Origin of the sequence: Nostoc sp. DedQUE12b (genome assembly GCF_034530835.1) — a bacterium.
In the GTDB taxonomy this organism is placed as follows: domain Bacteria; phylum Cyanobacteriota; class Cyanobacteriia; order Cyanobacteriales; family Nostocaceae; genus Nostoc.
Genome location: NZ_JAVRCI010000005.1, coordinates 1 through 57,671, shown reverse-complemented (window position 1 = coordinate 57,671; position 57,671 = coordinate 1). Strand labels below are relative to the sequence as shown.

At 41.7% G+C, this 57,671-nt stretch carries 44 protein-coding genes and 1 pseudogene (1 of these 45 running past the window's edge); 33 read left to right on the top strand and 12 right to left on the bottom strand.

Translation table 11 applies throughout. From position 1 onward, the window contains the following. The 23 genes from RMY16_RS04095 to RMY16_RS03985 form a co-directional block, all read left to right on the top strand. Nucleotides 1-1,367, top strand: partial view of a peptidase domain-containing ABC transporter gene (locus tag RMY16_RS04095; protein ID WP_322735292.1) — the end only. It extends 1,744 nt beyond the left edge of the window; the window shows 1,367 of its 3,111 coding nt (coding positions 1,745-3,111); its start codon lies beyond the left edge, outside the window; its stop codon occupies nt 1,365-1,367. A 116-nt stretch (nt 1,368-1,483) separates the two neighbouring features. Next, on the top strand, nt 1,484-3,031 hold the full coding sequence (locus tag RMY16_RS04090) for an HlyD family efflux transporter periplasmic adaptor subunit (protein ID WP_322735291.1): 1,548 nt from the start codon (nt 1,484-1,486) through the stop codon (nt 3,029-3,031). A 175-nt stretch (nt 3,032-3,206) separates the two neighbouring features. Beyond that, nucleotides 3,207-3,995, top strand: a complete 789-nt coding sequence (locus RMY16_RS04085; protein ID WP_322735290.1) for a peptidylprolyl isomerase — start codon at nt 3,207-3,209, stop codon at nt 3,993-3,995. Between the two features lie 436 nt (nt 3,996-4,431). Further along, nucleotides 4,432-4,680 carry a hypothetical protein gene (locus tag RMY16_RS04080; RefSeq protein ID WP_322735289.1) on the top strand — a complete coding sequence of 83 codons (249 nt, stop codon included), beginning with the start codon at nt 4,432-4,434 and terminating at the stop codon, nt 4,678-4,680. Nucleotides 4,681-5,220: 540 nt separating this feature from the next. Beyond that, on the top strand, nt 5,221-8,313 hold the full coding sequence (locus tag RMY16_RS04075) for a tetratricopeptide repeat protein (RefSeq protein WP_322735288.1): 3,093 nt from the start codon (nt 5,221-5,223) through the stop codon (nt 8,311-8,313). A 72-nt stretch (nt 8,314-8,385) separates the two neighbouring features. After that, entirely contained in the window at nt 8,386-8,853 is a 468-nt protein-coding gene (locus RMY16_RS04070; RefSeq protein ID WP_322735287.1) for a Nif11-like leader peptide family RiPP precursor, read from the top strand. 67 nt (nt 8,854-8,920) lie between these two features. Further along, nucleotides 8,921-10,183, top strand: coding sequence for a nif11-class peptide radical SAM maturase 3 (locus RMY16_RS04065; protein ID WP_322735286.1), 1,263 nt, complete (start codon nt 8,921-8,923; stop codon nt 10,181-10,183). 6 nt (nt 10,184-10,189) lie between these two features. Continuing rightward, complete coding sequence (locus tag RMY16_RS04060; RefSeq protein ID WP_322735285.1) at nt 10,190-10,360, top strand: hypothetical protein; 171 nt, start codon at nt 10,190-10,192, stop codon at nt 10,358-10,360. Between the two features lie 108 nt (nt 10,361-10,468). After that, nucleotides 10,469-11,749 (top strand): calcium-binding protein, encoded by a 1,281-nt coding sequence (locus tag RMY16_RS04055; protein WP_322735284.1) that lies wholly within the window; start codon nt 10,469-10,471, stop codon nt 11,747-11,749. A gap of 525 nt (nt 11,750-12,274) precedes the next feature. Next, nucleotides 12,275-14,275, top strand: coding sequence for a tetratricopeptide repeat protein (locus tag RMY16_RS04050; protein ID WP_322735283.1), 2,001 nt, complete (start codon nt 12,275-12,277; stop codon nt 14,273-14,275). A 48-nt stretch (nt 14,276-14,323) separates the two neighbouring features. Then, nucleotides 14,324-16,882, top strand: a complete 2,559-nt coding sequence (locus tag RMY16_RS04045; RefSeq protein ID WP_322735282.1) for a glycosyltransferase — start codon at nt 14,324-14,326, stop codon at nt 16,880-16,882. A gap of 3 nt (nt 16,883-16,885) precedes the next feature. Next, nucleotides 16,886-17,914: an SDR family oxidoreductase gene (locus RMY16_RS04040; protein ID WP_322735281.1), complete on the top strand. Its 1,029-nt coding sequence runs from the start codon at nt 16,886-16,888 to the stop codon at nt 17,912-17,914. Between the two features lie 17 nt (nt 17,915-17,931). After that, nucleotides 17,932-19,197, top strand: a complete 1,266-nt coding sequence (locus RMY16_RS04035; RefSeq protein ID WP_322735280.1) for a class I SAM-dependent methyltransferase — start codon at nt 17,932-17,934, stop codon at nt 19,195-19,197. Between the two features lie 50 nt (nt 19,198-19,247). Then, nucleotides 19,248-20,045, top strand: coding sequence for a sugar phosphate nucleotidyltransferase (locus RMY16_RS04030; protein ID WP_322735279.1), 798 nt, complete (start codon nt 19,248-19,250; stop codon nt 20,043-20,045). Next, nucleotides 20,042-20,695 carry a PIG-L deacetylase family protein gene (locus tag RMY16_RS04025; RefSeq protein ID WP_322735278.1) on the top strand — a complete coding sequence of 218 codons (654 nt, stop codon included), beginning with the start codon at nt 20,042-20,044 and terminating at the stop codon, nt 20,693-20,695. Before RMY16_RS04030 ends, RMY16_RS04025 begins: the two co-directional genes overlap by 4 nt. 41 nt (nt 20,696-20,736) lie before the next feature. Then, nucleotides 20,737-21,291 carry a dTDP-4-dehydrorhamnose 3,5-epimerase gene (rfbC, locus tag RMY16_RS04020; protein ID WP_322735277.1) on the top strand — a complete coding sequence of 185 codons (555 nt, stop codon included), beginning with the start codon at nt 20,737-20,739 and terminating at the stop codon, nt 21,289-21,291. Between the two features lie 21 nt (nt 21,292-21,312). Continuing rightward, nucleotides 21,313-22,629, top strand: coding sequence for a DUF4910 domain-containing protein (locus tag RMY16_RS04015; protein WP_322735276.1), 1,317 nt, complete (start codon nt 21,313-21,315; stop codon nt 22,627-22,629). A gap of 563 nt (nt 22,630-23,192) precedes the next feature. Beyond that, entirely contained in the window at nt 23,193-23,360 is a 168-nt protein-coding gene (locus tag RMY16_RS04010; RefSeq protein WP_094348841.1) for a CopG family transcriptional regulator, read from the top strand. 520 nt (nt 23,361-23,880) lie between these two features. After that, the gene (locus RMY16_RS04005; protein WP_322735275.1) at nt 23,881-26,358 is read left to right on the top strand and encodes an S-layer family protein; all 2,478 of its coding nucleotides are present in this window, start codon (nt 23,881-23,883) and stop codon (nt 26,356-26,358) included. 87 nt (nt 26,359-26,445) lie between these two features. Next, nucleotides 26,446-29,007 (top strand): CHAT domain-containing protein, encoded by a 2,562-nt coding sequence (locus RMY16_RS04000; RefSeq protein ID WP_322735274.1) that lies wholly within the window; start codon nt 26,446-26,448, stop codon nt 29,005-29,007. 194 nt (nt 29,008-29,201) lie between these two features. Then, complete coding sequence (locus RMY16_RS03995) at nt 29,202-30,188, top strand: DUF928 domain-containing protein (protein WP_322735273.1); 987 nt, start codon at nt 29,202-29,204, stop codon at nt 30,186-30,188. 189 nt (nt 30,189-30,377) lie between these two features. Beyond that, nucleotides 30,378-33,185, top strand: a complete 2,808-nt coding sequence (locus RMY16_RS03990; protein WP_322735272.1) for a CHASE2 domain-containing protein — start codon at nt 30,378-30,380, stop codon at nt 33,183-33,185. Next, a complete protein-coding gene (locus RMY16_RS03985) occupies nt 33,182-34,483 on the top strand; it encodes a response regulator (protein ID WP_322735271.1) in 1,302 nt (433 codons plus the stop codon). Before RMY16_RS03990 ends, RMY16_RS03985 begins: the two co-directional genes overlap by 4 nt. Before the next feature lie 220 nt (nt 34,484-34,703). Here RMY16_RS03985 and RMY16_RS03980 read toward each other — a convergent pair whose 3' ends face one another. From RMY16_RS03980 to RMY16_RS03965, 4 genes are all read right to left on the bottom strand, one after another. Further along, complete coding sequence (locus RMY16_RS03980) at nt 34,704-35,735, bottom strand: HNH endonuclease (protein WP_322735270.1); 1,032 nt, start codon at nt 35,733-35,735, stop codon at nt 34,704-34,706. A gap of 242 nt (nt 35,736-35,977) precedes the next feature. Beyond that, complete coding sequence (locus RMY16_RS03975) at nt 35,978-36,565, bottom strand: hypothetical protein (RefSeq protein ID WP_322735269.1); 588 nt, start codon at nt 36,563-36,565, stop codon at nt 35,978-35,980. Nucleotides 36,566-36,612: 47 nt separating this feature from the next. Continuing rightward, nucleotides 36,613-36,798: a hypothetical protein gene (locus tag RMY16_RS03970; RefSeq protein WP_322735268.1), complete on the bottom strand. Its 186-nt coding sequence runs from the start codon at nt 36,796-36,798 to the stop codon at nt 36,613-36,615. Between the two features lie 367 nt (nt 36,799-37,165). Further along, nucleotides 37,166-38,842 carry a mechanosensitive ion channel gene (locus RMY16_RS03965; protein WP_322735267.1) on the bottom strand — a complete coding sequence of 559 codons (1,677 nt, stop codon included), beginning with the start codon at nt 38,840-38,842 and terminating at the stop codon, nt 37,166-37,168. A gap of 302 nt (nt 38,843-39,144) precedes the next feature. On the opposite strand from RMY16_RS03965, the gene RMY16_RS03960 reads away from it, so the two are divergent. Beyond that, nucleotides 39,145-39,588, top strand: coding sequence for an SRPBCC family protein (locus RMY16_RS03960; protein ID WP_322666976.1), 444 nt, complete (start codon nt 39,145-39,147; stop codon nt 39,586-39,588). Between the two features lie 102 nt (nt 39,589-39,690). Here RMY16_RS03960 and RMY16_RS03955 read toward each other — a convergent pair whose 3' ends face one another. Next, nucleotides 39,691-40,515: a SirB1 family protein gene (locus RMY16_RS03955; protein ID WP_322735266.1), complete on the bottom strand. Its 825-nt coding sequence runs from the start codon at nt 40,513-40,515 to the stop codon at nt 39,691-39,693. A gap of 559 nt (nt 40,516-41,074) precedes the next feature. Here RMY16_RS03955 and atpD point away from each other — a divergent pair. From atpD to RMY16_RS03940, 3 genes are all read left to right on the top strand, one after another. Beyond that, nucleotides 41,075-42,523 carry a F0F1 ATP synthase subunit beta gene (atpD, locus tag RMY16_RS03950; protein ID WP_322636279.1) on the top strand — a complete coding sequence of 483 codons (1,449 nt, stop codon included), beginning with the start codon at nt 41,075-41,077 and terminating at the stop codon, nt 42,521-42,523. Between the two features lie 87 nt (nt 42,524-42,610). Next, nucleotides 42,611-43,024 (top strand): ATP synthase F1 subunit epsilon, encoded by a 414-nt coding sequence (gene atpC, locus RMY16_RS03945; RefSeq protein WP_292715968.1) that lies wholly within the window; start codon nt 42,611-42,613, stop codon nt 43,022-43,024. A 265-nt stretch (nt 43,025-43,289) separates the two neighbouring features. Further along, nucleotides 43,290-45,392 carry a flotillin family protein gene (locus tag RMY16_RS03940; RefSeq protein ID WP_322735265.1) on the top strand — a complete coding sequence of 701 codons (2,103 nt, stop codon included), beginning with the start codon at nt 43,290-43,292 and terminating at the stop codon, nt 45,390-45,392. 51 nt (nt 45,393-45,443) lie between these two features. On the opposite strand, the gene RMY16_RS03935 is transcribed toward RMY16_RS03940, so the two are convergent. Both RMY16_RS03935 and RMY16_RS03930 read right to left on the bottom strand, forming a co-directional pair. Next, the gene (locus RMY16_RS03935) at nt 45,444-45,737 is read right to left on the bottom strand and encodes a hypothetical protein (protein ID WP_322735264.1); all 294 of its coding nucleotides are present in this window, start codon (nt 45,735-45,737) and stop codon (nt 45,444-45,446) included. A gap of 5 nt (nt 45,738-45,742) precedes the next feature. Further along, the gene (locus RMY16_RS03930; RefSeq protein WP_322735263.1) at nt 45,743-46,402 is read right to left on the bottom strand and encodes a hypothetical protein; all 660 of its coding nucleotides are present in this window, start codon (nt 46,400-46,402) and stop codon (nt 45,743-45,745) included. 92 nt (nt 46,403-46,494) lie between these two features. On the opposite strand from RMY16_RS03930, the gene RMY16_RS03925 reads away from it, so the two are divergent. Beyond that, entirely contained in the window at nt 46,495-48,276 is a 1,782-nt protein-coding gene (locus RMY16_RS03925) for a serine/threonine-protein kinase (RefSeq protein WP_322735262.1), read from the top strand. Between the two features lie 10 nt (nt 48,277-48,286). Here RMY16_RS03925 and RMY16_RS03920 read toward each other — a convergent pair whose 3' ends face one another. Then, a complete protein-coding gene (locus RMY16_RS03920) occupies nt 48,287-48,586 on the bottom strand; it encodes a 30S ribosomal protein PSRP-3 (RefSeq protein ID WP_013190996.1) in 300 nt (99 codons plus the stop codon). 179 nt (nt 48,587-48,765) lie between these two features. Here RMY16_RS03920 and RMY16_RS32980 point away from each other — a divergent pair. The 5 genes and pseudogenes from RMY16_RS32980 to RMY16_RS03900 form a co-directional block, all read left to right on the top strand. After that, nucleotides 48,766-49,044 (top strand): annotated as a pseudogene (locus RMY16_RS32980) (alpha/beta hydrolase family protein); the annotation flags it as partial. Further along, nucleotides 49,034-49,606, top strand: a complete 573-nt coding sequence (locus tag RMY16_RS03915; protein WP_322735261.1) for a DUF3611 family protein — start codon at nt 49,034-49,036, stop codon at nt 49,604-49,606. The pseudogene RMY16_RS32980 and the gene RMY16_RS03915, both read left to right, overlap by 11 nt. Before the next feature lie 446 nt (nt 49,607-50,052). Further along, nucleotides 50,053-50,856 carry a TIGR01548 family HAD-type hydrolase gene (locus RMY16_RS03910; protein WP_322735260.1) on the top strand — a complete coding sequence of 268 codons (804 nt, stop codon included), beginning with the start codon at nt 50,053-50,055 and terminating at the stop codon, nt 50,854-50,856. An 86-nt stretch (nt 50,857-50,942) separates the two neighbouring features. Next, nucleotides 50,943-52,331, top strand: coding sequence for a cytochrome P450 (locus RMY16_RS03905; protein WP_322735259.1), 1,389 nt, complete (start codon nt 50,943-50,945; stop codon nt 52,329-52,331). Nucleotides 52,332-52,368: 37 nt separating this feature from the next. Further along, nucleotides 52,369-53,142 (top strand): phytanoyl-CoA dioxygenase family protein, encoded by a 774-nt coding sequence (locus RMY16_RS03900; protein ID WP_322735258.1) that lies wholly within the window; start codon nt 52,369-52,371, stop codon nt 53,140-53,142. Nucleotides 53,143-53,187: 45 nt separating this feature from the next. On the opposite strand, the gene RMY16_RS03895 is transcribed toward RMY16_RS03900, so the two are convergent. The 4 genes from RMY16_RS03895 to ruvB form a co-directional block, all read right to left on the bottom strand. Then, the gene (locus RMY16_RS03895; protein WP_322735257.1) at nt 53,188-54,459 is read right to left on the bottom strand and encodes a glycosyltransferase; all 1,272 of its coding nucleotides are present in this window, start codon (nt 54,457-54,459) and stop codon (nt 53,188-53,190) included. A 147-nt stretch (nt 54,460-54,606) separates the two neighbouring features. Continuing rightward, nucleotides 54,607-55,881 carry a glycosyltransferase gene (locus tag RMY16_RS03890; protein WP_322735256.1) on the bottom strand — a complete coding sequence of 425 codons (1,275 nt, stop codon included), beginning with the start codon at nt 55,879-55,881 and terminating at the stop codon, nt 54,607-54,609. An 11-nt stretch (nt 55,882-55,892) separates the two neighbouring features. Further along, on the bottom strand, nt 55,893-56,696 hold the full coding sequence (locus RMY16_RS03885; RefSeq protein WP_322735255.1) for a tetratricopeptide repeat protein: 804 nt from the start codon (nt 56,694-56,696) through the stop codon (nt 55,893-55,895). Nucleotides 56,697-56,952: 256 nt separating this feature from the next. Further along, nucleotides 56,953-57,671: Holliday junction branch migration DNA helicase RuvB (ruvB, locus tag RMY16_RS03880; RefSeq protein ID WP_322735254.1), on the bottom strand; the 719-nt coding region annotated here is incomplete at its 5' end.

Sequence of the window (57,671 nt, the reverse complement as noted above, 5' to 3'; positions counted from 1 at the left end):
AGAAAATTCAGAACTTCCTGACTGGTCAGACACTCTCCATTGTGTTGGATATGCTGACATTAGTGGTTTATCTGGCTTTGATGTTTTCCTATAGCTGGCGGATGGCATTATTCGTGCTGTGTACTGTACCGCCATTTTTTATCTTGGCACTGGCCAGCACAAGTATTTTACGCCGCATCTCCAGAGATATTTTTAATGCAGCTACCAAAGAACAAAGCTATCTCATAGAATCCCTAAGCGGAATTCGTACCGTCCGCTCATTAGCAATTGAACAGACAGTGCGTTGGCGTTGGGAGGAACTGCTAAATGATTTAATCAAAAAAGATTTTCATGCTCAAATAATTGACAATCGCTTGCAAATTATCAGTGGCGTCATTCACACCTTTGTCAATACTTCATTGCTGTGGTATGGAGCAACCCAGGTAATTAATAACGAACTAACTATTGGACAATTAGTTGCTTTCAATATGTTGGTGGGTAACGTTTTGAGTCCTTTCCAGCGACTGGCTTTGCTGTGGAATGAATTACAGGAAATCGTGATTTCCACTGAACGCATTAATGATGTGTTGGAGGCAGAACCAGAAGAAGACTTAGCAAATAAACCCCGCAAGTCGTTGGGTAAACTCCGCGGTAACATTTGTTTTCAAAATGTTACCTTTCGTTATCACTCAGAAAGCGACACTAACGTATTAGAAAATGTCAACTTTGAAATTAAGCCAGAACAGATGGTTGCAGTCGTAGGGCGCAGCGGTTCTGGAAAAACAACTCTCAGTAAATTAATTTTGGGTTTATACCCACCGACAGATGGCAAAATCCTCATTGATGGTAACGATATCACCAGCGTATCTATGCGATCGCTCCGTTCCCAAGTCGGCGTTGTAGACCAAGATACTTTTCTGTTTGGTGGAACTGTTCGCGAAAACATTGCGATCGCTAATCCAAATGCTTCTTCAGAAGAAATTATCCAAGCAGCAAAATATGCTGGAGCCGATGAATTTATTCAAAAATTACCGCTGGGTTACGAATCAGAAATTGGTGAAAGCGGCGGAATGCTGTCTGGTGGACAGCGCCAACGCCTAGCAATTGCTCGTGCTTTGCTCGGAAATCCTCGGTTATTACTGTTTGATGAAGCCACTAGTCACCTAGATTCAGAATCAGAACGGATTATTCAAAACAACCTCAAAACAATTCTTAAAGGACGTACAAGTGTAATTATTGCCCATCGCCTCTCTACAGTCCGCAACGCGGACTTAATCCTGGTTTTAGATCAAGGTATTTTGGTAGAAAGCGGTACCCACGACGAATTAATCGCTAAAAAAGGTCATTATTACTACCTGAATCAACAACAGATGTCTCAAGTTAGTTGATGGGGCATTGGGCAGTCTTTTTCTTCTTTACAAGACTCTACACAAACAATTTTGAATTTTGAATTTTGAATTGATTTCTCCCCCACACCCCATCTACTGTTATCGGAAATAAAACCATGCCACATCCCAATAGATCGTCCCCATTTCCCCAAGATAAGCAAGATGAATATCAAGGTTACAAACAGCAAGAGGAATCGGTAGAGTTTGACGAGCAGACAGAGGCAGAAAATGAAAGTCAAGATTTGTACTACGGTACAGAAAAACTACTCGATGCCTTACCTCGAATTTGGACTCGTGGTTTGTTGTATGCGCTCATCGGCTTTGCTGGTCTATTCTTGCCTTGGGCAACTCTCTCGAAAGTAGATGAAACTGGTAGCGCCAGAGGGCGTATGGAACCTAAAGGCGCAACTCAAAAATTAGACGCTCAAGCTGCTGGGAGTGTCAAAACAGTTACAGTCAAAGAAGGAGATACAGTTAGAGCCGGACAGGTTTTACTGGAACTGGATTCTGAGTTGCTACAAACGGAACTGCAACAAGTCCAGAGCAAATTGCAAGGGCTACAAAATCGGCAATCCCAACTGGAACTGCTGAAAAATCAACTTTTAATGTCAACGAGTCTTTTAGAACAACAAAATAAATCCCAAGAATTAGAAAAAATGGCTCAAGTTAACCAGGTGCAGCAAGACCTGGATGCCAAACTGAGTAGCTATAACCTGCAAAAATTAGAAAAACAATCATTAGTTAAACAAGCAGAGGAGCAAATTGCTACCAGTCGCGACGATAAAGAATCGGCTGAAGGCCGTTTGAGCATAGATTCTAAGCAAGTTGAACGCTTTAGCAAACTCGTTGACGATAAGGTAGTTGCTGCGACCCAATTTGATGAAATCAAAAAACAAGAGCAAGAAAGCAAAAGACTTTATAAAAAGTCTCTATCAGATATTAAACAAGCCGAATTGCGTTTAGCCCAAGAGCTAAATAATTATCAAGTAACTATCAAAACGTTAGAGTCTGATATTAAACAAGCAAAACTCCGATTGCAAGAAGAACAAAGTAGTTATAAAAGTGCCACGCAAGCCGGACAACTAGCTGTAATGAAAAATCAGGAGCAGCTAAAAGACATACAGGCACAAATAACAGCAACGCAATCAGAAATCGCTCAGACTAAAAGCCAGCTTGTATCTACAAGATTGCAAATTCAGCAGCGCGTGGTGCGATCGCCGATTAATGGGGTGATTTTTGAATTACCTACCACTAAACCAGGAGCAGTGGTACAAGTCGGTCAAAGGATTGCCCAAATTGCACCTACAAAAACAGACTTTGTACTTAGAGCGAATATGCCTAATCAGGATAGCGGTTTCTTGAAGGTAGGAATGCCAGTAAAAGTTAAGTTTGATGCCTATCCCTTCCAAGAGTATGGCATCGTGCAAGGAAAAGTTACTTGGATCTCACCTGACTCGAAAGTTAGCCAAACACCCCAAGGCAACATCGAAACCTATGAATTAGAAATCATCTTAGACCAGCAGTATGTCCAAAATGGCAACAAACGTATTCCATTAGGTGCTGGTCAGACAGCAAATGCTGAAGTCATCATTCGTCAACGGCGAGTAATTGACTTTGTTCTAGATCCGTTCAAGAAATTGAAAAAGGGCGGTTTGGAGATGTAGTTAAAACTATCGCACTGCAATCAGGAAATAGAACAAGGGACATTGGAGGAATAATTATGTCCCGTACCCACCTGCCCTGAGCGATTTGTACGAACCGAAGCCGAGGTAAGCCGTTCGCCTCGCGTCTCGCAGAGAAGGGATGCTTAATCCCCTTAATTATTGGAGATATCGCGTTATGCCCGACAATCTGACTATTTCTACCTCAGATATCATTCACAGTCTTAAACTCTCTTGTCAGATACCTGCTGTTGTGGAAGCGATCGCATCGCAAAGTGTTATTGCCGAAGCAGCGCAAGCGGCAGGAATTACAGTCACGCCAGAAGAACTACAGCAAGAAGGAGATAACTTAAGGTTCGCCAAGAAGCTTGTCAAAGCTAAAGACACCTGGTCATGGCTAGAAAAACACCACCTCTCTGTGGATCAGTTTGAAGAATTAGCCTACAACAACATCCTTTCGCGGAAGTTAGCGAATCATCTATTTTCCAATCAACTGGAAAAGCACTTTTACGAACATCAGCTAGATTATATCGCTGCCGTTACCTACGAAGTTGTCTTCGAGGATCGAGACTTGGCTTTAGAGCTTTTTTATGCTCTAGAAGAAGGCGAAATCAATTTTCCAGATATTGCTCGTCTATATATCTCAGAACCAGAAGCCCGTCGTGCTTATGGATACAAAGGACTCCGATACCGCAAAGATTTTCGTCCAGAAATTGCAGCCGCTGTCTTTGCTGCTGCACCACCAGAAGCTCTCAAACCGATAACTACTCCCAAGGGAGTGTATTTAATTTGGGTGGAAGAAATAATTCAACCCCAATTAGATGAACAGTTGCGCCAAAAAATCATTACAGAATCCTTTTCTGATTGGTTAAAGCAACAAATCACCACGATGAAAATAGTTACTCAAATAGACTCAGACGGTTCACAAGAGGAGTTAATAGATATGTTATTCACTAAGACTAAATAATTTAATAATTTTCAAATGTTTTTGTCGCTAAGTATCTACCCTAAGTCATGGCAGATTTCTCTAGTCTTCAAAAATGTTGCAGATACAAATTTTATTTACTTCAAAACTTAATAGTTTTTCCTTTTTAGTGTTTTGTGAATATATCTACAAAGTGCTGTATTTGCATTATTTAACAATAAAGCTAAATCGCTATAACTCCTGCTAGGCAGTAATTATTTTAATTCCTGCTTAAATTTGCCATGCATTTTTTTTATCTTTAAATAGGACTATATATAATGACTTACCAATATAAATACATTAGTTTTTTTAATCACAAATTCTTCAAAAAAGCATTGACTTTTTTGAAGAATAAAGTATATTAGATGTATAGCCAACCGAAACAAGTTGGTTAGACCAAATATTCCCAACAACAGTTACAAATTTTAGGAGAACTCAAATGATCATTTCTGATCTGAACTACTTGGAAATTACCTCTGAAGAAATTATTGGTGGTACTAAGAAGCCACCTGTCAAAAAGCCACCTGTAATCAAAAAACCATCCTTCATTAGCATTGCACAAGCAGATGCAGATGCTTCAGCAAGTGGCGGCGTTAACAACATAGCTGTAACCTTTACTAACGCTACCGTTACTCCTAACAGTGCTACTGCTACATCCTCAAGCTATGCTTCTACTGCTTCCAAGTAGTAACAAGTAGTAATAATTAAACTCTACTTACAAAAAGTATGAACTTCTGCAAGTAGAGTTACGCTCGAAAGCTTAGTATATTGATAAATGCCGAAGGCTCTTTGCTCATTTGAGCCTTCGGCTTTTACCAAAAATACATCTTTTGGTCTTAAAAAAATGTTTCTGCAATAAAATTTTACAACTTACCACATTTAATCCTCAACCCAGCTTGCAGTCTGTGTTGTTTGCCCGCCCTGAATTAAAACTCTGGGCTAATAGTCATAAGAGCAAAATTTTACCATAGCCTTAAGCTTCTCGTAGACCCCCCAAAGGTAGAGAAGAGTAAAATTTCTGTTAATTTCAGTTTAAGAAGTAACCAAGCAGACATGATATCAATCGATATCAGTTATAAGTTTCAAAAGCTTGAGTTCCTTGCAGATATTGGAACAAAAGACATTTTAAATAAAAAAGATTGTATAGATTATAGTCCATAAATAAAAGGATATAAGCTCCTGAGTTTATTTATGGCGATTGTTAATTTTGAATTTGGAGCAAAGCGACGTGACCACAATTCCTGATGCTCTCCAACTCGCAAGTCAATATCACCAAACCAAGCGCTTCACCCAAGCCGAAGAGATTTATCGTCAAATTATAGATTTAGATCCCCAGCAGTCAGAGGCATTATATGGATTAGGTCTGCTGGCGCAGCAACGGGAACAATATCAAAATGCAGAACAATTTTTTCAAGCAGCCTTGCAATTACAACCTGAAGCAGGGTCAATACATAACAGCTTGGGATTTAGTCTGCAACAACAGGGTAAGCTAGAAGAAGCGATCGCCTGTTATGAAAAAGCACTCTTAATTCTCCCTGATAGCATAGAAGTACAAATTAATATCAAAAATATTCTTCACATTCAAGGTAAGCTGTCACCAGAAGAACAAATCCACTACGCAGAGTTGAATGAGCAGTTTGCTTTAGCTAGGCAACAGGCAGGCGATTTCAAGATAGCAGAATTATATTATCGCCAAGCTATTGCATTGCAGCCAGATTTGGTATCATCTCATACTAATTTAGGAGAGGTACTCCAAAAACAAGGGCGATTGAATGATGCCATCGATTCTTACCAAGAAGCACTAAAAATTAAACCAGACTATCATTACGCCTATCACAACTTAGGGTATCTTTTCCAGGAAAAAGGAAAATTTGCAGAAGCAATAGAAGCTTATGAAAAAACTTTAAGCATTCAACCTGATTTTGCAATCACCTACAACAACTTGGGAAATATTTTCAGGGCGCAAAATAAATTTGATGCTGCCATAGAATCCTATCAAAAAGCGATTAAAATTCGACCTGATATTGATTACATATATAGCAACTTGGGAACAGCATTGAGAGATGATAACCAAATAGAAGCGGCAATCCAGGCATTTGAGCAAGCAGTCAAATTAACACCAAACTATGATCTGGCTAAATTTGGTGCTTGTATGAGCCAACTACCAGTTATCTATTCTAATGTTGATGAAATTGCATTCAGACGAAATCAGTATCAACAGTATTTGCAAGATTTAGCTAAATATTATGAATTAACTAATCAGGAAGAACGGGCCAAAGCATCTGAGGCTGTGGGAGCATTTCAACCTTTTTATTTGACATATCAAGGTTTAAATGACCGAGATTTACAGCAAATTTATGGGAAAATGATTTTCCAGATTATGTCGAGTCGGTATCCCCAAGATTGCCAGCCGCTTGTTCTGCCAAATTTAGATAAAAATCAAAAGGTTCGTATTGGTATTGTTTCTGGGTTTTTATCTAGTCATTCTAATTGGAAAATCCCGATTAAAGGTTGGGTAGAAAATATAGATCGAAGCGAGTTTGAATTATTTGGTTATTACACCGGAGACAAAACAGATTATTCAACAATAAGTGCCACCAAGGCTTTTGATAAATTTGTCCAAGGTGTTCGCTCAACTGAACAATGGTGTGAGGTAATCACAAAAGATAAATTACATATTCTGATATTCCCAGAATTTGGGATGGACCCAATGACGCTCAAACTGGGTTGTCTGAGATTAGCACCAATTCAAATGACATCTTGGGGACACCCTGAGACTAGTGGACTCCCGACAATTGACTATTACTTGAGCAGTGACTTAATGGAACCAGAAAATGCTCAAGAACATTATACAGAAAAATTAGTTAGATTACCTAATCTATCTATTCATTACATCCCTTTAGCAATTCCACCCGAAGAAATTAAGAAATCAGATATAGGTTTAAAAGACGATGATATTTTCTTCTGGTGTTGTCAGTCGTTATATAAATATTTGCCCAATCATGATGATGTTTTCCCCTCTATTGCTAAAGAGTTAAGTAATTCTAAGTTTGTGTTTATTAAAAGCAAAAGTGAAGAAATAACAGAAAGATTTCGCCAGCGCTTAAATCATGCTTTTGCAGCATTAGGATTAGATTATCAAAATCACTGCTTGTTTTTGTCTTTCCTCCATGACAGGAAGTTTGCTGGAACTACAGCTTTAGCAGATGTCTTCTTAGATAGTATTGGTTGGTCTGGATGTAACTCCACGCTCGAATCTATTGCTCATAATATTCCGGTTGTAACTTTACCAGGAGAACTGATGCGATCGCGGCATTCTCTGGCAATTTTGCAGATGATGGGTATACAAGAGACGATCGCTTCAAATAAATCAGAATACGTCCAAATTGCCATCCGTCTAGGGAAAGATGCTCAATATCGGCAATATATTTCCCAGCAAGTTGCAGAAAATAAACATAAATTATATGGCGATTTAAAGCCAGTCAGAGCGCTGGAAGATTTTATTTTGCAACTGGTTAATAAACCAAGACAATTTAACGCCGAAGAAGTTGCTGAACTCTATCAACTTGCACTTCAAGATCATCGAGCTAATCGCCTAGATACAGCCGAACAGCTATATCGTCAGGTGATAGAAAAACAACCAGACTATTCAGAAGCATTATACGGTTTAGGGATGCTGGCACAGCAGAAAGGTGAGTTGCAGGAAGCCGAGAAGCATTTGAGTGCAGCTTCGCAAGTTCAGCCTAACTCGGTGAAAATTTGGTTTAGTTTAGGCAATTTGCTGCAAGGCCAAGGACAGTTACCAGAAGCTGAAGCCGCTTACCGAAAAGCGATTGCGTTGCGACCAGATGCAGGGACAATATACAACAATTTGGGCTATACCTTGCAACAACAAGATAAGTGGGAGGATGCGATCGCATCTTATCAAAAAGCTCTGGAATTTCAACCCAACTGTATAGAAGCAGAAATCAATTTAGCGAATGCGCTGTTTGCTCAAGGTCAGCTTTCACCAGAGAAACAAGCCTATTATGCAGAATTGAATTATCAGATGGGCTTTGCCCACCAAGAAGCAGCTGATTGGCAAACTGCTGTTGTTTACTATCGAACTGCGATCGCAATACAGCCTGATTTGGTAGAAGCCCATTATAACTTGGGGGTGGTACTGCAAGCACAAGGAAAGCTAGAAGAAGCGATTGCTTGCTATCAAAAAGCTTTGGAGTTCAATCCCCAACACGAGGAAGCCAACATCAAATTAGGAGAGATTTACCAAACTCAGCAACAAAAAGTTACACAAGTTGACTCACTAAAAGTTTCAAGCTAAACGGGTTATTTGATGCGATCGTCAGTTTTCATCAATCTAAACTTCAACTTTCAAATTAAGGGGGTAAAATTTATGTTATTAACAATTTTCGAGAAAGTTAAAGAGTTCATAATCAGACTAGTCAAAGACGAAGCTTTTTACACTCAATTGATGAGTGATAAGATTGAGGAAGTGGTAAAAGTCATGGAAGAAAGTGGCTATAATTTTTCTAAAGAAGAATTTGAAACAGCCTCCATTAAAATCTTGGAATTAAAAGAACTAGGTCAGTTTGATGACCTCAGTGAAGAAGAATTAGTGGGAGCATTTGGCGGGCTTACAATAAGCATCAATCCACCAGTCATTAAGCCACCATTAATCACTCAGCCAAAATTACGTGATGTTGTACTTTCACCTCCTGAAAACTTTGGAAAACCACCAATTAAACCAATTAAATTCATTCCTAGACCACTTCCAAAGCCATGGCCGCTTCCTTGTCAAGCAATAGACCCACCTGTACAAGCGATATATGGAGTAGTTGTTAGTTCAACAGAAGTACAATAACCCGATAAAACGACGAAAAAATAGAATGCGTTAGTTTATTTTGAGGGTTGAGATTGAGAGTTAACCTATGACATATCACCGCAAAAGCTACGCAGTTTGGGAAATTACCTTAAAGTGCAATCTAGCTTGTAGTCACTGTGGTTCCCGTGCAGGACATCAGCGCGCCAACGAACTTTCCCCAGAAGAAGCTTTGAATCTCGTCAAGCAGATGGCAGAAGTTGGAATTAAAGAAGTTACTCTCATTGGAGGTGAAGCTTTTCTACGTCCAGACTGGCTGGAAATTGCCAAAGCTATCAACGAGGCGGGAATGTTATGTGGTATGACTACGGGGGGCTATGGCATTTCGTTAGAAACTGCCCACAAAATGAAAGAAGCGGGAATTCGTACCGTCTCTGTTTCTATTGATGGCTTGGAAGCAACTCATGACCGCCTGCGGGGAAAGAAAGGCTCTTGGAAATATGCATTTAAGACCATGAGTCATCTGCGAGAAGTAGGTATTTATTTTGGTTGCAACACCCAAATTAACCGCCTGTCAGCACCAGAGTTTCCGTGCATCTATGAGTGTATTCGTGATGTCGGTGCCCGTGCTTGGCAAGTTCAGCTAACTGTCCCAATGGGGAATGCAGCCGATAACGCAGATATCCTCCTCCAACCCCATGAACTGTTAGATATTTACCCCATGCTTGCCCGTGTAGCGCGTCGTGCTTATCAAGAAGGTGTGCAACTTCAGGCGGGAAATAACATTGGTTACTACGGCCCTTATGAACGACTGTTGCGGGGACGGGGAAAGGAGGATGACTTCTCATTTTGGCAAGGTTGCGGTGCAGGACTTTCCACTTTGGGAATTGAAGCTGACGGAGCGATTAAAGGTTGTCCCTCACTGCCGACTACTGCCTATACAGGTGGTAATATTCGAGAACATACCTTGCATGATATTATCGAAGGTGCAGAAGAACTACGCTTCAATCTAGGAGCAGGAACACCTGAAGGCACAAAACACCTATGGGGTTTCTGTAAAACCTGCGAATATGCTGAACTTTGTCGTGGGGGTTGCAGTTGGACAGCCCATGTTTTCTTTAATAAAAGAGGTAATAATCCTTACTGTCATCATCGCGCTCTTGTTCATGCCAAACAAGGTATGAGAGAGCGTGTAGTTCCCAAAGTAAAGGCGCAAGGATTGCCATTTGATAATGGCGAATTTGAGCTAATTGTCGAGCCTACAAATACTTTATTGCCAGCAAACGACCGATTACACTTTACTGCTGACAGCATTCATTGGTCGGAAAGTTGGCAACAAGAACCCGAATTTTATTACTCTTTAGTGAGATAATAAATCATGGCAGAAAATTCCGAAATTAACACAATTTCAGAGGAAAAAACTGACCTTGAGCCATCACCATCTCAAGAATTAGAGAAAATCCCACTACTTCCACGTTCCGCTTGGAATAGTCAACTAAGCTATTTCAAAGCGCTGTTAAAAGCAAAGCAAATCCTGGATAAAAGCTGACAAGTTCATTAGGGATATCGAGAGATTCAGCTCGTAAATTAGGAGAGAATTACTCCCCGAATGTTTACGAGCCAATTTGTTAACTAACAAAATCAACACAGGTTTTTTATGGTATCAAGAATAAGTCTAAGACTGACACCTCAAAAGTTACTTTCTTTCAATGGTAGAACTAATCTCAATAATAGGCCTGATCCCAAGCCCGATCCTAGTCCTAATTTTGTTACCGCTGAAGGGGATGCTACTTTTTCTAACTATAGTGAAAGTGCTGCAAGCATTTTAACTGCTACCCAGGCAGATACATTAGTTAAAGGTGGCATAACTGCTGCAATTGCTGAGGCTCAAGCAAGTTTTGATCCAACTTTTTCATCACTTTTCACTCAGGCTGCTGTAGTTGGATTAAGTGGTCAATTTGAAGGTGCTTCTAACAGCGAAGCAAAGGTACTTGCTAGTTTTGCGGTTGGTCGTAATGAAAGCTTCTCTTTTGATTTTTCAGCAGATTTAAAATTGGCAGCTAAAGAAATTGAAAATTCTGACGTTGAATATAACAAGGCTCAGTCTACAACCACTTTTTTGGTATTAGATACTACAAATCCTAACAGGGCCAGAGTTTTAGATTATTTTGGTATCCAGGGTAAACTAATCTCCTCTGATAAAATCGGGGATCTAACCTTTGGTCGTAGTAGCAATGTTAAGATTGACGATCGCGATAAAAGCTCCGATGTTGATGGCAACAATGGTAGTGAGTTTCTCAATGGTAGTGCTGTTGGGACTTATGAACGGAATTTTAAGCGTAATACTAACCTAACTATAGTCAAAATTAATACTACTTCTGTTGAATTGGCAGGAGATACTTTAATCGGCAACCTGGGTACAGATGTTATCTATGGCACGATTCGGAAGGATAATCTGACGGGAACCACTAGGGCAGACAAACTTTATGCCAGCTTGGGGGATGATAAGCTATCTGGAAACAGAGGTAATGATGACCTCGACGCCGGTCAAGGTAATGATTCGCTAAATGGTGATGATGGCAATGATACACTTTATGGCGGTAAAGGCAATGATACACTCTATGGTGGTAGTGGTAATGATGTCTTAGTTGGTGGCGAAGGTAATGACACATTTACTTTCAAACGTACCGATACCTTACTTAAAAAAGAATTGGATGTCATTCAAGATTTCCAGGTTGGTGTTGATAAGCTTGTATTAGATGGCTGGGGAAGTCGAGGTAACATCACAGATACCAGCGATGGCGCTCTTCTCACCTTAAATTCTTTGTCTCTCGGTACTTCTTTGTCTCTCGGTAATTCTTTGTCTATCGGTAATAATCCTCAACAAAGCATACTATTTTCAAACGTGAGTGCAAGTGATATCAGCTCGGTAATATAATTTGCTTCAAGCTAATTCAATACGGTTCGGTTAAAGGGTAAAGGGGAAAGGGGAAAGGTTTTGAATACATCCTTTCCCCTTTACCCGCAAACCCATTCCCCAGATCATAAGGAAAGTGAAAAATGCTTATCCGAACCGTATTGCAAGCTAATTGCTCGTTTCATTCACTAACAAACTCTGATTTACAAGCATCTTAGTCAAAGCAATCGGGCGAGTAAAAAATCTGATTGCACAATAAAATGTCAATACCTTTTCTGGGAGAGGTTTTGCCAACAGCAACCCCTATGGTGTACGCACTGAAATTACTTTATTTGGTAATTTTTGATTACTAACTTAAGGCTTATTTCTCGCCCATACTGTTGACAAAACTTCTCTCTTATCTTATTAAAATAGTCTTGCTTTCTTAACAGGTAAAAACAAGTAAAATATTTATTGATAGTTATCATCTATCTTCTGAAGCTATACTAATCTATAACAATCTAATATCAACCTAAATATAGTTATAGTTATAGATACTACATAGGTATGAATACTACAAATATTTCAGAATCTAAAGCTAAATCTCTTATTCAAATTGCGGTACAAAAGCATCAGTCAGGTGGCAAGAATGAAGCTGAATGTCTAGACCAAACAGAAGTAGCTGAAATCCTCGAACTAGCAGTTCAACAGCAACGAGAGAATAGTTTATTGGAGGCGGAACAGCTATATAGTCAAGTTCTGGAAAAACAACCTAATAACCCTGAAGCTTTATATGGTTTAGGGATGTTGGCGCAGCAGATGGGGCAACTCCAAACTGCTGAACAGTGGCTAAGTGCGGCTTCACAAGTTCAACCAAATTCTGTTAAAACTTGGTTCAGTTTAGGTAATTTATATTTAGTTCAAGAACAGTTTTCCCAAGCAGAGAAAGCTTATCGGCAAGCTTTAGTTTTATTACCTAATTCGCTACCAATTTATAACAACTTGGGCTATACTCTGCAACAACAAGGATTATTTGAAGAAGCAATTAACTATTATCAAAAAGCTCTAGAGTTAAAGCCAGACTTTATAGAAGCAGAGACTAATTTGGGCAATGCGTTACACGCTCAAGGTAAGCTTTCCAGCAATCAACAAATCTACTATGCACAATTAAATAATAAATTGGGTGTTGCCCGCAAAAAAGCAGGGGATTTGAAAAATGCTATTACTTGTTACAAGCAAGCGATCGCACTACAGCCAAATTTATTAGAAGCTCATTATAACTTGGCTTTGGCACTGCAAGAACAAGGGGAATTAGAAGAGGCGATCGCATCCTATGAAAAACTCTTGGAACTTCATCCCAACGATGGACAAATATACCTCAATTTAGGCAAAATTTACCAACAACTCAATCAATATCAGAAAGCTGTTTTTGTTTATCGACAAGGGTTAAAGTTAATTAATCCCCACTATGCCAAAGCATTAGCTGTTAGTGAGGATACTAAAACTTCTCAACAAGTGCCAGTCACACCCTCAATTCCCCAAGGGGAGGTGATTGTAGGGGAATACAGCTTTCCGACTATTCCAACCGTAGCAAATACAGGTAAGCGTCCTTTTTGGAGTGTGGTGGTAACTGTATATAACCGCATAGATTATCTACTCGAATGCCTTGTCAGTGTATTGACCCAATGGCAAGGAGAAGAGCAGATGGAAATCATCGTCATGGACGATGCTAGTACAACGCCAGTATTTGAAGTGGTGAATAGTATTGGACAAGGAATAATCAACTACTATCGCAATCCACAAAATCTCGGTCTGCCAGGAAATTGGAATGCCGGAGTTGCTCTTACTCGCGGTCATTGGATTCATTTACTGCACGACGATGATTATATTCTCCCAGGTTTTTATTCCCGCCTAGAAGAAAGTCTAGAAGGGTGTTCAGATTCTGTAGGAGCCGCTTTTACAGGTTATGAAAATATTAACGAGAAAGGGGAAGTAATTTTCAGCCAACAAGTCTATGGAGAGCAGCGAGGAATTGCCCAAAATTGGCTGCAAATTATTGGAGTTAGTAACTTATTGAATATGCCTGCGGTAGTGATTCGTCGAGAAGCGCACGAACAATTGGGCGTATATCATCCTGAACTGACCTATACAAGCGATTGGGAAGTTTATAAACGCATTGCCTCTGTTTACGATTGGTGGTATGAACCAGAAATTTTAGCTCGTTACCGCCAACACGCTAACAATGTCACCAGCGAACTGTTACTCTCTGGGAAACAGATGATATCCATCCGCCGTGCAATTGAAATTTCCAAGAGTTATTTTCCCACTGAATACTCGGCACAGATTACTGCCCAATCTCGGAGTCATTATTTTCTTTATTGTCTAGAATCAGCCATAATTCCCCTACAGGCTGGTAATCTAGCTGGAGTTTGGCAAGGGTTAGAAGAGGCTTTAAAAATAGATCGTAGCCCTGAAGCAGTCGCAAACTTATTCCGGTGGTTAACACAAGAAGAAGCAGCTCCTCTGCGTGATGAAATTGCCTCAAAATTGATCTCACTTCCTTTATAAAGACTTGTTTAGGAAAAAGCAAAATTTTCTAGTTTTGGACTAAAAACTATGTCAATTAGTCAGGTTGAGCATCCTACCATAAATACTTTATCTTTTGAGCCACAAAATCGAAAAGATGGGATCAGCGGTTTGATGCGAGTTCGTAATGAAGAGGAATTTTTGGCAGCAACGATAGAATCTTGGATTGATTATATAGATGAATTGGTAATTGTATTTCATCAGTGTACGGACAACACTCCCCAAATAATAGAGACCTTTGCACAAAAATATCCTCAGAAAATACGGGCTTTTCATTACTTACCCCACGTCTATTCATTTTGTACAAAAGAACAAGTTGAGTTGGATGTAAACAACATTCATTCTTTCGTTTTTTATTCTAATTTTGGTCTCAGTCAAACGCGGTATAAAATTTGCGTTTATATCGACGGGGATTGCGTAGGTATTCCTGAACGCTTAAAAATTATTTATAATTATTTGAAGCAAAATCATCTGCAAAATACGGCCTTATTTTTTTCTGGAGTAAATTTATATCAACGTCCAGACGATCCCAACTACTACACAAATTTAAAATGTCTTGCTTCTGGTGATGGAGATGTGGCATATTGGACAGTTTCACCACAAAATATTTTCGATAAAAATGCAAAAATTCCATTCTGTGAAGCGATTCAATTTAAAGGAATTACACCTTATTATTTAGGCTTTATTTTCTGGCACACACATTGGTTAAAAAAGAACGCATTTTCGAGAAATGGCGGCAGAGAATTAGATGGCGACCTTTTAGAAAAACTGAACGATATTGAGATAAAAAATAGAGATAAAGAATTAGTTTTATTATCTCAAAAATTTAAACAAGAAAATAAAAATTTTCAAAATATTCCTTACCAAAAGTTTCTCTTGTATTTTGATTTCGCTTCTCTGCCTAATATTATATCTCTAGAGTCAAAGCTAGTAGCAACACATAATAACTTGGGTTATACCTTGGAACAACAAGGTAAGTTTGACGAAGCAGTTACTTGCTATCAAAAAGCTTTAGAACTTCAGCCCAACTGCGCTGAAGCAGAAATCAACTTAGGCAACGCCCTCAATGCGCAAGGTAAACTATCAAAAGATCAACAAGCGCACTACGCAGATTTAAATCAAAAATTGGGACTTTCCCGCATGATCGCAGGGAATTCCAAAGAAGCAATTAATTACTATCGTCAAGCGATCGCTCTTGACCCAAATTTGCTAAAGGCATATTATAGCTTAAGTAACATCCTGCAAGAAGTCGGTCAGTGGGAAGAAGCGATCGCCTCATATCGCCAAGCCCTAAAACTCAATCCCTTAAACTGGAAAATCTACATTCGTTTGAGTCAGGTTTACCAAACTCAAAACAAGAGAGCAGAGGCGATTTCTGTGTATCGTCAGGCATTAACTTTACTCAATCCTCACTACGCCAAAGCGGTGTCTGCTTACTTTGATGCTGCCATCACTCCAGAAATACTCGTTACTCCCCCCATTCCTCAAGGTGAGGTTACTGTTGGCGACTATCAGTTTCCAATGATTCCACCTGTAACAGACCCAGAAAAACCTCGACCATTTTGGACTGTGGTGATTCCGGTATATAACCGCACCGATTATCTTCTTGAATGTCTGGCTAGCGTCTTGGTGCAATGGACTGGGCCAGAACAGATGGAAATTCTAGTAATGGATAATGCCAGTACAACACCGTTGTTCGATCTAGTAAATAGTATTGGGGGAGGAATAATCCGCTACTACCGCAATCAGCAAAATATTGGAGTATTACCAAATCAAAATGCAGGCATTTCCCTCAGTCGCGGTCAGTGGATTCATATCCTGCATGATGATGATAGTGTGGTTCCAGGTTTTTATGACCGACTCCAGCAAAGTCTTCAGGGGTGTCCAGATTCCGTAGGAGGCGCTTTTGCAAATTTTGAATATTTCAATGAAAAAGGAACAGTAATTGAAAAAGGGGAAGTGATTTCCTGGTTTGGAAACCAGAAAGGTATCTGTGGGAATTTTTTGCAGCAGATTGGTGTCACATGTCCGTTACAAATGCCTGCGGTTGTCATTCGTCGCCTGACTTATGAAAAAATAGGAGGTTATTATCCAAAGTTAGTTTGCACTCCTGAATGGGAACTTTATAAACGCATTACTGTTTCTTATGATTGGTGGTACGAACCAGAAAGTTTGGCTCGTTATCGTATACATTCCCACAGACAGACAGGTGATGACTTATCATCCGGTATTTTAGCGACATCCATCCGTCAGTGTATAGAAATTTCTGAGAGTTATCTTCCTGCTGAACATCGCACAGATATTACAAGCCAAGCTCGTACTCATAATTTCAATTATTGTTTGACACGTGCAGCGATTCCTCTGAACAGTGGTAATGTTATGGGAGCTTTACGTATGCTCCAAGAAATTCTCAAACTTGACAGTTCCCCGCAAGCAGTAGCAAAGTTATTCGTTTGGTTGACTCAAGATGAAGCTGCTCCCCTACGAGAAGAAATCATTGCTAAGTTCCTACCAGTGCCTGTAAATAATCATACCCAAAACAATATTCCTACTGAATTAAAACCCTCACAAATTGCGATCGCGCCATAGGATATGAAAATACTTGTAACTGGAACTGAAGGTTATATCGGCTCATTATTAGCTCCCCTCTTGATCCAACAAGGTCATGAAGTTATTGGTTTAGATACTGGCTTTTATAAAGTAGGTTGGCTATATAACGGCACCAAGGTAACTGCCAAAACCCTCAATAAAGATATCCGCCACATTACAACAGAAGACCTGCAAGGTGTGGAAGCAGTAGTTCACATGGCAGAACTCTCTAACGACCCTTTAGGTCAGTTAGCCCCTGATATCACTTACGATATCAACCACAAAGGCTCAGTACATATAGCGAAACTGGCGAAAGCAGCCCGAATCCAACGCTTCGTCTATACTTCATCATGCAGTGTCTATGGTTTTGCCACTGAAGACTACGTTACCGAAGAGTCTACCATCAATCCCCAAACAGCTTATGCCAAATGCAAAGCACTTGTCGAACAGGATGTGAAACTCCTTGCTGATGATGGCTTTTCTCCCACCTTTCTCCGAAATGCCACAGCCTATGGTGCTTCTCCAAGAATGCGCTTTGATATTGTCTTAAACAATCTAGCAGGTTGGGCATGGACAATTAAAGAAATCAAGATGAACAGCGACGGTACACCTTGGCGTCCCCTAGTACATCTATTAGATATCTGCAAAGCAATTATCTGTACCTTAGAAGCTCCGCGTGATGTAATTCACAACCAAATTTTCAATGTCGGTGATACAAATAGCAACTATCAAGTCAAACAAATTGCTCAAATAGTTGCAGATGTTTTTAAAGATTGTCAATTGAGCTTTGGTAAACACGATCCTGACAACCGCAGCTATCGGGTTTTATTTAATAAAATTAACCAAAATTTACCAGGATTCAAATGTGAATGGGATGCCCAGCGCGGTGCCCAACAACTATATAATGTCTTCCAGCAAATTGATATGGATAGAGTAACATTTGAGTCGAGAGGTTTTACTCGCCTGAAACAATTGGAATACCTCATACGCACTCAGCAAATAAATCAAGATTTCTTCTGGCAGACTGTTTAAAAATTCCATATAAAGTTATGAGTTTACTAAAATCAACAAATAATCAACTAATAACTGGTAACTGTCTATTTTGTGGAACAGGGTTACAGCATACCTTTGTAGATTTAGGTATGTCTCCTCCCTGCGAAAGTTATCGCAGTCTGAAACAACTCAATGAAGTAGAGCCATTTTATCCTCTACATGTCTATGTTTGTGAAAAATGTTTTTTAGTTCAACTCCAAGAATACATTAGCCCAGAAAATATTTTTAGCGACTACGCTTATTTCTCTTCCTACTCTGATAGCTGGTTGCAACACGCCAAAAAATATGTTGATTTGGTAGTAGAACGTTTCCAATTAAACCAGGAAAGTCAGGTAATAGAAATTGCTAGTAATGATGGCTACTTGCTGCAATACTTCGTTGCCAAAAGCATCTCGGCACTGGGAATAGAGCCAGCAGCAAATGTTGCTGAGGTAGCAATTAAAAAAGGTATTCCTACAATTGTCAAATTTTTTGGACAGAAAACAGCGCAAGAACAGGTTGCTCAGGGTAAACAGGCAGATTTATTACTAGGGAATAATGTCCTTGCTCACACCCCATATCTGAATGATTTTGTCAAGGGAATGAAAATTATCCTCAAACCGCATGGTGTAATTACTATGGAATTTCCCCACTTGATGCGGTTAATTGAGGAAAATCAGTTTGATACTATTTACCATGAGCATTTCTCTTATTTTTCCTTTCTTACCGTAGACAAGATTTTTGCTGCTCACGGGTTGACAGTTTTTGATGTAGAAGAATTAACTACTCATGGTGGTTCTTTGAGAATTTATGCGCGCCACAGTGAAGACTCTTCTAAACCCGTTACTCAGCAAGTATCAGAACTGAAAAATAGAGAAGAAGCAGCTGGTTTTACGCAATTAGAATACTATTTTTCCTTTGGAGAACAAGTTAAAGAAACTAAACGCAACTTATTAGATTTTTTGATCAAAGTTAAGCGAGAAGGAAAATCGATTGTTGGTTACGGTGCTCCAGGTAAGGGAAATACTCTCTTAAACTATTGCGGTATCCGCACAGATTTTCTTGACTATACAGTAGACCGTAACCCTTATAAACAGGGTCAATTTTTACCAGGAACTCATATTCCGATTTTTCATCCAGACAAAATTGCCGAAACAAAACCTGACTATATACTAATATTACCCTGGAATCTGAAAAATGAAATTATGATACAAATGGCTTACATTCGGGATTGGGGAGGCCAATTTGTTGTACCCATTCCTGAAGTTAATGTCTACTCTTAAGTATTTAGTATTTTTGATTGTCAAAAAATCGTTAAAAAGGGGTAAGTGACATGAAAGTAGTTTTATTTTGCGGTGGTTTAGGAGCCAGAATGAGAGAATACTCAGAAAGTATTCCTAAGCCAATGGTGAATATTGGTTATCGACCAATATTATGGCATGTAATGAAATACTATGCTCACTATGGACACAAAGATTTTATCTTATGTCTTGGTTACAAGTCTGACCTAATTAAAAGCTATTTTTTGAATTACAATGAATGGCTTTCTAATAACTTTAGCCTTTCTAACGGTAGCCAAATTCAGTTGTTTAATCGAGATATCCAAGACTGGAATATTACATTTGTAGATACAGGGTTAACTGCCAACATTGGCCAAAGATTCAAAGCAGTAGAAAAGTATCTAGAAGGAGAAGAAGTATTTTTAGCTAATTATAGTGATGGTTTGACAGATTTACATTTACCAACGTATATCAATAATTTCTATCAGCGGGATAAAATTGGTAGTTTTTTATGTGTCAGACCTAGCCAAACTTTTCACTTAGTTGACATGCAAGAGGATGGTTTGGTCAAAAATATCCAAGATGTAAAGCAATGTGATATTTGGATTAATGGAGGATATTTTATCTTTAAAAAAGAGATTTTTAACTATATAAATTATGGTGAAGAACTGGTCATGGAGCCTTTTCAAAGATTGATTGCTAGAGAAGAACTTTTTGCATATAAATACACTGGCTTTTTCGGAGTAATGGATACGTTTAAAGAAAAACAACAGTTGGATGATATGTATGCTCAAGGCCAAAGACCTTGGGAAGTGTGGGGAGATGAACAAGTACAAGTCAACCATGTATGATCCAACTTAGTTTGAATAAGATAGAGGAATCTGAGTACAAAATTCTTTGTCTAGGTTCTCATTGTGATGATATTGAGATAGGTTGTGGAGGCACAATCTTAAAGCTGATAGAGAATTACCAAGATGTTGTTATCTATTGGGTTGTCTTTAGTTCCAATGAGCAAAGAGCAGAGGAAGCAACCACAAGTGCTAATCTCTTTTTAAAAGAAATTCCGGTCAAGAAAATTATCATTAAAAATTTTCGAGATGGCTTTCTACCTTTTCAGGGAATAGAGGTGAAGGAATGTTTTGAGCAGTTAAAGCAAGAATTTTCACCAGATATAATCTTTACTCATCACCGAGACGATCGCCACCAAGATCACCGCTTAATTTCTGAGTTAACTTGGAATACATTTAGAAATCATTTAATTTTGGAATATGAAATACCCAAATATGATGGTGATTTGGGTATTCCTAATTTCTTTGTTCATTTAAATGAAACACTCTGCCGCCGAAAAATTCAATATATTTTGGATGCGTTCCCTACCCAGAGTAATAAGCAGTGGTTTACAGAAGAGACTTTCCGTTCCATTCTCAGAATTCGCGGGATTGAATCAAACTCACCCGGGAAATATGCGGAAGCCTTTTATTGTCGAAAAATGTTTTTCTAAAAGATTAGAATTTTAATTTTTTCTCATAATTTGTAATATTTATGATCTTTACTGAAACTAAAATAAAAGAAGCATTTATTGTTGATTTAGAGTTGCATCAAGATATTCGCGGCTTTTTTACTCGGACTTTTTGCGTTCAGGAATTTCAAAATCGTGGTTTAAAACCGACTATTGCCCAATGCAATTTATCTTTTAACTATAAAAAAGGAACGTTGCGGGGTATGCACTATCAGATGCCTCCTTCTCAAGAAACAAAATTAGTGCGTTGTATCAGGGGAGCGATTTATGATGTAATTATCGATTTGCGTCCAGATTCTCCTAGCTATTTATCTCATATTGGTATAGAGTTGACGGCTGAAAATCGCCTTGCTCTCTATATCCCAGATAGGTGCGCTCATGGGTTCCAAACACTCACTGACGAAACCGAAGTGGCTTATCAAATGGGTGACTTATATGCACCAGAATATGCTACTGGGTATCGCTACAACGATCCAGCCTTTGGCATTGAATGGCCTCTACCTGTGACTGAAATTTCGGAAAAAGATAGGGCTTGGAGTTTATTTGAATCGACCAAAATTGTAACGCCTATGACTTAGGCTTTTAAAAGGATTCTACTTATGGTTGCAGTTGATATCAAAAATTCTTTTAACCTCAAGGATATCAGTCTAGAGCTTTACCAACTAATTTCTGATTTATACCCCATTTGCCGTAGTATTACAGGTGATGGTTTTAGAGAAACTTTAAAAATTCTTCAGCAGCATCTTCCTTTGTCAGTTCATGAAGTACCGACAGGAACAAAAGTATTTGATTGGACAGTTCCTAATGAGTGGAATATTAAAGATGCCTATATTAAAAACTCTCAAGGTGAAAAGATTGTAGATTTTACTAATTCAAATTTGCACGTTGTTAACTATAGTATTCCCATACATCAAAAAATATCTCTTCAAGAACTTAAATCGCATCTATTTACACTTGCCGATTATCCTAATTGGATTCCTTACCGAACTTCATATTACAAGGAAAGTTGGGGTTTTTGCCTGACTCACAATCAGTATTTGCAACTAGAAGATGAAGAATATGAAGTATGTATTGATTCTTCTCTAAAACCAGGTTATTTGACTTATGGAGAGTATTATATTCCCGGAGACAGTACTGATGAAATCTTGATTTCTTGCCATGCCTGTCATCCTTCACTCTGTAATGATAATCTTTCGGGAATTGCGATCGCTACTTTTCTCGCTAAATATTTAAGTCAAACTACATCAAGATATTCCTATAGATTTCTTTGGATTCCCGGAACTATTGGTTCAATTACATGGTTGGCTGTCAATGAAGCTAAAGTCAATAACATTAAACATGGCTTGGTATTAACTTGTTTAGGAGATGCAGGCAACTTTACCTACAAAAAAAGCCGTAGAGGTGACACTGAAATCGATAAAGTTGCTGCTTATGTACTCAAAAACTCAAAACAAGATCACAAAATTATAGATTTCTTCCCCTATGGCTATGATGAGCGACAATATTGCTCACCTGGATTTAATTTAGCTGTAGGTTGCTTCATGCGATCGCCTCATGGTAGTTTTCCTGAATACCATACCTCAGCAGACGATTTAAATTTCGTTCAACCCCAATATCTAGCCGAGTCATTCTTTCAATGTCATTCGATGTTGCATATCCTCAACAATAACGAAATCTACTACAACAAAAATCCCAAATGTGAGCCACAGTTAGGTAAAAGAGGAATATATCGGACAGTTGGTGGGAACAAGGATAGCGGGCTAAATGAAATGGCAATCTTGTGGGTTTTAAATTTATCCGACGGTCAGCATACTCTATTAGATATTGCAGAAAGGTCGGGAATGTCATTTGATGCGATTAAATCTGCTGCCGATATATTGTCAACACATGATTTATTAACAATTAAAACCAACTAAGTTTGAAAAATATTGGAAAAATGAAATTCGTTACGGCAGAAATGTATGTAAGTCCTTGACACCGGGTAGTCTAAGAAAAAATCAAGGTTTTAAAACCCCTGGAGGTGGGTCAATACTTCTCAGTTAGGCATTTTTAATTCGGAATCGGGTTTTGGGAAAAGGTTACTGGCTTTGGGTTAAAGGTTTTTTCTTTTCCCTTTCACCTTTCCCTTTTCCCCAAAACCCGAGAAGTATTGGGAGTTGGGTTTTATGTCTGTAACCGCAAATTCTATTTGCTAGGGCTGCCAAATTTTTCTATATTATTATCCTTAACAGTTCTGTGAGAATACTTATTTTGTATGGATATATTTAATGTTATTTTTACATTCTACTTATAATTACTGCCCGAAAAGTAGCTTAACTTTATAATTTAGAATATACTTTACTTCTTCACCATTACTGGGAAAAATATCCTATTTAACTTCATGATTACTTAAAGTAAATGTCATTACTTATACCATTGTAAGAGCAGTTTAGATGATTGATATTAGAGAAGTAGTTTAAAAACATAGCTTGTCTAGTACATGAATAAAAAATGGGCTGTTAAACGACTTACAATCAATCTCACATCAGGCGAGGCACAGAAGCTTGAACAATACTGTTCAACAACGGGGAGACCAGCAACTGATGTAATTCGGGAGTTAATTCGCTCTCTTTATCCTAAAGATGAAAAAGCCTCTGAAACCTCGTGAATCAGACTGCAAAAAAATCGAACAGGATAAGTACATCTTAATTTGTCAGTGAAATATGCTGCTTAACAGTTATCAGCTAACAGTGAATCCCTATAACTAAAGTTAGGGAATTTAAAGAAGAATACTCTTTTACAAAGTTCAGAGCCGAAGAAATCTTCGCTCTGACTTTTGCTTTGGATATGGTGCAATCATCATTAGACTTCTTGGCATTTGTCGGGGTAAAGGGGAAGGTGGGGCCCCCTCTGGGGATAAGGGGCAGGGGAAAAGGGTAAAGAAACTCAAAATCCTTTCCCTTTAACCTTTTTCCTTTTCCCTAAGAGTGCAAAAATATATTTTTGCAAGAGGTCTACTCAATATATTCGCGATCGCATCAACTTGGTGCAGGTAAAACTTTAAATGTACACGCGTTTAATAGAAAAGCTGCCACTACTCGAGTTATTCAGCGTTTTGAGGGAAGCGATCGTTCAAGATAATACCGTTTTGGGCATCTTAAATACAAAGTATAAATAAAGGCTTGGCAATGACAACGACCTCTATTTGGTTGGGTCTGTGCGGTAGAATAGCGCCGTTAATAGTAATGTCACTTTGGTGCGGCTTTGCTAACGCCCAGGTAACTCCTGATGGCACCTTAAATACTACTGTCTCCCAAAGCGGTAATAACTTCACCATTATTAATGGTAGTGCCGCAAATAGTAACCTATTTCACAGTTTCCAGCAGTTTTCGGTTCCCACCAGCGGTTCGGCTACTTTTGATTTAACGAACACGCCCAACATTTCCACCATCTTCAGCCGTGTTACTGGCGGTAATATCTCTAACATTGATGGCTTGATTCAGACGATTAACGGCAACAACCCTGTTAGTATCTTCTTGATCAACCCTAGTGGGATAATCTTTGGAGCCAATGCCCAACTAAACATTGGGGGTTCGTTTATTGGTACCACTGCTAACAGTATTAAATTTGCCGATGGCGCTGAGTTTAGTGTAATTAATTCTGAATCTGCACCGTTGTTGAGTATTAATGTTCCCATTGGGTTGCAACTGGGTAACAATCCCGCACCCATCAACATTCAAGGTACAGGACATACTTTGAGGAATGTCAGTAGACTAGCTCTGCTTCCCCCGATTCAGATTCCCAGTTCTACAAAACTGCGGGTACAGCCGGGAAACACCCTAGCTTTAGTGGGTGGCGACATACATCTAAATGGGGCAAACCTGATCGCTGAAAGAGGACGAGTTGAATTGGGTAGTGTAAGCGGTACAGCATTGGTAAACCTGATACCAACCGCACAGGGCTATACACTGGGATATGGGAATGTACAAAGCTTTGGCGATATTCAATTGGCACAGCGATCGCTATTAGATATCAGCGGTGTGAATGCAGGTTCCGTTCAAATTCAGGGTAGGCACATTCAATTCACCGATGGTTCTCTGGTAATGGCGCAAAATTTTGGCAATCTCCCTGGTGGTGACATTCGCCTTCAGGCTACAGAGTCCATCGATCTGATTGCTAAAACAGCTGATGGCACAATTCAGAGCGGGGTGCGTAGTAATGCTTTGGGTATGGGAGCTAGTGGGAATATCAGCGTTATTACTCCCAACCTCACTATCAAGTCGGGAGCGGGGTTGAATAGCACAACTTTTGGAGCAGCTCCGAGTGGCAATATTTATATTGATGCAACCGCTATTGAACTGTCTGGCTTTTCAGCCACTAATCCTGCTGACGTCACCACAGCCAACACTACTACATTAGGCATTGGGAATGCTGGTGATGTTTTCGTCAATAGTAATAGTCTACTAGTATCAAGCGGTGCCTCACTATCTTCGGCTACCTTTGGCACTGGTTCTAGCGGTAAAGTGACGATTCGCAACACCAATACCACGGTAATAGGAGAAAGTCCCTCTGGACTTTACAGTAACATTAGCTCAACTACATTTGCAACCGGAAGTGCCAAAACCTTGACCCTAAATACTGCCAAATTGCAAATTCTGGATGGGGGAGCAGTTGCTACCACCTCATTTTTTGCAGGTAATGGGGGAGATTTGAGCATCAATGCTACTGAAGCGATCGTCATCAGTGGTCAAGGTCGGGCAACTAATAGTAGCATTAACGCCTCCACTATCCGACCCGATCCGTTAGTGCGGAAACGATTCGGTCTGCCAGATATATTAACGGCGAATGCTGGTACTTTGAGCATTACCACACCGAACTTAACGCTGACCGATGGCGGGACAGTCAGTGTCACCAGCCAAGGTAGTGGAAATGGTGGCAATATTAATATCAGTGCAGATACCATCCAATTAAAGAATCAAGGGTTTATTCAAGGACAAACAGAATCCGGTAATGGTGGCAATATTACATTGTCCGCCAAAAACCTGTTGCTTCTGCAAGACAATAGCTTGATAACCTCAACAGCTGGCGGATCGGGGAATGGAGGTAATATAAACATCAATGCACCCATCATTACCGGCTCCAAAAACAGCGACATTATTGCCAATGCAGTGCGAGGCAGAGGTGGCAACATCCAAATCACCACTCAAGGCATCTTTGGGCTGAAGTTCCGCAACCAACTCACTCCTGATAGTGACATTACTGCCAGTTCCCAATTTGGGGTAAGTGGCACGGTTCAAGTTAATACTATCGATATCGATCCAAATTCTGGTTTAGTCGAATTGCCTGTAAATGTCACCGATCCATCCCAGCAAATTGCTACAGGCTGCGCAGATAGTCAAGGCAGTCGCTTTGTGGCAACGGGACGCGGTGGTGTACCGCAAAATCCAACGCAGCAAGTAGCGACCCTAAGCACTTGGGACGATATGCGTGATTTATCTGCTTACCGAAAAACAGATGAGGTAACTGCGCAGATACCTGTATCCCCAATCCTCATTGAAGCTACTTCTTGGCAGCGCAATGCTGACGGCAAAATTGAATTAATTGCGACCCAATCTAAAGCAAATATACAGCCCCAGTTAACTTGTGCTGCGGTTCCCAAGAGTTAATTTGCTCAGGAATCTTGTAACTAAGTTTACCAAAATCTCAAGCAAGATAGTATATAAAAGTACAAATAGTTATGGTTATAATTACTGATGATATTCTCAATTAAACAACTTCGTTGGCTATATATTAGTCTGAGTATTTTGAGCTTGTGTTTGGCAGTGACCATTATACCTACTAGAGCGTCTCTGCCAGTACCAACAACTTCTACCCTGAATTTGTCAGCATCCACTTCCCAACCGACCAATTGGCTAGAACAGGGACGAAACCTCTACCATTCAGGACGCTTTGCAGAAGCAGTGACGATTTGGCAAACGGCAGCACAACAGTATCATATCCAAGGCGATCGCCTAAATGAAGCTCTAAGTTTAAGTTACCTATCACTGACACAACAGGAGCTTAATCAATGGCAAGCAGCCCAACAATCTATTGAGCAAAGTCTGAAACTGTTGCAAACCTCTATTCCCTCTGCTGATGCAATTCTCTGGGCACAAGCACTCAATACCCAAGCAAATTTGCAATTGCACACTGGCAAAGCCGAAACCGCCCTCGAAAGTTGGCAACAAGCTCAAAAATTTTATGAGCAAGCAGGCGATACAATGGGAAGCCTGGGTAGTCAAATCAACCAGGCACAAGCTTTACAAACTTTAGGATTTTATCGTCGTTCTAAACAACAGTTAGAAGCACTGACTCAAAAACTCCAAGGGATGCCGGATGATGAAATCAAAGTCAGCGGACTGCGATCGCTTGGTTTAACCTTGCAAATAATTGGCGATAGTAAAAGTCAACAGATTTTAGAGCAAAGTTTAGTGATCGCACAGAAAATTACAGCTAAACCCCATTTGAGTTCTATCCTTATAAGCTTGGGCCAAACTGCCGTTGACTTGCAAGATCCAGAAGCCGCATTAAATTACTTTGAACAGGCTCAACTCTTAACAACTAACCCAAGCGATCAGTTGCAAGCGCGTTTAGCTCAGTTCAAACTTTTCCTAAATTACGACAAACTGGAGTTTGTTAACCCACTCGCACCTCAACTACTCCAACAACTCCGGGAACTGCCCCCCAGTCACACTTCGCTCTACGCAGCGATCAATTTTGTTGCCACTCTCAACCACCAGTCAAATTCTGAGCAAATTCTACCTCTGAAAGATTTGGCGCAACTAATGGCAGTCACAGTCAAATCTGCACAGCAAATCCAGGATACTCAAGCCGAAGCTCATGCACTAACTCAGTGGGGAAAACTCTATCAGCGTACACAGCAGTTATCACAAGCACAGGAGTTAACTCAGAAATCCCTCAACATTGCCCGCCAACTCCAAGCTAACGATATCATTGCTCAATCTGCTTGGCAGGTGGGACAGTTGTATAAACAACAAGGCGATCGCTCAAAAGCGATTACTGCCTATACAGAAGCAGTCAACGCCTTAAAGGCACTGCGGGGAGATTTGGTGGCTATCAACCCTGATGTCCAGTTCTCTTTTCGCACCAGTGTAGAGCCTGTCTACCGAGAACTGGTTGATTTACTTCTAGAGAATCAACCTAGTCAAGGAGAACTAATAGAAGCTCGCGAATTGATTGAGGCACTCCAAATTGCGGAACTCGATAACTTTTTTCGGGAAGCCTGTTTAGATAGAACTCAACAAATCGATCGGGTTGATCCCACTGCAACGGTCATTTATCCGATTATCTTGCCAGATCGTTTAACAGTAATTCTCTCCAAAGCAGGGCAACCACTCCGTTCTTATGTCACTCACAAATCTCAAGCTGAAATTGAGCAGACTCTAGACAATTTTTTGGTTGCTCTTAACCCTGTTTCGGATTCTAAAAACCGAGATCGATTATCTCAACAAATTTATGGTTGGTTGATTCGTCCAGAGTCAGCAGAGCAAGCATTTATTGATACCAAGACATTGGTGTTTGTTTTGGATGGTCGATTGCGGAACATTCCCATAGCAGCTCTTTTTGACGGTAAGCAATATCTGATCGAGAAGTATGCCGTGGCACTCTCACCAGGATTGCAACTAATGGCGACGCGATCGCTTCATCAAAACCACATCAGTGCGATCGTCGGTGGCATTAGCCAATCTCGCGCTGGCTTTAGTGCTTTACCCGCCGTGGAATCAGAAGTGAAACAAATCTCCAAGGCGGTATCTTCTAGGGTGTTACTGAATCAGGAATTCACCAGTCAAGCCCTTGCTAAACGTGTGAAATCTAGTAGTGCAGGTATTGTCCACCTAGCAACCCACGGACAGTTTAGTTCCCGTCTCGAAGACACCTTCTTGCTCACTTGGGATGGACAAGTCAATGTTAAAGAATTATCTGAACTCCTGAAAAATCGCGGTAGCGATCCATCAAAAGCCATCGAGTTGCTGGTACTAAGTGCCTGCGATACTGCCGCAGGCGATGATCGCGCCGTCCTGGGACTGGCGGGGTTGGCTGTCAAATCCGGCGCTCGCTCAACTATCGCCACCCTATGGCCCGTCAAAGATCGGGCAGCCGCGATGCTCATGTCTCGCTTCTATGACCAACTGCGACAACCCAAAATCACTAAAGCCGAAGCACTAAGACAAGCACAAATTAGCCTAATTCGCCAAACTGATTTTCACGAACCGTTCTTTTGGTCTGGCTTTGTTTTGATCGGCAACTGGATTTAACTAAGTAATACAACGTAGTGCATTACAAATAACTTAGGCTATTTTTTACATTGTTTGCTCTCAAGCTCGCCTATACTGCTAGTAGAAGTTCCCTGACTTTAGTGTTACTTAGACTTATTCTCTAAGCTTTTGACTATAGTCGAAAGTAACGTATTTTGTTTGTATCACATTTCAATGACATAAGGAAAAAGATCATGAAACGTCGATATTTAGCTAGTACATTGAGCGTCATCGCTCTGATCGCTAGCAGTACATGGACTACTGCCCATGCTGTTACATTTACCCCACCCCCCAACAGTAGCTCTCCTAGACAATCAACTGGGGGAGCTTCTCGCGGTAGTATGTTTACCCCTGCTGTCGGTAAAGGTGCGCCCAGACAGGCAACTGGAGGAGCTTCTCGCGGTAGTATGTTTACCCCTGCTGTCGGTAAAGGTGCGCCCAGACAGGCAACTGGAGGAGCTTCTCGTGGCAACCTCTTTACACCTGCCTCTGGCAAAGGTGCGCCCAGACAAGCAACTGGAGGAGCTTCTCGTGGCAACCTCTTTACACCTGCACCTGGCAAAGGCGCTCCCCAACAAGCAAGTGCGGGAGCTTCTCGCGTTGGTACTTACTACTTGAATCCATCGACTACAAGTACAACGCAACCAGCAGCGCTAATCGCCCTCTTGCCTCAAAATTTCTATGGCACAACAGTATCTGAACGTCCCACAATATTAGTGTATCTCCCAGCTTCCAATGCCGAGGAAGCAGTGTTCAGCCTCAAAGATGAAGCTGGCAATATGCAACATCAGATGAACATTTCAGTTGCAGGGAAAACTGGGGTAATCGCAATCGAATTACCAGCTAATGCACCCGCTTTAGCCGTTGGTAAAAACTATCAATGGTTCCTAGCACTGAAAGTAGATGGTCAACTCAGCCCGAGTACGCCTTACGTCGATGGTTGGATTCAGCGTATTCAGCCCAGCGCAGAGTTGGCAACAGCAATCCAAGAGCAAGATGCTTTGAAGCGGGCTACTATTTTGGGTAAAAACGGTGTTTGGTATGACTGTGTGGCAACACTTGCATCGGTATATACCGCTCAACCTAACAATGCAACTCTCCGCAAACAATGGGAAGAACTTCTATCCTCAGTGAGTTTAAAGGAGATTGTAACAGCGAACTTATTAGCATCTACTAACTAATACCAGTTTGGGCATTGGGTATGGGAAGAGCCAAGCTAAACAAGGGAGAGGGGAGAGACAAAGAAGAAACTTGTTCAATAATATCCCCTTATCCCCTTTGTTCCCTCTTCTTACTTCCACCCAGTCCCCATTACCTCTTATCCCCAGAGGAAACCCTACCTTCCCCAATCCCCATTGCATGACACAAATATGTGGCGCAGATTCCAGGCTTTTATTCAACGCACTCGCAGCGTTTTGATTATTACTCCTAGCGTTGCCTTAACTGTTATGGTTGGGCAATCTTTGGGACTTTTCAATTTACCGGAATGGAAAATTCGCGACGAATGGGTTCGTCAGCGATCTTCAGAGGCGATCGCAGATGAGATTGTGATTGTTACAATCGAGGAGCGCGATATCCAATCGGTGCGTAAATGGCCAGTTCCAGACTGGGCGCTGGCACGATTACTAGAAAAAATCCGGGCGCAGCAGCCGAGAGCCATTGGCTTGGATCTCTATCGAGATTTACCGGAAGGAAGCGGACACGAGCAACTTGTTCAAGTCTTTCGCAACACTCCCAATTTAATCGGAGTTGAGAAAATTACTGGCGAACGTGTCAATCCCCCACCGGAATTGAAAAAACAGGATCGGGTAGGATTAGCAGATTTAGTCTTGGATGGCGATCGCTTTGTACGTCGCGCCCTCTTGACAGCTGAAGACGCCAAAGAGAAAAACACCATTAAAGCCGGACTAGCAACCCTTGTAGCCCTAAAGTACCTCGAAGCTGAAAAAATTAGCTTAGAAAGCATTGACCCCCAACAACAAAAGTTTCAGTTGGGTAAAGAAATTTACTTACCACTGCAAAATCAAGAAGCAGGTTATACCGATGCCGATTTAGGAGGTTATCAAATTCTGCTCAATTGGCATGGAACAGATGCCGCATTTCGGACAGTTGCGATGCGCGATGTGTTAGCAGGGAAAATTCCGGTAGATTTGATGCGCGATCGCATGGTATTTATTGGGTCAATCGCCTCCAGTACCAATGATTTCTTCAGCACACCCTTCTCTTCCTGGATCTCTGCTCAAAAACCGACTCCAGGTGTGGTTGTTCATGCCAATATTGCTCATCAACTAGTACGAGGAGCAAAAACAGGAAATGCCAGTCTGCACGGTGTTTCTGGCATTTCTTTATCACTCTGGATTGTTTTGTCGTCTGTCATTGGTTCTACAGGCAGTTGGTTGTTATCCAGTAGCAAGCTGCGGATACCAGGCGGCAAAATTCTTTGGGCAACTGTAGGCATCAGTGGAGCCTATATATGGGGTGGCTATGGGATGTTTTTGTATGGTGTTTTAATTCCGGTAACACCCACCTTAACCGCGTTTATCGGTAGTGTGATTGCAACAACTAATGCCTATAAACAGCGCAAGTTAGAAGAAACAAATCGCCAACTGGAAATTGCCAACAGCCAACTATTGGATTATTCCAAAACCCTAGAGACAAAAGTCGAAGAACGAACTCATGAATTAATGGAGGCAAAGCAAGCTGCCGATGCTGCCAATCAGGCCAAGAGTGAGTTTCTCGCCAACATGAGCCACGAACTACGTACACCTCTCAATGGCATCCTTGGTTTTGCCCAGGTACTAGAAGGATCGCCAAATATGACAGCTAAAAACCTAGAAGGAGTCAGCATTATCTACCAATGCGGCTCGCATCTTTTGATGCTGATTAATGACATTCTCGATCTCTCGAAGATAGAAGCAAGGAAATTGGATTTGGTTGTCACTAGCGTGCATCTGCCCAGTTTCTTACATGGTGTGACTGAGATTTGTGGTATCCGGGCTGAACAGAAAGGGATTAAATTTAATATCTTAATTAGCGATCGCCTACCACTGGCCATTGAAGTTGATGAAAAACGGCTGCGGCAAGTGTTAATTAACTTACTGGGCAACGCGATCAAATTTACAGACAACGGTAGTGTAACGTTCAAAGTGGAAGTCATTAGTCAAGAGTCTAAAACGACCAATAACAATGGACAAATGACACATCAAAAGATTCGTTTTCAGATTGAAGATACGGGTATTGGGATGTCACCAGACCAACTGGAGAAAATCTTTTTGCCCTTTGAGCAAGTGGGTGAAGCAGGGCAACGATCTGAAGGTACTGGCTTGGGATTGGCGATTAGCCAAAAAATTGCGGCATTGATGGGGAGCCAAATTCAGGTGCAGAGTCACTTGGGTGAAGGAAGTCTGTTTTGGCTGGATTTGACAGTATCAGTACCACTCGATGTCTACGACGGGCTACGCCTACATGACTGGCGTGGAGGAGAGATGTCTACGACGGATTACACTCTAACTCCCCAGAAAATTATCGGGATTCAGGGTGGTGCGCCTCAAATTCTGATTGTCGATGACGATCGCAACCACTGTTCTATGTTAACTAGTCTGCTGCAAGAAATTGGCTGTCGAACCCTAGAAGCGACCGATGGCAAACATGGGCTACAAGTAGCAATTGAACACAATCCAGATGTGATTCTACTCGATTTAGCCATGCCCAATATGGATGGTTTTGAGCTAATGGTTCACCTGCAAGCGAATCCCCAAACCTGTTCTATTCCGATTATTGTCTCTAGTGCCAGCGTTTTTGAGGCAAATCGTCAGCGGAGTTTAGAGGCAGGGGCAACAGCATTCCTACCCAAACCTCTCCAGATTGAGGAACTACTTAATAGATTGCGATCGCTATTAGGAGTGGAGTGGATATATGCTGAATCTTCGCCTCCCAAAGATGAGCAGATAACTAGTAGTGAATGGGTTCTACCATCTCAAGATGTTTTGCAACAACTCTATCATCTGGCAATGATGGGAGATATCTCGGCAATTGAGGGAATGTTAAGAGAACTCATTGAGGAAAACAGTCAACTAGCTCCCTTCGCAGCAGAGTTAAGCAAACTCACTGCCAATTTCCAAACCGGAAAAATCCGTAAGTTCCTCAAATCATTTGTCACAACGGAGTTACATCCATGATTGCTGTTCCGATCTCGAAACCCATACATATTCTATTAGTGGATGACAATCCAAACAATCTCAAGGTGCTATCGGAAGCGATTCAGAGATGCGGCTGGAAAGCCCTGATGGCAACAGATGGAGAGTCAGCGATCGAACAAACAGAATATGCTCATCCCGATCTGATTCTTTTGGATGTAATGATGGCAGGTATTGATGGATTTGAAACTTGTCGCAGACTGAAAACCAATCCGATCACCCAGAATATTCCGGTGATTTTCATGACTGCCCTATCCGATTCTACAGACAAGGTGGCCGGATTGGAAATAGGTGCAGTTGACTACATTACCAAACCCTTCCAACACGAAGAAGTCATTGCCCGGTTAAAGTTACACCTCAAAATTTCTCATCTCACTCGCACACTAGAAGAACGCGTGCAAGAACGCACCGCAGAATTAACTCAATCTCTACAGGAGTTACAGCAAACCCAACTACAAATGATCCAGAGTGAAAAAATGTCCACTTTAGGGCAGATGGTTGCAGGTATTGGTCATGAGATTAATAACCCGGTTGGTTTTGTTGGCGGAAATTTATCTTATATTGAGGAATATGTAAATAATCTACTTCGCCTGGTCAGACTGCAACAGCAGAAACTACCGCAGCCAGACTCGGAAATTCAAGAGCTTGTTGAAGAAATCGACTTGGAGTATCTGACAGAGGATCTACCGAAACTACTGGCATCAATGCACCAAGGAATTACTCGTCTGAAAGATATTAGTCTATCTCTGAGAACTTTTACTCGCGCAGATATTTCATCTCAGGTGGAGTTTCAGATTCACGAAGGAATCGATAGCACCTTAATGCTGTTGAAACATCGACTCAAAGGCAATGGCGATCGCACTAAAATCCAGGTTGTCACACAATACGGTGAGTTACCTCCAATCAATTGCTATCCCGGACAACTGAACCAGGTGTTCATGAATATCATCGCCAATGCCATTGATGCATTTGATGAACTCCATCAAAACAATTGCGATCGAGATATTGTTGCTTGCTTGAACATCATCACCATTACCACATCGGTCGATACCCAACAAAAAACCGTCACAATTTGCATCCAAGATAACGGCCCCGGTATGCTTACTGAGGTGCAATCTCGAATTTTTGAGCAATCTTTCACAACCAAGGCTGTGGGTAAGGGAACCGGCCTGGGATTAGCGATCAGCTACCAAATTATTGTTGACAAACACAACGGACAAATCAAATGCTTGTCAATACCTGGTGAGGGGACAAAATTTATTATTACTCTGCCGATGTAGCTGAATATACATAATTTTATCAGAGATTCCGCAATTCAACATAACCCAATACAGTTCATATAAGCCCAAAACAGTTGTAGATACTGCGATTTATCGCATCTAAAAAAACCAAAATTTTTGCCAGTAGCCCTTAATTGAACCGTATTACCAAATAATCAATAAAATCCAATACAGTTAATTGTAGGTTGGGTTAAGCAAAGCGCAACCCAACAAGGTTATTTCAGAGCGCAGAACCGCCAAACGCAGTTTTGTAAGCATCAGCAGTTTCTATGCCAAAACCTCCAGCTTCGACATGACGAACTAGCGATTGAATAATGGGTGTAGCAATACTAATACCAAATAAAGCATTGAAGCCTGCAACAACAACTGGTGCTGACAAAATAACCGTAAATTCTGGAAATAAAGCTAACACAGCCACCAAGACCAAAAAAACAATTGGTGTCGCAATACCTGCTGCCTTTGCTGCTTCAAAAATTAGATTTTTATACTCTTCAACAGTAATGTCACCTCGATAAAGATCCAAAGAGTAAGAAATCGCCGTAACTACAACCTGAGTGAGAATAGCTGTTCCCGTTGCAGTAATCCCAAGTTTGGCGATCGTCCCAGAATTGCTGACAATAGAATCTACCGCATTATAAACTCGAATATAAAACTGTTCGCCAACGGTCATTACTTTGGCTCCTCGGCGGAGATTATCAACACCTACTTCCCAAAGAATATTATCAGCAGCATTCGATCCACCTTGGGAACGTGGATTGATGTGGCTACCATGCTTATCTCTAAGAAATTGACGAATTGTATATTCTTTACCTCCAAGCTTTGATGTACCAGGAATTTTCTCAAAAAGCTTCATGACATCTGCATCAGAGCGAGGTAAGTCTCCTACCCGAACACCAGCACGATATCTCAGCCTATTTGCAATCTTGGGCATCTCTTGGGCTAATTCGGCAGCTGTCTTTGGTAAATTTTGTAAAGCATCAGCCATAACCATACTAGATGCAGCAACTCCAACAGCAGTTTGTTGAAATGTTTGACTAACATTTTGAACAGTTTGAAAACCTGATTGTGTTGCGATGGTTGACAAACTTTGTAAATCATTAACTGCATGGACACTTGAAGTAGTCATCTCGCTAGTAGCATTCTTAATTCCATCAACTACCTCATTCATTCCATTTACTACATTGTTGGCTGCTTCTTGAGCTTTATCTCTAACCGTATCTGCCAACTTTTGCGCTTCGTTGATAAAATCCATGTTTTCTGCTGTGGAGTATTTGCTCCAGTTTCTCTTTCTCAAACTAAGAAGCACCTCAGCATTAATGACGAATTTACTTCCAAAATTTTTAAAGATATAGTAATTATTTTATATTGTTTCTATATGTTACTTCCAAAAACTTTACTGTCTGACTATCGACAGCAAATGACGATATGCAGTCCAAGCCAGAAAATTGCCAATCGACTATCAGTAATGGTCATACCAATTACTACAAAACAATCTCATGGTTTGAGGTTTAGCGATTTAATAAAAGATGCCCCATTTGTTTTTAGTTCTTCAGATGATGGAGTTATTATTACAGCCTCAACAGCATAATTCTTTTTCATACACAGCAGACTTCTCTGATATAATAATTTATTATTGATATTTAATCCTTTTTTCTTAATTTCTTCTTGCAAGGCAGTACTGGGTTTGCCCATTAAAGTAAAGTCTTGACAGTTATATCCACTTTGATTAACGGAAGACTGAGATATTTGTTTACCCTGAATAAAATTTGTTTGATTTGCAGTTTTAATTAGAAGCTGTAAAACTTTTGGAATTCTCTGCGGGGCTATTTCTTTAGGAAGAGTTGAATGGGTTACTGAATATATAGATTCACTCTTAATAGTTGCCCAATTCCGGTTATTAATCCCTTTTGTTGGATAACTAACTTCTTCTAAAATAGTCCCTGGCATTAAGATACTAAAATTTCCTTCTTTGGATGTTAAAAGTTTTTCTTGGGATGATGCAGGTGTGCAAGCCGATAAAACAAATATCCCGAAACAATTAATTATCCAAAAACGTTTAAGAATGTTGATAAGTAAATCCATAAGTGTTACTGATTAATAATTTTCATTTAGAATGTCAAGTTATTCTTTCAACTCATGCACACGCTGTTGTAATTTCTAGCGTTTGGCTGACGAATTACAACCAATATCTTCAACACAGGGTCTTGTTTTAAGTTTTCCCATAAAAGTGGTTTTTCTAACACAAAAGCTGCAAAATCAAATCTTGACTCAATATTTCCCAATAACACGGCACTCATCATTTCAATAACCCACATCAGCAAGACTTTCGATAATTTTGAGAAAATTGATTGTCGCTGCGATGGACTACGCCCCGCCTTCTTGCGATGTCTAAGACGGGCTGCACCTACGCGTCCTTGCTTTATCCCCAGCTTTCCTTAATACGAAGGAATTTGTCACTTACGCCGCTAAAAATAGTGACTCGCAAAATCCGATTAAATTGAGCTTTAAAACTCGGAACTTGAGCTTTAGAACTTGAAATGTCAAATTCTATACTCAAACTCCGAGTTTCTAAGCTCTAACTTTCAACCTCTTAAGCAAAATTGCCGATAGATTTTTTGCACTATTGATGCTTACGGCTGCACTTTTCCAGATTTACAGATGAAATTGCGCCTTCATCAACTTTTAGTTTCTATCTTTGAAAGAGTTTAGCCATTCTTGAACTTGCTCTCTTGCAATATCGCGCCCTCCAAGACCAAAAGCTAGGGCAATAGCAACTGCGATCGCACCTAGTAAAAGTCCAAAGGCTAAATTCACAATATCACTGGCAACTCCAATCTGTTGCAGTGCCATTGCAGAAACTAAGGCAATAATTGCAATTCGCGCCACTTGTCCCAAAATCTGGGCTTGGCGATCGCCGGAACTGGTAATGATGTTAAAAGCCAGATTTGCCAGGAATAAGCCAATGGCAAAGATTACCAATCCTGCCAAAATCCGCCCGAATATAATCACAATACCAGACACTAATGCTGTCAGGGCTGGAATATTCAAGATATTCACCGCCGCCACTGTGGCAAACAGCATGATCCCCACTAAGGCAACAATGCCTACAATTTCCGATGGAGTACGGGTTGTAATCGGCTCAACTGTTGGTTCTGTGGAAATGACGATTCGTCTGCTGGGTGTTGTCAGACCCAAAATAGTGAAAATGTTATTAAACCCTAAATTGGTGAGGATACTTGTAACCAAGTCCGCGATAAACCGTCCGATGAAATAGGCAACAATCAAAATTGCCACGGCTGTAAAGATGGCAGGTAAGGCGTTGAGAACCTGTTGCAGCATAGCGATCGCCGGGACAGATATCGCATCAATTCGCAAAGCATTCAGCGCTGCGATCGCCACAGGAATCAAAATCAAAACATAAACAATTGTGCCGATAATACTCGATAGAGGTTGTACCCCTGCACTTGTAGATAATCCCAACCGACTACTTAAATGGTCAAGACCAGTTGTCGCCAGCAAGTTCGTGACAATCCGCCGTACTACATTAGCGATGAACCAGCCAACTACAGCAATCAAGATCGCCGCTAAAATGTTCGGCAGAATTAGCAGAACTTGTGTAATTAGAGCTTGTACTGGTTGTAAAGCCTGTCTGAGTCCGAGAGTATCTAAAATTGGGGCAAGAAACAGTAAAAATATAAACCAATACAGAGCATTGCCAATCGTCTCACTCAGAGACAGCTGATTGAGGCTGGGTGTGCTGTTTTCTGGCTCTGGATTCAAACGTTCATCCAGGTTAAATGCCTGTAATGAGCGCACAGTGATAATCTTCACAATAGTCGCCAAAAACCAGGCGGCTCCCAAAAGGATTCCTGCACCAACTAACTTTGGCAAAAAGCCAATCAGTTGATCAAGAAAATTATTAAGGGGTCGAGAAGCAATTTCCAAATCTAATGTCTGTAAAACAGCTACCGCAGTCAACAGGAGAATGCTCCAAAAGACTAAGCTGGAGATGAATTTCTCGACTTGGGGAACATCTTGACGACCCGTTATCCCTGCGGCAATGCGGTTATCTATGTTTGTGCGTTTGAGAATTCCTTGCGTCACTGCTGCTGCGATCGCTGCAATGAGCCAACCTACTAATAAAATTGCTACCGCCCCTAAAAGACGAGGCGTAAACAGAATCAACTGTTGTACAATACCTTGCACATCAGCGATTCCTTGATTCACTGCTGGTTGTATTGGTTGCAAGCTGGGCGATGATTGTGCCAAAAATTGTTGTACCCTCGTGGATAAACCAACTCCATAGGCGTAGCTCGTCGTAGTCATCACCTGGGTTATTTCTTGCCAAGTTGTGTTCATGGTTTTCGGGAATTATGCTTAAGTATTCGCCGCAAACACTAAGTCAGTGTTTTGCCTATCAATTTACCAGTAAAAACATACATATTTACTCATATTTGATTTAATATACGGGGATTGGGCAAAACAGTGTTGAGTAATGAGTAATGAGTGCTGAGTTAGGAGTTAGGAGTTTTGTTTATCTCCTTGTCCCCTTGTCCCCTTGTCTCCCCTGCCCCTCTGCTCCCTTGCTCCTCTGCTCCTCATCTCCCACTTTGCTGAATTTTGCGTTACTCTAATTGCAGCAACAGCACTAAAGATGTGGAATGTCCCAAGTTTTGGAACAATCGATTCAAATTAATGCTACAGCTACGGTGGTGGAGCGCTGTATTAGCGATTTAGCTCTCATGCACCGTTGGCTCAACCCCGTTCTCCGTTGCGAACCTGTGGGCGAAGCTTGGAGTACCGATGTCGGCAGTAAAAGTCGTTTTATTATTCAAATTCCTCTACTGAAACCCACCCTGAATAGCGTAGTTGTAGAACGACAACCGGGTTTGGTAGTTTGGGAATTTAAGGGATTTTTTCAAGGGCGCGATCGCTGGGAATGTCAACCCACGAAAAAGGGAACGCTTTTACTCAATCGCTTTGAGTACGATATCCCTAACCCCTTAGTTAGTTGGGGCTTCAACACTTTTGCTGCATCGTGGACAAAAGAAGATATGCAAGCCCAACTGCGCCGCCTCAAACGAGTCGCAGAAGAACAACAATAATTGGGCATTGGGCATTGGCACAAGAAATAGAGGAGCAGAAGGGCAGAGGCGAAAAACTTACTGCAACTTCTCCTCTGCTCCCCTGCTCCCCTGCCTCTTCCCCTACTTGTCTTTACCCAATTCGGTCAGTAGCCGCCGAATCACAGATGCATCCTCGGCATTAGGAACTTTTGCTAAATAGTTTTGTAAGTCGTCTACGGCTTGGGGGTAGTAACCGAGTTGATAGTAGAGCAGGCCGCGATCGCGCAATTCTAAAGTTAAACCAGGAAACAGCAACAAAATTCGTTCAACAGCTGCCAGCGTTTTTTCTAACTCTTGCTGTTTAAGGTAAATAAATTTTAAATTTGTCAACATCCGGGCCAAAAATTGCCGATTACTGACTACAGCTAAAAATTCTGATTGTAGCGTCACAGGTTGCTGATAAAGTTGAGACAGGCGGTCTTCACAATCTTGGGCAAATATTATTTCACCGCCATTAAAAGCATCCACAAAAATCTCTATATCGGGAATATCTGGACGGATCAAGAAATGTCCTGGCATTCCTATACCCACCATCGGAAAATCAATCCGTTGAGCAACTTCCAGGTAAACCAGCGCTAAGGTAATGGGAATCCCCAATCGACGATCGATTACATCATTGAAAAAGCTGTTGCGCGGGTCGTAATAGTCAATTTTATTACCAGAAAATTTTAAGTCTTCGTAGAGATACTGATTAATACTTTGAACTATCCGCAAAGGATAGCGTGAATCAGGCAGACGTTCTTGAAGCTCCCATGCCATTGTATCAAGGGCGTTGAGATATTCCTCTGGGTCTAGCTTGGGATATTCTTCTTGTGCAATGTACAAAGCTGCCTTTGCTAAGTCAATTTGCTCGTCAGACTGCTGAATCTCCTGGTAAAAATATTGTCGTGCTGACGAGAAATTCATAAGCTGTTGCTCGGTGTAAGTGTGAGGATGAAGCCGCAGGTATGCCCAACTCAGGCATCACGCCTTGGCTAAAAGCTGTTTTTTATATCTATCTTCATCTTATGGATATTTAGAAGTTTTGGAAATGTAGTTTACATATATCTATTACTAACTAACTTTTAGCAAATGCTGTGTTGGTGATGTCTTCCATGGGCTGTACCCACGCAAAGTACATAACGTAATACAAAATATGCATTATTTCAAGGCAAAAGTTAGATATCAAATATCTAGCTTTTTGCTTGCAACTGGAAGTATCTAAGTAATTTAGAGTAATGTATTTTTTTATACAATTTGTGATAGCTAGGGCGATCGCATCTGAAAAAATGAGATTAAGATCAACTTGAGCATATTCTGTCAATCTGGTCAGGATGAGGACCACAACCACAGCCGCCAAACTCCTTTTTAAGGAATTACTAAGAGAGTTATGTCCCCGTCCGATGCTAGAGTGAAAGGTGACATTGCTTATTCTTATGTCTTCTCCGACCTTATCTGAAATCTAGCTTCACTCATTAGGCGCAGCATGGTAACAACCGCAGAAAAAACAAACATTGGTTACATTACCCAAATCATTGGCCCAGTTGTAGACGTTAAATTTCCCGGCGGGAAATTGCCACAAATCTACAACGCTTTGAAAATCGTTGGCACCAACGAAGCTGGACAGGAAATCAACATCACCGTTGAAGTACAGCAACTGCTGGGCGACAATCAGGTGCGGACTGTTGCGATGAGTTCTACCGAAGGCTTAGTCCGCGGTTTTGAAGTCACTGATACAGGCGCTCCCATCAACGTACCAGTTGGTAAAGCCACTTTGGGTAGGATTTTCAACGTCCTTGGCGAACCTGTGGACAACAAGGGTCCTGTAAATGCTGAGGCAAGTTTACCCATCCACCGCTCTGCTCCCAAATTCACTGACCTGGAAACAAAGCCTTCCGTGTTTGAGACTGGGATTAAAGTTGTTGACCTTCTGACTCCCTATCGACGCGGCGGTAAGATTGGTCTATTCGGCGGTGCTGGTGTTGGTAAGACCGTGATCATGATGGAGTTGATCAACAACATCGCTACTCAGCATGGTGGAGTATCTGTTTTTGCTGGCGTGGGTGAACGCACCCGTGAAGGCAATGACCTCTACAATGAAATGATTGAATCTGGGGTTATCAACAAAGACAACCTCAACGAATCAAAAATTGCTCTAGTTTACGGTCAAATGAACGAGCCACCCGGAGCTAGAATGCGGGTTGGTCTTTCAGGATTGACAGTAGCAGAATACTTCCGCGATGTGAACAAGCAGGATGTGCTGTTGTTTATTGACAACATTTTCCGGTTTGTACAAGCAGGTTCGGAAGTATCGGCGTTACTAGGTCGGATGCCTTCAGCGGTGGGATATCAGCCCACATTGGGAACCGACGTAGGTGAACTGCAAGAGCGGATTACCTCGACTACCGAGGGTTCGATTACCTCCATTCAAGCAGTGTACGTACCAGCGGATGACCTCACCGACCCCGCACCTGCTACCACCTTCGCTCACTTAGATGGTACAACAGTACTATCTCGTGGTTTGGCTGCTAAGGGAATTTATCCCGCAGTTGACCCCCTTGGTTCAACTTCCACCATGCTTCAGCCCAATATTGTCGGTGACGAACACTACAATACGGCGCGGGCGGTGCAATCAACTCTGCAACGTTATAAAGAACTCCAAGACATTATCGCCATTCTCGGTCTAGATGAATTGTCTGAAGAAGACCGTCTCATCGTAGCGCGGGCCCGGAAAGTTGAGCGTTTCTTGTCTCAGCCGTTCTTTGTGGCAGAAGTATTCACCGGTTCTCCTGGTAAGTACGTGAAGTTGGAAGACACCATTAAAGGGTTCCAAAAGATTCTGTCTGGTGAGTTAGATGCTCTACCAGAACAGGCTTTCTACTTGGTTGGCGATATTAACGAAGCGATCGCCAAAGCTGAAAAAATTAAAGGTTAGTCATTAGTCATTGGTCATTAGTCATTAGTGCGATCGCTAATGACTAATGGCTAATAGCAAAGACAACAGACAAAGGACAAAAGACAAATGACATTAACCGTTCGTGTAATTTCCCCAGATAAAACAGTCTGGGATGCCCCAGCTGAAGAAGTTGTTTTGCCTAGCACTACTGGTCAACTAGGTATACTAACTGGACACGCACCACTTTTGACTGCTTTAGATACTGGTGTCATGCGAGTTCGTGGTGCTAAAAATCAGAATTGGGAAGCGATCGCCCTTTTGGGTGGCTTTGCCGAAGTCGAAGAAAATGAAGTGACAATTCTGGTTAACGGCGCTGAACGTGGCGACAAAATTAACCTTGATGAAGCCCGTACTGCTTACAACCAAGCAGAAGCGCGTCTAAGTCAAGTTTCCGCAGACGATCGCCAAGCCCAAATCCAGGCAACCCAAGCCTTCAAACGCGCCCGCGCTCGGTTTCAAGCTGCTGGCGGTTCGGTCTAATTTAACTTTATATTTCCACTTTGTAGGTTGGGCAATTTCCAACCTACAAAATATTTATTAAAAAGAACTCAGGAGTCAGGAGTCAGGAGTCAGAATTTAACGTGAATTCTGTACGGATGCTAAAACTCCTTTAGGGACAGAGCATTCTGAATTCTGAATTCTGACTCCTTATTTATTTAAAAAAATTACGCCAAGTTTAAGAAATCGAGGCAAGCTTTGGTGGAGTGTTAAATTAGCTAATTAGTTGCCCAGATGGGCACAAATTATGAAAAGCTTTTCATCTTTGCTTGGTACTCGTAAACAAAATAAAGTAGCTCGTTTAGCAGCATCTATCGTAGCAACCTTAGCAATTGCTGGTAGTGTTCACTCCGCCAATGCTACTTTTGTCAAAACAACTACTGCAAAAGAAATTACTTCAGCGACTGTCCAGCTAAATCAGACCACACCAAATATTGCTCAGTTACAAACTAGCAGGACTCAATATCAAGCTGCTGGAATTAATCCTGTTGTAGTGGTTCCCATCCTACTCGTCGGCGGTTTAGTTATATTTGTCCCCCTATTCTTTGGGGGACTAGTAGTGATTGGCGAACGGGAAGTTGGCGTTGTAGTTAGAAAATTTACCCTTTCCGGGCGCGGACTCCCTGCCGGCAGTTTGATTGCCCTCAACGGCGAAGCTGGCTTGCAGGCAGATACTTTAGCTCCTGGTTGGCATTGGGGCTATTGGCCTTGGCAGTATTCTGTAAAGAAAGAATCGGTAATTGTTGTTCCCCAAGGGGAAATTGCTTTGATTGTGGCAGCAGATGGTCAACCCAACCCACCAGAGCGAATTTTAGGTAAAATCGTGGGTTGTGACAACTTCCAAGACGCTCGAAAATTCCTCATCGAAGGTGGCGAAAAAGGGCGGCAAATGGGTTTTCTTACGGCTGGTACATACCGGATCAATACTGCCCTATTTAAAGTCATCATGGCATCAAATGCCAGCGCTCATGGCATGGCTCCAGAACAGTTGCGAGTGTACAGTCTGGCATCTGATAAAGTTGGTATTGTCACTACCTTAGATGGTTTACCAATTTCTGCTGGTGAACTTGCAGGCCCGATAATTGAGGGACACGACAACTTCCAAAATGGTCAGAAATTTATTAATGGGGGTGGGCGGCGAGGTTTACAAGAACAGATATTACTTTCGGGTTCTTGGAACTTGAACCCTTGGTTTGTCCAGGTTGAACAAGTGCCGATGACGGAAATTCCCATTGGGTATGTGGGTGTGGTGATTTCTTTCGTGGGTAAGGCACATCAAGATGTCAGTGGCGCAGCTTTCACCCACGGTAATTTGGTGAATCCTGGACATAAGGGCGTGTGGGTCGAACCGCTGTATCCTGGCAAACATCCGATTAATTCTCGGATCATGAAGATGGAACTGGTGCCAACGACCAACATTGTCTTAAATTGGTCAGATCGCACCGAACGCCACAGCTATGATGCTCAACTGGCTTCCTTGACAGTGCGATCGCGTGATGGGTTTGCCTTTGATTTGGAAGTAGCACAAATTATCCATGTGGGTGCTTTAGATGCTCCGAAGGTAATTTCTCGCGTTGGTGCAATGCAAAATCTGGTAGACCATGTATTAGAACCAACTATCGGTAATTATTTCCGCAACTCAGCCCAAGACTATACTGTACTAGACTTTCTCACCGCTCGCAGCGAACGACAAGCTGAGGCTGCTGAGTATATTAAAACAGCATTGCGGGCTTATGACGTGCAAGCGATCGACACCCTGATTGGTGATATTCAGCCACCAGCGTCGTTAATGCAGACACAGACAGACCGGAAAATTGCCGAAGAAGAACGTAAGACTTATGAAGTTCAGCAGATGGCGCAAACCCAACGGCAGCAGCTTGTCCGGGAAACAGCACTGGCTGATATTCAGCAAGAAATGGTGAAATCAGAGCAGAGTGTACATATTGCTGACTTGAAAGCCCAAGCCCAAATTAAGCAGGCGACTGGTGAAGCCGAGGGGACAAAACTTCGGTCAATTGCTGAGGCTGAAGGTATTCGGGCCACAGGAAACGCCAAAGCTGAAACCTACCGTGCTGGTGTGGAAGCCTTGGGTTCACAAGGTTATACAGCAATGCAACTAATGCAGATTATCGGCGATCGCAATGTCCGCTTGATTCCAGATGTCTTAGTTGGCAGCAATGGCAGCAATAACGGTTTAGTGGATGGGCTACTATCCATGATTTTATGGAATCAAACTGGTAAGGGTGAATTGGCACCAACACCTTTGCATCCACAACCAGTAACCAAAGCGCAACCAACCCCAGAAAACGGTTATCCACCTATAGTGGTGAATTTTCCGGGGGATAAGTAACATTAGCAACATTTGGTAGGGGCGTAGATATGTGCATAAGTAAGTGTCAACTTAAGCTAAAAGCTTCGTCAAATCTCGTTTCCAGCCTCTGGGCTGGAAATGCACTTCAATTGCGGCTCTGCCGCCAGCAAGGGAGGCGCAGCCTTTAGGACAGCATTCCCAGTCTGAAGCTAGGAACGAGACAACGAGACAATATCTAAAAGCTTTTTCTAGGCTGGCTTTCACGTTAAGTTGACACCAATGAGATATGTGCGCCCCCAATACGGTTTGGATAAGCAGAGGAGGCAAGGGAGGAAATAGTTGCAACAAGCCACGTTCAGCCTCTTCTGGCAAACTAAAATTCAATCGTTTTACCTTCTAATTGTCCGTCGCGAAAGATAGATTCGCTCTACATCAGAACGAGCAGCGATCGTTTGGATTAACAAAGGGGTAACTTCCGCCACCACAATTGGTGTATAAAGAGATTGATAAATGACCCGTTGGTTACTTTCCTTAAGTTGGTTTACAAGAGGTTGCTGAATTAGCTGATAGTGAGATTTAAGAGTATTTAAGTGATTTTGATGCTCACTCTGGTTCGATCCTCGATAAGGCTGAACTGTTTCTCCTTTTAGATGAAAAATGACCTTGATAGGGCTATTACTGCCTTGAGCAATGCGATTAGCTAATTCGGTTTCCAATTTGCCAACGAAGCCCTTATTATTGATTGCTTGAATAGCCTGCTCTAACGCTTCCTGACTAATTTGATTGCCAGCAGCATCAAGGGATACACCATAGATATTGCCTTGGGTATCTATTAGCTTAAACCGCGTGATTCCAGTATCAGCTAGAGTTACTTGGTTAACTACACTGAGGCTGTTAGCCGAGATTCCTGTAGTCTTAGAAACCTCTAACTTAGCTTTTTCAGCTAAATTGTTTAATGTCTGTCCTAAGAGCGGAAGGCTAAAGGCTACTGTAGGCACAAATGAGATAACAGCAGATAAGCAAACGGTTAGACCTAAGAATTTCTGCATCTTGATTTTATACTTTCTCGTAAGCATTTCCGAGTTATAAGTAACTAAAAACAGCTATATTTTATTGTGGATGCTATGTAGGCAAAGAAATTTTGCTTTTAGAAGAACGTTATCGTTTACTCAAGCAGATTGGTAAAGGTGGATTCTGTAAAACCTTCCTCGCAATAGACGAAGGTAAGTTTACGCCAGTTCCTTGCGTCGTTCAAGAATTATCGCTGGAATACGAAATATTTAAAAATTTTCAGCAAATGGGACAACAGCTAGAGGAATTAGGAAAGCATCCGCAAATTCCCGCTTTATTGGCTTATTTTCAGCACAACGGGTATTTTTATTTAGTGCAAGAGTTTATTGCAGGCACTAATTTAGCTCAGGTGGTTGAAGAAGAAGGTGCTTTTAATGAAACTCAGATTTGGCAACTGTTAGAAGATTTGTTGCCAGTTTTGCAGTTGATTAGCGATCGCCACATCATTCACCGCGATATTAAACCCCAAAATATCATCCGTAGATCCCCAATTGCTAAAAAGGGGAATTTCGTTATAGTCGATTTTACCACTGCGAAAATTGTCACAGAAATTGATCGGTTAACATTTGAAACCAGTATTGGCAGTCCAGAATACGCTGCACCAGAACAAACGAAGGGGAAAGCCGTTTTTGCTAGTGATTTATATAGCTTGGGTATAACTTGTATTTACTTACTTACCCAGATTCCTCCCTTTGATTTATATGATATTGCTAACGATTGCTGGGTTTGGCAACAATATCTTACTACTAAGGTAAGCGATGTCTGGCGACAAGACTCAAAGAGTTTACGCTTGGCGCAAATCCTCGACAAGCTGCTGCAAAACGTTGTTAACCGCCGCTTTCAATCGGCTGATGAAGTTATGCAAGCAATGGGTATGGAATGTAAAACTCAAAATTTTAAATTACCAAATCCTCCTTGGCGATGCTTGCATACCTTAACTGGGCATTCTGGGACATTAAGTAGTGTGAATGCCCTTGCCATTAGTCCTGACGGTTACACTTTAGCCAGTGCTAGTGATGACAAAAACATCAAATTGTGGGATTTAAATACTAAAAAAGTCCTAGCTAGCTTATCAGGACATTCTCAAGCTGTAAAATCAGTTAGCTTCAGTCCTGACGGGAAAATTCTGGCAACTGCTAGCAATGATAAAACTATCAAATTGTGGCAGGTTGAAACATTAGAGGAAATCTGCATCCTCTTGGGACACGCACAGGCTGTAAAATCAGTTGCTTTCAGTCCAGATGGGCAGATTCTCGCTAGTGGTAGCTGGGATAAGACAATCAAACTCTGGGATGTCAATACAGGCAGAGAAATTTGCACCCTAGCTGGACACCAATTAAAGGTAAATTCAGTCGCATTTAGTCCCCAAGGACAGCTTTTAGCCAGCGCTAGTTATGACAGAACAATTCGCTTGTGGCAGATAGAAGGTTCCCAGAGAGAAATTCAAAACCGCCCATGCTATAGCTTGTTAAGCACCCTTTCGGGTCATGCGTGGGCGGTTTTGACAGTCGCTTTTAGTCCCGATGGGAAAATTTTAGCGACGGGTAGTGATGATAACACTATTAAATTGTGGGAGGTAAACACTGGTCAGCTAATTTGCACACTTGTAGGCCATTCTTGGTCTGTGGTGGCTGTGGCTTTTACTGCCGATGGCGAAACACTCCTAAGTGCAAGTTGCGACAAAACAGTTAAACTTTGGAGGGTAAGCACAGCAGAAGAGATTGTTACTCTCTCTGGTCATGTAGACTCAGTATCTGCTGTTGCTGTGAGCAAAGTTACACAATTAATTGCAAGTGGCAGCCGGGACAAGACTATCAAACTGTGGCAGCTTGTAGAACATGACAATAGCTAATTTTGTAATATCAAGCGCTACCTGTGAAGGCAACTTCTGGAAATTTCAATTGAGCTTCTGCCATTGGACGGTTTCTGCCTTCCTCTTGCCAGTAGTTAATCACTTCTGTCGCTTTATTAAGCAACTCGACACGATCCACATCAGTAATCCAATGTTTGGATTCTAATTCCTTTTTTAACTCTTCCCAGGCATCATTTCTGGGCCAAAAAAAGTACTTAGTCAAGGGACTGGTGCCTTTGCCTACAACTTGATCCACTGCTAGGGCAACGTTCTCGTCTAACCACAGAATTTTCAAAATAAACTTGGTCAATCACACCTCCGGGAATTTCCGGGCATTTAACTAGGATAGCGATCGCTTATTTTAACGCAATACCCTATCAAATGACCAAACAGTGATTGGATTGGGCTAGCATAAGGTGTAGTCGGCGTTAACGAAAGATCCTTGCGACCGAAACAGACTTATGATAGAGAGCAAGTAAATTTGTTTCGTATGTTACTGCGAACGACCCACCAGTTCTGACTGTCCACGGTGCTGAGGATCGCACGGTTTCCTATGCTCAGGCTGTTCGCCTAGAGACAGCTTTACGAAAGGTTGGCGTACCGAGTTATTTTGTCACTGTCAAAGGTGCAGGGCATGGTGACTTTGGCACTGCCGCAGACAATAGAGTAAAAGCCTTCTTGGATAAGTATCTACGTAGGCAGTGCGTAGAGGTTTTGATTGCAACGATCAATTGGCGTAAGTTTCAGGAGAACAAAGATGAAAAATGACCTAAATTCATACTTACCTGTACCAAGTAAAGGAAAATTTGCAGCCACTTTCGGTGTAGTAAGACCAATTAGCTTTTGGGTACAGTTAGCATTAGGCACTGTTTCTATCTTGGCTTTGTTACTGGCTATATTTAGCCGTAACGTCACTGCCCAAACAACAACAAATTCGGTTATGGGTTTTGGAGTATTTTTGGGAATTATTGGAATTTTAGTGCTGTGTTTCCGACTCTACTGGATGAACCGCTACAGGCGTTTAGACAAACTTTTACAGTCGCCTAATCGGGAATTACATCCAAGTAAACAGGACGTAATTCAAGTCTTACAAATTGGGGTAATTGTCAGTTTTATAGGGCTATTGTTAGCTTTTTTAGCATCTGAAGTGGCTGTTATTGCTGTATTAACGAAAACGCTAGCTCTGCCTCAAACAATAGCAGTCTATAGACCTGAAAATGTCATTCGGTCTCTAGATATTTTTGTGGTTTTGGCCAATGTCAATCTGATTGGCGCTCACTTTGTCGGAGGCGCTACTTCACTTGGACTGCTTAACTGGTTAGAGCAATAGTCACCAAAGCAAAAAGTCAGTAAAACGATACACTTAAAAAAAATTCCTTGTATATTTTTAACTGAACACTTGCTGTTCAATTTCAAAAGCCCTGAGAAAATTCCAGGGCTTTATTTACAGGGAGTTTAGTAAAAGGGACTCAATACTTGGGATTAGGGATTGGGGTAAGGGTTAAAAATCGCTCATATTATTGTGGTTGCTCATTACCCACCACCAAATTTTAAAAAACTTTTTCCCAGTACCCAGTAAAGAGTACCCAATTCCTGAGCAGCGTTCCTCCCCGACTAACACAAATGTCCTGTAGGAGACTCACGAAACGCGACCAGTTAATTCTTTTACCAAGTTTTGGATTTTCAACTACTTAACACAATATTCTCCGCTTCTGCTATTTATGAAAAGATGAATACATAGGCAAGATAAAAATAAAACTCTTTTCCTCCCTACCCATGACTCAACCAACTTCTGCAAAAGCGATTGTTGTTTTCGATATTGATGGCGTTGTGCGCGATGTTAGCGGTTCCTACCGCCGGGCGATCGCAGATACCGTAGAATATTTTACGACCCAAGCATATCGTCCAACCCCACTGGATATTGACCAACTAAAATCTGAAGGCGTGTGGAATAACGATTGGGAAGCATCACAGGAATTAATTTATCGCTACTTTGAAACCCAAGGACAGAGCCGAGAACAACTGCAATTAGATTACAGTGCGATCGTTGCGTTTTTTCAATCGCGTTACCGAGGCTCAGATCCAAATAATTTTACAGGATATATCTGTAATGAACCCTTATTATTACAACCTAGTTATTTAGAACAACTTACCCAAGCGGGGATTGCTTGGGGATTTTTTAGCGGTGCGACTCGTGCTTCTGCTAACTATGTCTTAGAAAAACGCTTGGGTTTGGAATCTCCGGTGTTGATTGCGATGGAAGATGCGCCAGGTAAACCTGACCCCACTGGACTTTTTGCTACAGTTCGTGAGTTAGATAATGGAATTGAGCAAAAATTAGCGATCGTGTATGTGGGAGATACGGTAGCAGATATGTATACCGTCGAGAAAGCACAGGCTTTGGATTCTTCTCGCACTTGGCTTGGTGTAGGCGTTCTGCCGCCCCACGTACAGGAAACACCAGCCCGAAGTGATGCATATAGTAAGACACTAATAGCAGCAGGAGCAGCAGTAGTTTTCCGTAACGTGGAGGAATTGACTCCAAGACAGATTCAAGAATTGGTAAGTTCATTTGCTTGATCTGTAGTTTAAGATTAATCAAGCTAGGGGTGCATAAATGACTGGCTGATAAGAATCTTGCTTTAATCATTGGGAGATTAATAAAAATGTCTGCACTTAAACTGCCTAACGGCCCTCAAACTCACCCTTGGGTACAGACGTATCAGTGGCTGACTAATCCCTTAGAATACCTAGAAGACTGTGCTAAACACTATGGTGATATCTTCACCCTTCAGCTAGGACAAAATTCTCCTGCTCAAGTTTTCATTAGCAATCCCCAGGCGATTCAGCAGATTTTTACTACAGATCCAAAACACTTAGACTCTGGTGAGCCAGCAGGGATTAGATCGCCTTTATTAGGACGCCAATCACTACTGGCGCTGGAGGGAAAGCCTCATCAGCGACAACGAAAGCTATTGACACCACCCTTACATGGGGAACGAATGCTAGCTTATGGTGAATTAATCCGCGACATCACTAAGCAAGTGATTAATCAGTGGCAGGTTGGAGAAACCTTTGCAGCTCTGCCATCAATGCAAGCAATCTCTTTCCAAGTGATTTTGAAGGCTGTATTTGGTCTAGAAGATGGGCCACGTTACGAGAAACTCAATGAACTCCTGATTGCAATCCTGAATCCCAAAATCCCTATTTTAAGAACAGTTCTGCTTCTTTTCCCATCATTACGACAGGATTTAGGAGCATGGAGTCCTTGGGGGAAATACTTGCGTTTACGGCAGCAGATTGATCAAATTATCTACGCCGAGATTCGCGATCGCAAAGCACAACTCGATTCATCTCGGACTGATATTCTATCTTTGATGATGGCTGCTCGTGATGAGGCGGGAGAGCCGATGACAGACTTGGAATTACGCGATGAGTTGATGACGCTATTAGTGGCGGGTCACGAAACTACTGCAACTTCCTTATCATGGGCACTGTACTGGATTCATCATCAGCCGCAGGTACGTGAAAAACTGCTGCAAGAATTAGATAAGTTGGGTGAACAACCAGATGCAAATGCTATTTTCCGATTGCCTTATTTGAATGCTGTCTGTTCTGAAACGCTACGTCTTTATCCAGTAGCAATATCGGCACTAAATCGAGTGGTCAAATCACCGCTACAAATTGGAGAATACAACTTTGAGCCTGGTACTTTGCTCAATCCCTCTATTTATTTGACCCATCATCGAGAAGATTTATATCCTGAACCGAAACAATTTAAGCCAGAGCGTTTTCTGGAACGGCAATTTTCTCCCTATGAGTATTTACCCTTTGGTGGCGGCAACCGTCGCTGTATTGGTATGGCATTTGCCTTGTTTGAGATGAAACTGGTGTTGGCAACAGTGCTGTCTCACTGGGAAATGGAAATGGCTGATAGCAAACCAGTGAAGGCAGTACGTAAGGGTTTGCTATTTAGTCCAGCAGGTGGTGTGAAGATGGTGGTGAAGGGGAGACGCCAGCAAAATCAGGCAGTTCGGGAGACTAGTTTTGTTTAGAAAGTTTTAGAATGCGATCGCCAGGGAGGCATTTACTATGAAAGATGTTGCAAGTTTAGTAAATGAAATTATTACAGGGAAAGGTTATGTCCTGATTCAGGAAGTGTTAAATCAAACACAGGCATTAGAAGCGCGATCGCTTGTTCTGCAACTAGCCGAAAAGGAGAAACTGCAAGGAAAAGTTTTGCTTGACGACCAAAGAGAACGAGTCTATGGCTTAGTCTACAAAGGTGAAATCTTCGAGTTGATGGTACAGCATCCAACAGTGATCGCAGTCATTGAAGCCATTTTGGGTAGTGATGTGACTCTCGGTGGTTTCTCGGCTCATATCCTCAACTCTGGTGCAACAAATATGGGGGTACACGTAGACTATCCTTATTGGACTATGAGACCGCCATTTCCAGCTTATCCTGTGATGGAGATTCAAGTAATTTGGATGGTTGAAGATTTCACGCAGGAGAATGGTGCCCCTATTTTCGCTCCAGAAAGTCAGAAGCTTTGCAGCCCACCTGACTTAGTGCAATTTTCAAAAACGGGTGAAAAAGTAACTGGCAAGGCTGGTTCTGTGGTGATTTCCCACGGTCTTTGCTGGCATGATACCTCTATTAATTCTACTGACCAGCCAAGAGTGTCAATCCTTGGTAACTATGCTCCTAAGTATGTTCGTCCCCTTGAAAACCCATTGCATGATATGCAGCAGGAAGTTGTAGATCGTGCCAGTCCAAAGCTTAAACAGCTACTTGGGTACGAATTTAAGTCAGCCCTTTATAAGGATGTCAAAAGAATCCGTGCCGGAAATTGGAATGGCTAATCAAAAAAAGGCTCAAAATCTCTTAAAAGTTGTTTTAGACATTTTCTAAGAAATAACAGGCTTCCCTGTAGATACAGCCTGTTCCACAATATCAATTGCTCGACTCACGCCACCTGCTCGTTGAATCGCCTCTTGTAACCTAACTGCATTTTTTTTATAAGAATCTTCCGTCAACACCTTTTGTACAGCATTTCGCAACTTGGGAACAGTCAAGCTAGCAAGCGGTACCACTTCACCAGCACCAGCCCAAGCTATACGTGCTGCTACGCCTGGCTGGTCATTAGCAATTGGTATTGCTACTATTGGTACCCCATTATTTAGGGACTCTAAAGTAGTATTCATACCTGCGTGGGTAATGGTGAGAGACGCTTTTTTAAGCAATTCTAATTGGGGTGCATAACCAACAACCAGAGGATTTCCCGGCAAACTTCCCAGAGACTCTGGAGTTGCAGAACCACCTAACGAAATCACTAGTTGGGCATCCAAATCATTACAAGCTTCGGCAATAGACTTGAAAATTCCCAATAGGCGATTTTGTAAAGTCCCCATTGAGGCGTAAACCAATGGTTGTCCGGTCAATTTTTCATAAGGAAAATCAGGAAGTTCCCGACCAGTTGGACTATGATAAGGGCCCGTGAAATGGAAGCACTGGGGCAAATTTTCCCTTGGGAATTCCAATTGTGCAGGCTGTTGACTAATCTGAGCTAGTTGGGAATAGCGATCGTTAGAGCTAAACTGTGGGGGCAATTTCCACTCTTGGCGATACTGATTGATCACCCCTGTAATGGGTTTTACGGTACGACTCAGCAGTGTATAGCCGGCTCGGTTACGTAATCGCGCCCACCAAGCTGGATTGTAGCCCCAGGTTTTAAAATAAGGTGGGACACTCGGTTCTCGATTCAGTACCACAGCACTGCAAACTGTAATAAAAGGAATGCCCAGAAATTCTGCAATAGAACCTCCCTCTGGTGAAACTTGATCTACTAAAAGTGCTTCTACACCTGCTTCTTTGACTGCTGACGGTGCATCTCTGAGCATAACAGCCGCCTGATCTTTGAGGAAGTTGACGGTATATTGCAGCGCGGCGAGTCCACTCAGTTTACCTAACTGAGTTATTGATTCAGCGATCGCTCCAGTGGGAAATTCAGATTCACCAACGGCTTGGAATTCTAACTCTGCCGCTAGTGTCTTGGATTTAGCATCAAGTATACCGAATAAGGTAACGCGATGACCCCGCTTTTGAAGTTCTTTACCCAAGGGGAGCATGGTGTTGAGATGACCAGTTGTTGCCGGACAGATCAGCCCAAAATGAGTCATAAATGCTGTTTCTGTATATTTACAATGATGTATACCAGAAAACAGTTACATAGGCAAAGAAAAAATTTTTGCTCAGTTACAAGTGCCTACTGGATTTTTAAGAACTTATCCAAAGCTGTAACTAGGCTGGGATTCTCATTATTGTGTTTAAGCCAAGACAGGCTTGCCAGTAGAAACAGCCTGCTCAATAATATCAGCTGCTCGACTTACCCCCCCAGCACGGAGAGTAGCTGCTTGTAATCTGAGGGCATTCTGTTTATAAGATTCTTCTGTCAACACCCGCTTGATAGCATTTTTCAATCTGGGAACATTTAGTTTTTTGAGAGTGACAAGCTCACCTGCTCCTGTCCAAGCGATACGTGCTGCTACTCCTGGCTGATCATTAGCAACTGGAATCGCCACCATTGGCACTCCTTTTTTGAGACATTCCATTGTTGTATTCATTCCCGCATGAGTAATCATGAGGGTGGCTTTTTCTAGCACTTCTAATTGAGGTGCATACTCGACTACTAAAGGATTTCCTGCCAAGTCTGGTAGTGATTCTGGTTTAGCAGAACCTCCTAGAGAAATCACTAACTGAACATCCAAATCTTCACAAGCTGAAGCAATAGTCTGAAAAACCCAAATCAGACGGTTTTGCAATGTTCCCATCGAAGCGTAAATTAACGGTTTCCCCGTTAATTTTTCATAAGGGAAAGAAACAGTTGCTCGACTAGCTGAAGTATGGTAGCTTCCAGTGAAATGGAACCAAGGAGGTAATTCTTCTCTGGGAAATTCAAACTCAGCAGGTGCATTACTTATTTGAGCAAGTGGAGAGTAGCTATCTTTAAGATTAGAGTACAGGGGTAATTTCCACTCTCGACGATATTCATTAATCAAATCTTCAAATGGTTTGACGACGCTATTAAGTAAGGTGTAGCCTATTTGGTTGCGTAAGCGTGCCCACACAGCTGGGCTATAGTTCCAAGTTGTGAAAAAAGGAGGAATGCTAGGTTCTTGATTCAGCACTACAGCGCTGCACACAATAATGAAAGGGATTTTCAGAAACTCGGCAATTGTCCCTCCCTCTGGTGAACTTTGGTTTACTAGCAAAGCTTCTACACCTGCTGCTTTCATTGCTGCTGGAGCCTCTTGGAGTGTCACAGATGAAACAAGCTTCAGCAGGTCAATAGTGTATCGAAATGCAGCCAATCCCCGCAGTTGACCTAACTTGGTAAAGGATTCTGCTGTTGAGCGAGGGACAAAATCTTTTTCACCAATTGCTTGAAATTCTATTCCTGCTGCTAGTGCTTTAGATTGAGTATCGAGGGTTCCGAAAAGGGTGACGCGATGCCCACGCCGTTGAAGTTCCTGCCCCAAGGGAAGCATAGTGTTGAGCGGCCCGGTTGCTGCGCCAGGACAGATGATACCAAAATGAGTCATGATCAATGCCTCTACTGGATTTTCAAGAACTTATCCAAAGCTGTAACTAGGCTAGGAGGCCAACGGCGGATATTTTTTACCCAGTCAATATCTTTATAGCGGCTATCAAGTCCATAAGCTGCTACCCAGTTGCTTTCGGCTTCACCTTGTTCTCCATTTACCCAATATGCAGCTGTGAGGGCGGCACGCACATCAGCAAATTTGGAGTATTTACGGGCAATATTTCGCATTTCGCGGATTGCTTGCTCTTTTTTACCAGTTTCATACAGAGCGAGGGCGTAGTTAGCACGGGCGAAGGCAAAATTTGGGGCTATCTCATTAGATTTTTTGTAATCTGCGATCGCCGAATCCCATTTTCCTAAACCTGTTTTGGCATTTCCGCGATTGTTATATGCCATCGCATCGTTAGGATCGAGTTCTAAGACATGATTATAATCTGCGATCGCCGAATCCCATTTTCCCATGCCTTCCAACGCCGCCCCCCGATTTAAATATGGATCGGTGACATTTGGCGCTAGTTCTATAGCTTTGTTATAGTCTGCCAACGCCTCTTGTAACTTATTCTGACTCACCCGCGAATTTCCCCGGTTACTCCACGCCCCGGCATTTGTCGGAAATTGCTCAATAATCTTTGTCCAGTAAGTTTCAGCCGTCGCAAAGTCACCTTGATTCGTCGCTATAAACGCTTGATTTGCCCACTCATCACCTTGTTTTAACTGTTCTTGAGTAATGGGCGGCTGAGATTGTGCCATAACTGGTGTACCCCAGCCAAACACAAGTAACAGACTGAGAAGAATACTAATCAACTTAATCATTTAGGTTTACCTAATTTGTTCTTTGTCATTTGTCATTGAGTATGGGGCAGAGGAATGGAGTTCAAAGACTCATTTACGAGTATCAATGCCTAATGCCCCTCAAGAGTGCTGAGTTCCGAGTTTCGTTAGCGGTAGCGGGGCGTTTAGCCCGTGCTGAGTGGGGCAGAGGGGAGAATAACTTTTAACTCCTAACTCTTAACTCCTAACTCCTAACTCTTAACTCAGCACTGTTTTGCCCCATGCCCAATACCCATAATTACAATAATGACAACTGTTCATTAGGCGGCGTGAATCCCAAATGCTTATATGCTGCCTTTGTTGCCATCCTGCCGCGATGAGTCCGAGTTAAATACCCAATCTGCATGAGGTAGGGTTCGTACACCTCTTCAATTGTTTGAGTATCTTCACCCGTTGCTGCTGCCATTGTTTCTAACCCCACTGGCCCGCCGTTAAATTGTTCAATGATTACACTCAGCATCTGGCGATCTGTCCAATCTAAACCGCAAGGATCTACTTGGAATAGTTGCAATGCCTCAGATGCAATGCTTTCATTAATTTCACCAGAATTTTTTACTTCCGCATAATCACGGACTCGCTTAAGTAATCTATTAGCAATTCGTGGCGTTCCGCGTGAACGACGGGCAATTTCTGTGGCACCATCTTCTGTGACAGGGGTTTTGAGTAATTGAGCGGTTCGCAGTACAATTTGAGTCAGTTCGTCAACTTCGTAAAATCGCAGTTTTTGAATTAAACCGAAGCGATCGCGCAGTGGTGAAGTTAAAGCACCCACACGGGTTGTAGCTCCCACTAGAGTAAACTTTGACAGTGGCAAACTTCTAATGCGAGCGCTGGAACCCTTACCAATGGTAATATCTAAGCGATAATCTTCCATCGCTGGGTAGAGAATTTCCTCTGTCATCCGCGAGAGGCGATGAATTTCATCGACAAATAAAATATCTCCTGGTTTCATGTTCA

Coding starts and splice junctions, on each gene's coding strand:
- RMY16_RS03900 (WP_322735258.1), top strand. CDS start 52,369: ATGAAAGATGTTGCAAGTTTAGTAAATGAAATTATTACAGGGAAAGGT.
- RMY16_RS03895 (WP_322735257.1), bottom strand. CDS start 54,459: ATGACTCATTTTGGGCTGATCTGTCCGGCAACAACTGGTCATCTCAAC.
- RMY16_RS04040 (WP_322735281.1), top strand. CDS start 16,886: ATGAAAATACTTGTAACTGGAACTGAAGGTTATATCGGCTCATTATTA.
- RMY16_RS04010 (WP_094348841.1), top strand. CDS start 23,193: ATGAATAAAAAATGGGCTGTTAAACGACTTACAATCAATCTCACATCA.
- RMY16_RS04015 (WP_322735276.1), top strand. CDS start 21,313: ATGGTTGCAGTTGATATCAAAAATTCTTTTAACCTCAAGGATATCAGT.
- RMY16_RS04080 (WP_322735289.1), top strand. CDS start 4,432: ATGATCATTTCTGATCTGAACTACTTGGAAATTACCTCTGAAGAAATT.
- RMY16_RS03980 (WP_322735270.1), bottom strand. CDS start 35,735: ATGGATTTTATCAACGAAGCGCAAAAGTTGGCAGATACGGTTAGAGAT.
- RMY16_RS03915 (WP_322735261.1), top strand. CDS start 49,034: ATGAAAAATGACCTAAATTCATACTTACCTGTACCAAGTAAAGGAAAA.
- rfbC (WP_322735277.1), top strand. CDS start 20,737: ATGATCTTTACTGAAACTAAAATAAAAGAAGCATTTATTGTTGATTTA.
- RMY16_RS03990 (WP_322735272.1), top strand. CDS start 30,378: ATGTGGCGCAGATTCCAGGCTTTTATTCAACGCACTCGCAGCGTTTTG.
- RMY16_RS04070 (WP_322735287.1), top strand. CDS start 8,386: ATGTTATTAACAATTTTCGAGAAAGTTAAAGAGTTCATAATCAGACTA.
- RMY16_RS03960 (WP_322666976.1), top strand. CDS start 39,145: ATGTCCCAAGTTTTGGAACAATCGATTCAAATTAATGCTACAGCTACG.
- atpD (WP_322636279.1), top strand. CDS start 41,075: ATGGTAACAACCGCAGAAAAAACAAACATTGGTTACATTACCCAAATC.
- RMY16_RS03910 (WP_322735260.1), top strand. CDS start 50,053: ATGACTCAACCAACTTCTGCAAAAGCGATTGTTGTTTTCGATATTGAT.
- atpC (WP_292715968.1), top strand. CDS start 42,611: ATGACATTAACCGTTCGTGTAATTTCCCCAGATAAAACAGTCTGGGAT.
- RMY16_RS04065 (WP_322735286.1), top strand. CDS start 8,921: ATGACATATCACCGCAAAAGCTACGCAGTTTGGGAAATTACCTTAAAG.
- RMY16_RS03975 (WP_322735269.1), bottom strand. CDS start 36,565: ATGGATTTACTTATCAACATTCTTAAACGTTTTTGGATAATTAATTGT.
- RMY16_RS04085 (WP_322735290.1), top strand. CDS start 3,207: ATGCCCGACAATCTGACTATTTCTACCTCAGATATCATTCACAGTCTT.
- RMY16_RS03995 (WP_322735273.1), top strand. CDS start 29,202: ATGAAACGTCGATATTTAGCTAGTACATTGAGCGTCATCGCTCTGATC.
- RMY16_RS04035 (WP_322735280.1), top strand. CDS start 17,932: ATGAGTTTACTAAAATCAACAAATAATCAACTAATAACTGGTAACTGT.
- RMY16_RS03905 (WP_322735259.1), top strand. CDS start 50,943: ATGTCTGCACTTAAACTGCCTAACGGCCCTCAAACTCACCCTTGGGTA.
- RMY16_RS03970 (WP_322735268.1), bottom strand. CDS start 36,798: ATGTGGGTTATTGAAATGATGAGTGCCGTGTTATTGGGAAATATTGAG.
- RMY16_RS03890 (WP_322735256.1), bottom strand. CDS start 55,881: ATGACTCATTTTGGTATCATCTGTCCTGGCGCAGCAACCGGGCCGCTC.
- RMY16_RS04025 (WP_322735278.1), top strand. CDS start 20,042: ATGATCCAACTTAGTTTGAATAAGATAGAGGAATCTGAGTACAAAATT.
- RMY16_RS04045 (WP_322735282.1), top strand. CDS start 14,324: ATGTCAATTAGTCAGGTTGAGCATCCTACCATAAATACTTTATCTTTT.
- RMY16_RS04060 (WP_322735285.1), top strand. CDS start 10,190: ATGGCAGAAAATTCCGAAATTAACACAATTTCAGAGGAAAAAACTGAC.
- RMY16_RS04090 (WP_322735291.1), top strand. CDS start 1,484: ATGCCACATCCCAATAGATCGTCCCCATTTCCCCAAGATAAGCAAGAT.
- RMY16_RS03965 (WP_322735267.1), bottom strand. CDS start 38,842: ATGAACACAACTTGGCAAGAAATAACCCAGGTGATGACTACGACGAGC.
- RMY16_RS03985 (WP_322735271.1), top strand. CDS start 33,182: ATGATTGCTGTTCCGATCTCGAAACCCATACATATTCTATTAGTGGAT.
- RMY16_RS03930 (WP_322735263.1), bottom strand. CDS start 46,402: ATGCAGAAATTCTTAGGTCTAACCGTTTGCTTATCTGCTGTTATCTCA.
- RMY16_RS04005 (WP_322735275.1), top strand. CDS start 23,881: ATGACAACGACCTCTATTTGGTTGGGTCTGTGCGGTAGAATAGCGCCG.
- RMY16_RS03940 (WP_322735265.1), top strand. CDS start 43,290: ATGAAAAGCTTTTCATCTTTGCTTGGTACTCGTAAACAAAATAAAGTA.
- RMY16_RS04030 (WP_322735279.1), top strand. CDS start 19,248: ATGAAAGTAGTTTTATTTTGCGGTGGTTTAGGAGCCAGAATGAGAGAA.
- RMY16_RS04055 (WP_322735284.1), top strand. CDS start 10,469: ATGGTATCAAGAATAAGTCTAAGACTGACACCTCAAAAGTTACTTTCT.
- RMY16_RS04050 (WP_322735283.1), top strand. CDS start 12,275: ATGAATACTACAAATATTTCAGAATCTAAAGCTAAATCTCTTATTCAA.
- RMY16_RS04000 (WP_322735274.1), top strand. CDS start 26,446: ATGATATTCTCAATTAAACAACTTCGTTGGCTATATATTAGTCTGAGT.
- RMY16_RS03885 (WP_322735255.1), bottom strand. CDS start 56,696: ATGATTAAGTTGATTAGTATTCTTCTCAGTCTGTTACTTGTGTTTGGC.
- RMY16_RS03955 (WP_322735266.1), bottom strand. CDS start 40,515: ATGAATTTCTCGTCAGCACGACAATATTTTTACCAGGAGATTCAGCAG.